At 52.3% G+C, this 51,030-nt stretch carries 47 protein-coding genes (1 of these 47 only partly in view); 29 read left to right on the plus strand and 18 right to left on the minus strand.

Translation table 11 applies throughout. From position 1 onward, the window contains the following. Positions 1 to 397, minus strand: the beginning of a protein-coding gene (locus CUN67_RS23110) for an IclR family transcriptional regulator (protein WP_208717794.1). Its footprint begins 404 nt before the window's first position; the window shows 397 of its 801 coding nt (coding positions 1-397); its start codon is at positions 395 to 397; its stop codon lies off the left edge, out of view. Positions 398 to 469: 72 nt separating this feature from the next. On the opposite strand from CUN67_RS23110, the gene CUN67_RS23115 reads away from it, so the two are divergent. From CUN67_RS23115 to CUN67_RS23140, 6 genes are all read left to right on the plus strand, one after another. Then, positions 470 to 1,924, plus strand: coding sequence for an NAD-dependent succinate-semialdehyde dehydrogenase (locus CUN67_RS23115; protein ID WP_208717795.1), 1,455 nt, complete (start codon positions 470 to 472; stop codon positions 1,922 to 1,924). Between the two features lie 28 nt (positions 1,925 to 1,952). Beyond that, a complete protein-coding gene (locus CUN67_RS23120; protein ID WP_208717796.1) occupies positions 1,953 to 3,113 on the plus strand; it encodes an iron-containing alcohol dehydrogenase in 1,161 nt (386 codons plus the stop codon). 55 nt (positions 3,114 to 3,168) lie between these two features. Then, positions 3,169 to 3,960 carry an AttM family quorum-quenching N-acyl homoserine lactonase gene (attM, locus tag CUN67_RS23125; protein ID WP_208717797.1) on the plus strand — a complete coding sequence of 264 codons (792 nt, stop codon included), beginning with the start codon at positions 3,169 to 3,171 and terminating at the stop codon, positions 3,958 to 3,960. 292 nt (positions 3,961 to 4,252) lie between these two features. After that, the gene (locus tag CUN67_RS23130; RefSeq protein WP_208717798.1) at positions 4,253 to 5,632 is read left to right on the plus strand and encodes an MFS transporter; all 1,380 of its coding nucleotides are present in this window, start codon (positions 4,253 to 4,255) and stop codon (positions 5,630 to 5,632) included. Positions 5,633 to 5,645: 13 nt separating this feature from the next. After that, positions 5,646 to 6,902: a gallate dioxygenase gene (locus CUN67_RS23135; RefSeq protein WP_208717799.1), complete on the plus strand. Its 1,257-nt coding sequence runs from the start codon at positions 5,646 to 5,648 to the stop codon at positions 6,900 to 6,902. A gap of 93 nt (positions 6,903 to 6,995) precedes the next feature. Next, positions 6,996 to 8,276, plus strand: a complete 1,281-nt coding sequence (locus CUN67_RS23140) for an MFS transporter (RefSeq protein WP_208717800.1) — start codon at positions 6,996 to 6,998, stop codon at positions 8,274 to 8,276. Between the two features lie 243 nt (positions 8,277 to 8,519). Here the strand turns inward: CUN67_RS23140 and CUN67_RS23145 are convergent, their stop codons facing one another. Continuing rightward, positions 8,520 to 10,646, minus strand: coding sequence for a hypothetical protein (locus CUN67_RS23145; RefSeq protein ID WP_208717801.1), 2,127 nt, complete (start codon positions 10,644 to 10,646; stop codon positions 8,520 to 8,522). Between the two features lie 665 nt (positions 10,647 to 11,311). Here CUN67_RS23145 and CUN67_RS23150 point away from each other — a divergent pair. Next, positions 11,312 to 12,343 carry an AI-2E family transporter gene (locus CUN67_RS23150; RefSeq protein ID WP_208717802.1) on the plus strand — a complete coding sequence of 344 codons (1,032 nt, stop codon included), beginning with the start codon at positions 11,312 to 11,314 and terminating at the stop codon, positions 12,341 to 12,343. On the opposite strand, the gene CUN67_RS23155 is transcribed toward CUN67_RS23150, so the two are convergent. After that, positions 12,332 to 15,061 (minus strand): cation-transporting P-type ATPase, encoded by a 2,730-nt coding sequence (locus tag CUN67_RS23155; protein ID WP_208717803.1) that lies wholly within the window; start codon positions 15,059 to 15,061, stop codon positions 12,332 to 12,334. The two genes, CUN67_RS23150 and CUN67_RS23155, sit on opposite strands and share 12 nt — an antisense overlap. A gap of 462 nt (positions 15,062 to 15,523) precedes the next feature. Between CUN67_RS23155 and CUN67_RS23160 the strand changes: the two genes are divergently transcribed. The 3 genes from CUN67_RS23160 to CUN67_RS23170 are packed head-to-tail and all read left to right on the plus strand — an operon-like array spanning position 15,524 to position 20,632. Next, a complete protein-coding gene (locus tag CUN67_RS23160) occupies positions 15,524 to 16,612 on the plus strand; it encodes an efflux RND transporter periplasmic adaptor subunit (RefSeq protein WP_208717804.1) in 1,089 nt (362 codons plus the stop codon). Further along, positions 16,612 to 19,674 carry an efflux RND transporter permease subunit gene (locus CUN67_RS23165; RefSeq protein WP_208717805.1) on the plus strand — a complete coding sequence of 1,021 codons (3,063 nt, stop codon included), beginning with the start codon at positions 16,612 to 16,614 and terminating at the stop codon, positions 19,672 to 19,674. The genes CUN67_RS23160 and CUN67_RS23165 overlap by 1 nt, the downstream gene beginning before the upstream one ends. Continuing rightward, a complete protein-coding gene (locus CUN67_RS23170; RefSeq protein ID WP_208717806.1) occupies positions 19,667 to 20,632 on the plus strand; it encodes an acyltransferase family protein in 966 nt (321 codons plus the stop codon). Before CUN67_RS23165 ends, CUN67_RS23170 begins: the two co-directional genes overlap by 8 nt. Positions 20,633 to 20,674: 42 nt before the next feature. On the opposite strand, the gene CUN67_RS23175 is transcribed toward CUN67_RS23170, so the two are convergent. Then, positions 20,675 to 21,028, minus strand: a complete 354-nt coding sequence (locus CUN67_RS23175; protein ID WP_208717807.1) for a DUF1428 domain-containing protein — start codon at positions 21,026 to 21,028, stop codon at positions 20,675 to 20,677. A gap of 161 nt (positions 21,029 to 21,189) precedes the next feature. Here CUN67_RS23175 and CUN67_RS23180 point away from each other — a divergent pair, with 161 nt between their 5' ends. Next, positions 21,190 to 21,495: a HigA family addiction module antitoxin gene (locus CUN67_RS23180; protein ID WP_208717808.1), complete on the plus strand. Its 306-nt coding sequence runs from the start codon at positions 21,190 to 21,192 to the stop codon at positions 21,493 to 21,495. 118 nt (positions 21,496 to 21,613) lie between these two features. Continuing rightward, on the plus strand, positions 21,614 to 22,300 hold the full coding sequence (locus tag CUN67_RS23185) for a RipA family octameric membrane protein (RefSeq protein WP_208717809.1): 687 nt from the start codon (positions 21,614 to 21,616) through the stop codon (positions 22,298 to 22,300). Between the two features lie 38 nt (positions 22,301 to 22,338). Here CUN67_RS23185 and CUN67_RS30440 read toward each other — a convergent pair whose 3' ends face one another. Next, on the minus strand, positions 22,339 to 22,593 hold the full coding sequence (locus tag CUN67_RS30440) for a hypothetical protein (RefSeq protein ID WP_084881100.1): 255 nt from the start codon (positions 22,591 to 22,593) through the stop codon (positions 22,339 to 22,341). On the opposite strand from CUN67_RS30440, the gene CUN67_RS23190 reads away from it, so the two are divergent. Both CUN67_RS23190 and CUN67_RS23195 read left to right on the plus strand, forming a co-directional pair. After that, positions 22,561 to 22,710 carry a hypothetical protein gene (locus CUN67_RS23190; RefSeq protein ID WP_208717810.1) on the plus strand — a complete coding sequence of 50 codons (150 nt, stop codon included), beginning with the start codon at positions 22,561 to 22,563 and terminating at the stop codon, positions 22,708 to 22,710. The genes CUN67_RS30440 and CUN67_RS23190 overlap by 33 nt on opposite strands. Positions 22,711 to 22,741: 31 nt before the next feature. Beyond that, positions 22,742 to 23,074, plus strand: a complete 333-nt coding sequence (locus tag CUN67_RS23195; RefSeq protein ID WP_208717811.1) for a gamma-glutamylcyclotransferase family protein — start codon at positions 22,742 to 22,744, stop codon at positions 23,072 to 23,074. A 30-nt stretch (positions 23,075 to 23,104) separates the two neighbouring features. Here the strand turns inward: CUN67_RS23195 and CUN67_RS23200 are convergent, their stop codons facing one another. Then, positions 23,105 to 24,397, minus strand: coding sequence for a hypothetical protein (locus CUN67_RS23200; RefSeq protein ID WP_208717812.1), 1,293 nt, complete (start codon positions 24,395 to 24,397; stop codon positions 23,105 to 23,107). Positions 24,398 to 24,677: 280 nt separating this feature from the next. Between CUN67_RS23200 and CUN67_RS23205 the strand changes: the two genes are divergently transcribed. Together CUN67_RS23205 and CUN67_RS23210 are read left to right on the plus strand one after the other, a co-directional pair. Continuing rightward, on the plus strand, positions 24,678 to 25,871 hold the full coding sequence (locus tag CUN67_RS23205) for a low temperature requirement protein A (protein ID WP_208717813.1): 1,194 nt from the start codon (positions 24,678 to 24,680) through the stop codon (positions 25,869 to 25,871). A gap of 29 nt (positions 25,872 to 25,900) precedes the next feature. After that, positions 25,901 to 26,848, plus strand: coding sequence for a LysR family transcriptional regulator (locus CUN67_RS23210; protein ID WP_208717814.1), 948 nt, complete (start codon positions 25,901 to 25,903; stop codon positions 26,846 to 26,848). On the opposite strand, the gene mdcH is transcribed toward CUN67_RS23210, so the two are convergent. The 8 genes from mdcH to mdcA form a co-directional block, all read right to left on the minus strand. Continuing rightward, complete coding sequence (gene mdcH / locus CUN67_RS23215; RefSeq protein WP_208717815.1) at positions 26,830 to 27,741, minus strand: malonate decarboxylase subunit epsilon; 912 nt, start codon at positions 27,739 to 27,741, stop codon at positions 26,830 to 26,832. The two genes, CUN67_RS23210 and mdcH, sit on opposite strands and share 19 nt — an antisense overlap. Then, positions 27,738 to 28,343: a malonate decarboxylase holo-ACP synthase gene (locus tag CUN67_RS23220; protein WP_208717816.1), complete on the minus strand. Its 606-nt coding sequence runs from the start codon at positions 28,341 to 28,343 to the stop codon at positions 27,738 to 27,740. The genes mdcH and CUN67_RS23220 overlap by 4 nt, the downstream gene beginning before the upstream one ends. A gap of 2 nt (positions 28,344 to 28,345) precedes the next feature. After that, positions 28,346 to 29,305 (minus strand): AEC family transporter, encoded by a 960-nt coding sequence (locus CUN67_RS23225; RefSeq protein ID WP_208717817.1) that lies wholly within the window; start codon positions 29,303 to 29,305, stop codon positions 28,346 to 28,348. Positions 29,306 to 29,436: 131 nt separating this feature from the next. After that, positions 29,437 to 30,225, minus strand: coding sequence for a biotin-independent malonate decarboxylase subunit gamma (mdcE, locus tag CUN67_RS23230; RefSeq protein ID WP_208717818.1), 789 nt, complete (start codon positions 30,223 to 30,225; stop codon positions 29,437 to 29,439). Continuing rightward, entirely contained in the window at positions 30,222 to 31,058 is an 837-nt protein-coding gene (locus CUN67_RS23235; RefSeq protein WP_208717819.1) for a biotin-independent malonate decarboxylase subunit beta, read from the minus strand. Before CUN67_RS23235 ends, mdcE begins: the two co-directional genes overlap by 4 nt. Beyond that, on the minus strand, positions 31,051 to 31,350 hold the full coding sequence (mdcC, locus tag CUN67_RS23240) for a malonate decarboxylase acyl carrier protein (RefSeq protein WP_208717820.1): 300 nt from the start codon (positions 31,348 to 31,350) through the stop codon (positions 31,051 to 31,053). Before mdcC ends, CUN67_RS23235 begins: the two co-directional genes overlap by 8 nt. A gap of 9 nt (positions 31,351 to 31,359) precedes the next feature. Continuing rightward, complete coding sequence (locus CUN67_RS23245) at positions 31,360 to 32,226, minus strand: triphosphoribosyl-dephospho-CoA synthase (RefSeq protein ID WP_208717821.1); 867 nt, start codon at positions 32,224 to 32,226, stop codon at positions 31,360 to 31,362. Continuing rightward, positions 32,226 to 33,881 carry a malonate decarboxylase subunit alpha gene (gene mdcA / locus CUN67_RS23250; protein ID WP_208717822.1) on the minus strand — a complete coding sequence of 552 codons (1,656 nt, stop codon included), beginning with the start codon at positions 33,879 to 33,881 and terminating at the stop codon, positions 32,226 to 32,228. The genes CUN67_RS23245 and mdcA overlap by 1 nt, the downstream gene beginning before the upstream one ends. 455 nt (positions 33,882 to 34,336) lie before the next feature. On the opposite strand from mdcA, the gene CUN67_RS23255 reads away from it, so the two are divergent. After that, positions 34,337 to 34,930 carry a MerR family transcriptional regulator gene (locus CUN67_RS23255; RefSeq protein WP_208717823.1) on the plus strand — a complete coding sequence of 198 codons (594 nt, stop codon included), beginning with the start codon at positions 34,337 to 34,339 and terminating at the stop codon, positions 34,928 to 34,930. 50 nt (positions 34,931 to 34,980) lie between these two features. On the opposite strand, the gene CUN67_RS23260 is transcribed toward CUN67_RS23255, so the two are convergent. Together CUN67_RS23260 and CUN67_RS23265 are read right to left on the minus strand one after the other, a co-directional pair. Continuing rightward, positions 34,981 to 35,457 carry a nucleoside deaminase gene (locus tag CUN67_RS23260; RefSeq protein WP_208717824.1) on the minus strand — a complete coding sequence of 159 codons (477 nt, stop codon included), beginning with the start codon at positions 35,455 to 35,457 and terminating at the stop codon, positions 34,981 to 34,983. Beyond that, a complete protein-coding gene (locus CUN67_RS23265) occupies positions 35,447 to 36,772 on the minus strand; it encodes a nucleobase:cation symporter-2 family protein (protein WP_208717825.1) in 1,326 nt (441 codons plus the stop codon). The genes CUN67_RS23260 and CUN67_RS23265 overlap by 11 nt, the downstream gene beginning before the upstream one ends. Before the next feature lie 136 nt (positions 36,773 to 36,908). Here CUN67_RS23265 and CUN67_RS23270 point away from each other — a divergent pair, with 136 nt between their 5' ends. The 8 genes from CUN67_RS23270 to CUN67_RS23305 all read left to right on the plus strand — a co-directional run bounded on the left by CUN67_RS23270 (position 36,909) and on the right by CUN67_RS23305 (position 45,649). Next, the gene (locus tag CUN67_RS23270; protein WP_254711420.1) at positions 36,909 to 37,799 is read left to right on the plus strand and encodes a LysR family transcriptional regulator; all 891 of its coding nucleotides are present in this window, start codon (positions 36,909 to 36,911) and stop codon (positions 37,797 to 37,799) included. A gap of 584 nt (positions 37,800 to 38,383) precedes the next feature. After that, the gene (locus CUN67_RS30445; RefSeq protein ID WP_254711421.1) at positions 38,384 to 38,998 is read left to right on the plus strand and encodes a LuxR family transcriptional regulator; all 615 of its coding nucleotides are present in this window, start codon (positions 38,384 to 38,386) and stop codon (positions 38,996 to 38,998) included. Positions 38,999 to 39,019: 21 nt separating this feature from the next. Beyond that, positions 39,020 to 39,565: a fimbrial protein gene (locus tag CUN67_RS23280; protein ID WP_208717827.1), complete on the plus strand. Its 546-nt coding sequence runs from the start codon at positions 39,020 to 39,022 to the stop codon at positions 39,563 to 39,565. A gap of 58 nt (positions 39,566 to 39,623) precedes the next feature. Next, on the plus strand, positions 39,624 to 40,388 hold the full coding sequence (locus tag CUN67_RS23285; protein ID WP_208717828.1) for a fimbria/pilus periplasmic chaperone: 765 nt from the start codon (positions 39,624 to 39,626) through the stop codon (positions 40,386 to 40,388). Further along, positions 40,360 to 42,927: a fimbrial outer membrane usher protein gene (locus tag CUN67_RS23290; RefSeq protein WP_439332287.1), complete on the plus strand. Its 2,568-nt coding sequence runs from the start codon at positions 40,360 to 40,362 to the stop codon at positions 42,925 to 42,927. The genes CUN67_RS23285 and CUN67_RS23290 overlap by 29 nt, the downstream gene beginning before the upstream one ends. Next, positions 42,881 to 44,260 (plus strand): fimbrial usher protein StbD, encoded by a 1,380-nt coding sequence (gene stbD, locus CUN67_RS23295; RefSeq protein WP_208717829.1) that lies wholly within the window; start codon positions 42,881 to 42,883, stop codon positions 44,258 to 44,260. The genes CUN67_RS23290 and stbD overlap by 47 nt, the downstream gene beginning before the upstream one ends. Before the next feature lie 16 nt (positions 44,261 to 44,276). After that, positions 44,277 to 44,951 carry a fimbrial assembly chaperone gene (locus tag CUN67_RS23300; protein WP_254711422.1) on the plus strand — a complete coding sequence of 225 codons (675 nt, stop codon included), beginning with the start codon at positions 44,277 to 44,279 and terminating at the stop codon, positions 44,949 to 44,951. Between the two features lie 530 nt (positions 44,952 to 45,481). Further along, complete coding sequence (locus tag CUN67_RS23305; protein WP_208717831.1) at positions 45,482 to 45,649, plus strand: general stress protein; 168 nt, start codon at positions 45,482 to 45,484, stop codon at positions 45,647 to 45,649. A 652-nt stretch (positions 45,650 to 46,301) separates the two neighbouring features. Here CUN67_RS23305 and CUN67_RS23310 read toward each other — a convergent pair. Beyond that, a complete protein-coding gene (locus tag CUN67_RS23310) occupies positions 46,302 to 47,096 on the minus strand; it encodes a carboxymuconolactone decarboxylase family protein (protein ID WP_208717832.1) in 795 nt (264 codons plus the stop codon). 86 nt (positions 47,097 to 47,182) lie between these two features. Here CUN67_RS23310 and CUN67_RS23315 point away from each other — a divergent pair, with 86 nt between their 5' ends. Further along, complete coding sequence (locus CUN67_RS23315; protein ID WP_208717833.1) at positions 47,183 to 48,076, plus strand: LysR family transcriptional regulator; 894 nt, start codon at positions 47,183 to 47,185, stop codon at positions 48,074 to 48,076. 44 nt (positions 48,077 to 48,120) lie between these two features. Here CUN67_RS23315 and bdcA read toward each other — a convergent pair whose 3' ends face one another. Continuing rightward, positions 48,121 to 48,834 (minus strand): SDR family oxidoreductase, encoded by a 714-nt coding sequence (bdcA, locus tag CUN67_RS23320; protein WP_208717834.1) that lies wholly within the window; start codon positions 48,832 to 48,834, stop codon positions 48,121 to 48,123. A 212-nt stretch (positions 48,835 to 49,046) separates the two neighbouring features. Here bdcA and CUN67_RS23325 point away from each other — a divergent pair, with 212 nt between their 5' ends. The 3 genes from CUN67_RS23325 (at position 49,047) to msrA (ending at position 50,693) form a co-directional block, all read left to right on the plus strand. Then, a complete protein-coding gene (locus CUN67_RS23325) occupies positions 49,047 to 49,289 on the plus strand; it encodes a ParD-like family protein (protein WP_208717835.1) in 243 nt (80 codons plus the stop codon). Then, positions 49,289 to 50,074 carry a type I methionyl aminopeptidase gene (map, locus tag CUN67_RS23330; protein ID WP_208717836.1) on the plus strand — a complete coding sequence of 262 codons (786 nt, stop codon included), beginning with the start codon at positions 49,289 to 49,291 and terminating at the stop codon, positions 50,072 to 50,074. Before CUN67_RS23325 ends, map begins: the two co-directional genes overlap by 1 nt. Before the next feature lie 76 nt (positions 50,075 to 50,150). Then, a complete protein-coding gene (msrA, locus tag CUN67_RS23335) occupies positions 50,151 to 50,693 on the plus strand; it encodes a peptide-methionine (S)-S-oxide reductase MsrA (protein ID WP_208717837.1) in 543 nt (180 codons plus the stop codon). The last annotated feature ends 337 nt before the right edge of the window (positions 50,694 to 51,030 follow it).

Below are 51,030 nucleotides of genomic sequence, written 5' to 3' on the forward strand. Positions count from 1 at the left end.
CTGAATTTCGGCAGCTGATATAGACCACTTCATCACGGTCAAGCACAGTCAGCGTGATGGTATAGCCTTCCAGTGCCGAGTCGCTGGCAAAATATTCACGAAACAGCGCGACGATATCCATCTGTGACAGGAAACCGTCTGCCCAGCGCATCAGGTGCGGCCCGAGACGAAATGTCCCGTCTGCGGTTCTGACCAGCAACCCCAGCTCCGTCAGGACATTCAACTGCCCATGTGCGGTGCTTTTCGGCAATGCCAGATGACGCGTGATCTCTGCGGCAGTCAGCCCATCACCCGACGCCGCCACTAAATCCATTATCGTCACGGCACGACGCAGGGCGGGAACAGTGTCGATATTTTTGCGCGTTTGATCGCTTTTTGTTACGGAATCCCCTGACATACTGCCCCCTCACACTTAGTTCACTATAGTGATATGAGTTCAATATATTGAACTTATCTTATGGGGGAGTCCATGATCCAACTCAAAAATCCATCTCTGCTGCGTGACCGTTGTCTGTTAAATGGTGAATGGGTTAGCGCGGGCGACGGCGCGACCATTGACGTCAATAACCCGGCCAACGGCCAAATTATCGCCACCGTTCCCGCGCTGGCAGCTGCGGATGCCAGCAACGCCATTGTCGCGGCTCAGGCAGCCTTTCCCAGCTGGAGCAAGCTGGCCGCCAAAGATCGCACCGCGCTGCTGCGCCGCTGGTTTGATCTGATTGTCGAAAATGCCGATGACCTCGCCGCGTTGATGACCGCCGAACAAGGCAAACCGCTGGCGGAAGCCAAAGGTGAAGCCTTATATGCCGCCTCGTTTGTCGAATGGTTCGCCGAGGAAGCCAAACGCGTGTATGGCGAAACCATTCCGGCACCCGCTACCAATAAACGTATTGTGGTGATCAAGCAGCCGATTGGCGTCTGTGCGGCGATAACCCCGTGGAACTTCCCGGCGGCAATGATCACCCGTAAAGCCGCGCCTGCCCTGGCGGCCGGATGCACGATGATCGTTAAGCCTGCCGTGCAGACCCCTCTGACCGCGCTGGCGCTGGGAGTACTGGCGCAACAGGCGGGCATTCCGGACGGGGTTTTCCAGGTCATTACCGGCGACGCGCGTAAGCTGGGTGCTGTACTCACGGAAAGTGATACGGTGCGCAAACTCTCCTTCACCGGCTCCACCGAAGTTGGCCGCATTCTGATGGCGCAATGCGCGCCCACCATCAAAAAACTCTCGCTGGAACTCGGCGGCAATGCCCCCTTTATCGTGTTTGACGATGCCGATCTGGATGCGGCGGTAGAAGGCGCACTGGCCTCTAAATATCGCAATGCCGGACAAACCTGCGTCTGCTCTAACCGTATTTATGTACAGGCCGGGGTGTACGACGCCTTTGCTGAGAAGTTAGCCGCGCGGGTCGCCGCCCTTAAAGTTGGCGAAGGTCATCAGGCGAATGTGATGATCGGGCCGCTGATTGATGAAGCTGCCATCACTAAAGTCACTGACCATATTGCGGATGCGCTGGCGAAAGGTGCCACGGTTATCACAGGCGGCAAACCTCATGCCCTTGGCGGCACCTTTTTCGAACCCACGGTGCTGACCGGTGCCACGCAACAAATGAAGATTGCCCGCGAAGAAACCTTCGGGCCGGTTGCCCCACTGTTCCGCTTCGAAACCGAGGAAGAAGTGATTGCCATGGCTAACGACACCGAGTTTGGCCTTGCCGCGTACTTCTACACCGAAAATGTTCGCCGTACCTGGCGTGTCGCGGAAGCCCTGGAATACGGCATGGTCGGCCATAACAGCGGACTGATTTCTAACGAAGTGGCCCCATTTGGCGGCGTCAAGCAATCCGGCCTGGGCCGTGAAGGTTCCCACCACGGCATCGATGAATACCTGGAAATCAAATACCTGTGTTCAGAGATCGCCTGAATATAGCCACCTGGAGAGAGGAGATGAAATGACTATCAATCCATTCGAGTTTCGTACCGTACCTTCGATTGAAATGAAGTGGGGAGGTGCCCAGCAACTGGGCGCCAGCATAGCGGCACGATTTACCCAGCGAAACGTCGGGCTGATTACGGATGCCGGGCTGATGAAAGCCGGACTGATCGCGCCCATCGTCGAAAATCTGACAACGGCGGGTTTTAACGTCACGGTGTTTGATGACGTGGTGGCGGACCCACCGGAAGCCATCGTGCATGCCTGTGTTGACGTGATCAAACAAGCCGGGGCCGATATCATTATTGGCCTTGGCGGTGGATCCTCGCTGGATATCGCCAAAATTGCCGCCGTCATGGCCACCGGGGAACAACCGCTGGCGGAGGTGTACGGCATTGGCAAAGTGACCGGGTCGCGCCTGCCGCTGGTCCTGATCCCCACCACCGCCGGAACCGGTTCAGAAGTCACCAATATCGCCATTATTACCACCGGTGAAACCACAAAAATGGGGGTGGTGGCACCACAACTGTACGCTGACTTCGTGCTGCTGGATGCTGAGCTGACGGTGGGTCTGCCAAAGATTCACACCGCCGCCACCGGCATCGATGCCATGGTGCACGCCATCGAAGCCTATACCAGCAAGCATAAGAAAAACCCGCTGTCGGATGCGCTGGCGCGTGAAGCTCTGAGACTATTGGGGGCCAATCTAATCAACGCCTGTCACGACGGCAACAATCGCGCCGCGCGTGAAGGAATGTTGCTGGGTGCCACGCTGGCAGGCCAGGCGTTTGCCAATTCGCCGGTGGCCGCCGTGCATGCCCTCGCTTACCCGCTGGGTGGTCACTACCATGTCGCGCACGGCCTTTCCAACGCGCTGATGCTGGGACCGGTACTGCGTTACAACGCCAGTGCTGCGGCTCAACTGTATGCCGAACTGGCGGATGTGCTTGGCGTCGCAGGAAGCGGCGATGCGGATACGCGTTCCAACGCTTTCGTTGAACATATGCTGCAACTGATGGAACAAAGCGGCGCGCCGCGCCGACTGCGCGATGTTGGCGTCACCGAGGAGAGCCTGCCCCGACTGGCCGCCGATGCCATGTTACAAACGCGCTTGCTCACCAATAACCCGGTAGAGGTTCTGGAGCAGGACGCCCTGAATTTGTATCGCGAAGCATTCTAAAAGCCTTACCCAAAAAACAATAAAGTACCCACGACGAACCAGAGGAATGCCCAGTATGAAAGATATACGACTCTACATGCTCCAGTCCGGCACCCTGAAATGTAAGGTGCACAACATTAAGATGAACCAGGGAGCCGGGGCAGATTATGAAATCCCCGTGCCCTTCTTTCTCATCACCCACCCTGACGGCCATACCATCATCGACGGTGGCAATGCCATCGAAGTGGCAACCGACCCCAAAGGTTACTGGGGCGGAATTTGTGATGTTTACTGGCCGGTGTTGGGCGAAGATCAGGGATGTGTCGATCAGGTGAAAGCGCTGGGCATTGATCCGGCCGATGTAAAATATGTGGTGCAGTCGCACCTGCACCTTGACCATACCGGTGCCATTGGTCGCTTCCCGAACGCCCGGCATATCGTGCAACGCGCGGAGTATGAATATGCCTTTACGCCGGACTGGTTTGCGGCGGGGGGTTATATCCGTAATGACTTTGACCGTCCGGGGCTGGACTGGCAATTCCTTAACGGCACCGACGATGATTTTTATGACGTTTACGGTGACGGCACCCTGACCACCATCTTCTCGCCCGGCCATGCCCCTGGTCATCAATCGTTTCTGGTGCGTCTGCCCAACAGCAAACCCCTGCTGTTGACCATCGATGCGGCTTATACCGTGGATCACTGGGAGCAAAAAGCGCTGCCTGGCTTCCTCGCTTCAGCGGTCGATTCAGTACGTTCCGTGCAGAAGCTCAGAGCGGTGGCTGAGCGTGCAGATGCCATTGTGGTGACAGGGCATGATCCCGATGCCTGGGCCAATTTTAAAAAGGCCCCGGAATACTATTCCTGAGTAAGCTGATGAAACCCAGAGGGGTGCCGCGCCCCTCTGCCTTGCCTATCGCAGCATCCCGCTAAACGAAATTCATACTCAACCTTTACTTTCCCTGCAGGCAAAGCCATCTGCGGGCCGCTTCTGCACGCAATGAGTTTGTCAGCCAGCTCACAATATAAACCTAACTCATACCCTTAAAAGCCTTTTTTGACAGACACTGCCGGTCGCCATGCTTAAGGTGTGATCGGATTGTTAAATTTCTCTCACCATGACAATAGCCGCCTGACGCGGCATAACAGAGAGCGTACCCATGAACACAAACAACCTGGTCGATATCAAAGCATGGATCGACGCCCGGCCCATTTCGCCTTTCCAGTGGCGCGTATTATTCCTCTGTCTGGTCATCATTATGTTTGACGGCTACGATGCCGCCGCAATGGGTTTTATCGCGCCTGCGCTGATTGAACACTGGGGCATCTCGCGCGCGGCGATGGGACCGATCCTTGGCGCAGCGATGTTTGGTGTCGCCATTGGTGCATTAATCGCTGGCCCGCTCTCTGACCGTTTCGGTCGCAAACGCATTATTTTATTGTCGTTTCTGATGTTCTCCGCCTTTAGCCTGGTGTGCGCGTTTGCCACCACACCGCTGCAAATGGCGTTGCTGCGCTTTATCACCGGACTGGGGCTGGGTGCCGTCATGCCCAACTGCGTCACGTTGTTGTCGGAATATATGCCGGAACGCCGCAAAGGGGTAATGATCACCCTGATGTTCAGCGGCTTTAATATCGGATCGGGTCTGGGGGGATTTATTGCTGCGGGCCTGTTGAGCCTGTACCACTGGCAGGCGGTGCTGATTTTTGGCGGTGCCGTTCCCTTGCTGATGCTGCCCTTTTTCGCCTGGCTGCTGCCGGAGTCAGCGCTTAACCTGCTGGTACGCAAAGCGCCTCGTCAGCAGATTGCTGCATTGCTCAACCGCATGGGTGGCCAGTTTAACCACGAAAACAGTTTTGTGCTGCACTCGCCACGCGTCAATGGTCATAGCCCGATCTCACAGTTGTTCCGCCACGGTTTTGCCCGCGGCACCATCATCCTGTGGCTGACTTACTTTATGGGGCTGTTCGTGATTTACCTGCTGAACGGCTGGCTGCCGACCATTATGCGTTCCGGTGGTATTTCCCTGGAGCAGGCCGCGATCCTCGCCGGGTTGTTCCAGCTCGGTGGCCCGTTAGGCGGCATTATTGTTGGCGCGCTGATGGACAAACTGAACGCCAAATATGTCATTGGCGTGGTGTATCTGCTGGGCTGTCTCTGCCTGGCGGCGCAGGGCGTGTTTGGACTCAGCGGCGTGGCGCTCGGAGCCTTCATTTTTATCATCGGTATGTGCATCAACGGTGCGCAGAACGGCCTGCAGGTCTACTCTCCGGCTTACTATCCCACAGAAATCCGCGCCACCGGGGTGAGCTGGATGCACGGCATTGGCCGCACTGGCGCGATCCTCAGCTCCTCGGTGGGCGGGCTGCTGATGGGGGCCTTTCCTGGCCAGTCATCGATTTTCTTTATCCTCGCCCTGCCGGCCTTGCTGGCAGCGCTGAGCATCGTTTTACATCGTACCGTTCCTCTGACCATGAAAATAAAAGGCGCCGGACTTGCCGACATCCCTGCGCTGTCACAAACCTTAAATAACCGATAAGTGGAGACATCCCATGGCGAACATCATTGGCGGCCTGGCCGTTTCTCATACCCCGACCATAGGTTTTGCTGTTGACCATGATAAACAGCATGAAGGTGCCTGGGAGCCGATTTTTGCCAGCTTCGCGCCGATGCAGCAGTGGCTGGAAGAGAAGAAACCCGATGCGCTGGTTTATATCTTTAACGACCACGTCACCTCGTTTTTCTTTGATCATTACTCCGCCTTTTCGCTGGGTATCGATAACGAGTACCGGGTGGCTGACGAAGGTGGCGGCCCACGCGATTTGCCGCCGGTCAAAGGGGATGCTGCGCTATCGCGTCATATTGGCACCAGCCTGATGAGCGACGAATTTGATATGTCGTTTTTTATGGATAAACCGCTGGATCATGGCCTGTTCTCCCCGCTCTCCGCGCTGCTGCCGTTTAAAGACGGCTGGCCGACCAAAGTGATCCCCTTACAGGTGGGCGTATTGCAGTTCCCGATCCCTTCAGCGCGCCGCTGCTACAAACTCGGCCAGGCATTGCGGCGTGCGATTGAAAGCTATCCCGAAGACATCAACGTGGCGATTGTCGCCACCGGCGGGCTTTCCCATCAGGTACACGGGGAGCGCTGTGGGTTTAATAACGTGGAATGGGATCAACAGTTTATGGATTTGCTGGTTAACGACCCTGAGCGTCTGACCGAGCTGACCATTGCGCAATACGCCGAACTGAGCGGCGTGGAGGGGACGGAAGAAATTATGTGGCTGGTGATGCGCGGTGCGCTGTCTGCCAATGTGGTGAAAAAACATCAGGGTTACTACCTGCCCTCCATGACCGGTATCGCCACCCTGGTGCTGGAAAACCAGGCCGGAGCGGTTCCACTGGATAATATGCAACAACACCGCGAAAAGATGGCGCGCGAGCTGGCGGGCATTGAAAAGCTGCCGGGCAGCTATCCCTTCACCCAGCAGCGCAGTCTGGATAGCCTGCGGCTGAACCGTTTTCTGCATCAGTTAATTCAGCCGGGTCCACGCGAACGTTTTCGTCACGATGCGGAAGCCATGTTCAATGCGGCGCAATTAAGCGCGCGCGAATGTGAAATGATTCGCCAGCGCGACTGGCGCAGCCTGATTCAATACGGTGCCAGCTTTTTCCTGCTGGAAAAAATGGGCGCGGTAATCGGGGCTTCCAATCTGGATATTTACGCCGCAATGCGGGGTATCTCGCTGGAAGAATTTATGAAAACCCGTAACCAACAGGTGACCTATTCGGTGGCGGGAAAAGAATAACGTTTAACGCTGCGCGCAGAATTCACTTCGCTGCGCGCTTCTTATTTTTTGCCAGCATTCGGGGAATGCTATTCAATCATTCACAGGTGAAGCATGAAATTCGCGTGGTATTCCGACCTGACCAATAAAGAAAAAAGAACCTACTGGGCTTGTCTCGGGGGATATACGCTGGACTCTCTCGATTCCACTATTTATTCCCTGGTGTTACCGGTTCTGCTGGGTATCCATTTTCTGACTCGTGCCGATGCAGGCTGGCTGGGTTCAGTATCGTTGATCGGCAGCGCACTGGGTGGCTGGGGCGCGGGGATTCTGGCTGACCGGATTGGCCGGGTGAAGGTCATGCAGCTTACGGTGCTATGGGTAGCGCTTTTTACTGCGGCAACCGCATTTTGCCATACCTTCTGGCAATTTTTCCTGCTGCGTTTTTGTCAGGGGCTGGGTTATGGCGGTGAGGTCATCGTTGGCGCGGTGTTAATTACTGAAGTCATCCGGTCAGATTATCGTGGCCGCGTGGCCTCCTCAATTCAAAGTGGTTATGCGATAGGTTATGCCATCTCGCTGGGTCTATTTCCGCTGGTGATGAATGCCTTCCCACCAGAACAAGCATGGCGCGTTTTCTTTTTGATCGGATTAATTCCGGCGGTGTTGATTTGGTTTATTCGTCGTCTGGTGCCAGAATCCGCCACCTTTTCCCACGCGCGGCAACCGCGTGAAAGAAAAAATATCGGAATTATATTCTCACCCCCTTATCTTCGCACCACCATCACATCAACGATGCTGGCCAGTGGCATTTTTGGTGGCGCTTATATTGTGATCACCTGGTTACCCGCTTATTTGAAACTGAGTCTGGGATTACCGGTGACGCAGATGTCGGGTTACCTGTTTATTAATATTCTTGGTTCATTGATTGGCCCGTTTATTTATGGCCGATTGAGTGACCGTATTGGTCGCTGGCGCGCGGTGATTCTGTTCCTGCTGCTGCAATCGGTCGTGATCAGCCTTTATATGTTTGCCCATCTCGATCTGGATATCACGCTGGTGCTGGGGCTGTTTTTAGGGGCTTTTCAGGGCGGTCTGGCCTCTGGTCTGACGCCAGCCTTCTCGGAACTCTACCCCACCGCCATCCGCGCCAGCGGTGCCGGTTTTTGCGCCAGCTTTGGACGCGGTTTTGGCTCGATGATGCCTGCGGCAGTCGGCCTGTTTTCGATGCATTATCCTCTGGGTTTAACCATGGGAGTGCTGGCGATCGTGTCTTATTGTATTGCGCTGCTGGCGGCCTTTATGTTGCCGGATGCCACCGGGGTTGACCTCGAAAGTATTTCTCCCACTGAGGTGATGCCGCAGCAAACCGTACCGGGCCGTGATATTCGTTAAACGTTATCGCTGCGCTTTGTCCACATTCCGGGTGCATATCCGTGGCAAAACCCTGTGGATAACCTTCGGCAGGCCATGCCCGGCGCAGCCGGATAAGTGCACGGTCAATAATTGACCGTGCACTGCCGATTTTTTCCTTAGCGCAGAAAGGCTTCGGTTAAGCGCGCCCAATACGCGTGAAATGGTGGTATAAAGCGACAAACTGGCAGGATATTTTCTCTGCCAGTTTGCGAACTTCTTTCCTCAACACCAGGGAAGGCAAATTCTTCTGCCGCCAACGCTTCCCACCTGGACATTAACTTGTGATGGGTTATTGAAAATCGAGTTATTCCCTCCCCACATTTGCCCTGGGTTACGTACGAATGATCCACTCCCACCCCATATCTGCCCGGGGTTGCGCAGAAATGAGTTACTTCCGCCCCAGACATTGTCGAGATTTTTCGCGATTAACCCGCCAAAGGAGCTGAGGGTGCGAGCCGTCCATCCATTCTTGCCCACAATATCGTTGCTATCACCAAAACAACCATCACCACCCACGCCCTGCGAAGCACATTTCACTAATTCTCGCGCCGTCAGTCGTGTTGCCATACAACCCGCTGCGGCTTGTGGAGCACCGCCAGAAGAAGCAAGGCATTGCACAGCAATCTGTTGCTCGGGATTGAGGTTCATCCCCATATTTATCAGGTTAGCTCCGGCGCAGGCTGCCATACTGGTTGGATCGCCCTGACTTTCCGCCGCGCATTGCAGGGCTATCGTTTGTTCTTTACTGGCATTATTACCCAATAAAGCTGCACCCGCGCATCCGGCAAAGCTGAGGCTATCAGAGGTGCCAGAAGCACATTTGACAAGGGAAACCTGCTGTGGCGTAAGCTGTGAAAGTAATAATTTTCCGCTGGCACACTGCATAAAACTCTCCGTATCTCCCTTCGAGTTTACAGCGCAGTTAAGTGCGGTACGCTGTTCCGCAGAGAGTGAGGCAGTTAATTTATCTGCACCACATACGGCTGCGTTATTCATGGATGACGATTTGCTGAGACATTCGATGGCATCACGCTGATCCTGGCTTAATTTATCGCCAAACAGCGTATTTCCAGCACAATTTATAAAGTCACCCGCAGCATCGTTTTTAGCACAATTCATCATCGCTAATTGCTGTGGACTCAGCTGAAGCTTAAGCAAATCATTTCCGGCACAGGCGATAAAATTATCCTGATTCCCCTGTGATGAAATGGCGCAATTGACGACCTGCCGTTGTTGGGGAGTGAACGTCACCTGGTCGGCAATACAATGGCTGGTCTCGGGTGCAGAGATGCATTTTAACGCCGCCATCTTTTCCGGGCTGGCATTATCACCCAGAATCATACGTCCGGCACAACCTGCAAAAAATGAGGCATCCCCACGTGCATCCTTAGTACAAGCAATAATTGCATCTTTATTTTTAAATTCGATATTATTGACTGAAACTCCCATGCACTTGCCAAATGACTCGGGATTACCCCCAGAATTAATCGCACATTTTACTTCTGCATCCTGACCATCGGGTATTTTAATGCCCATAACCGGCGCCGCACAATTAGCGAAGTCGGGAGCGGAATTTTTATTGGCCGCACACTCGATCACTTTCTGCATATCCTGATTTAATACCACCTTTAAACCGGTACAGGCAGCAAAAACCGCGACATTAAGATTTGATTGTCTGGCGCAGTTAATGGCAAGCTGCCGGTCATTTAACCCTGAGGGAACAGGTACCGGGGACGGCAATACACCAGGAGAATCAATCATTGCCTGCTGCACAAAGTTACAAGGGATCGGGCCATTTGGTGTGCTGCAAATAGGATTTTTAGGATCACCACTATTAATTACCTGAATTTGCTGTGTATTAGGTAAAGCAGTAATTGTGGGTTGATAACCAATCTGTTGTAAAGTGAGATACTGAGCAATCGCTGAACAGGGGCCGGGGCCAAGTGGTCCATTGCACACCCGTCCTACACCAGGCTGGAAGCCAATAACCTGAAGACCAAATGCAGGCACCTTGCTATCAAAATAGAGAAACATCTGCACCGCACTACAAGACCCGGGTCCCAGAGGACCATTACAAATAGGACCCGCCGTAGGATCCGTATATAAAAATTGTACGGGAATCTGTGCAGCCTGCTGCTGGATCAGCAGAAATTGTTGGATAGCCGGACAACTACCGGGCCCCAATGGTCCATTACATATTGGTGATTGATTATTGCCAATGGTAACTGGAGCCGGAATAACATTTAATACACCACCGGGTGATCCTGAAAATGGCTGCAATACATTATCTGCAAAGCACTGCATGGTTAGTAACAGTAACCCAGTGACCATCACCAATATATTTTTCATAACCCTCTCCGATCTGGCAGATTATAAAATTGATATTTCGCTATTAGATAAGAGACGTCAATTTAAACATTGGCTAGCAAAAAAGAGGACTTAGAGATCATCATCACAATCGTTCATACAGGATTCCATACACTGTTTTTTGGCAATCGCGCATGCCGAGTCAGTATTTCCATTCCTGACACAGACATCTTCATTATCTTCGCAGTTTTTGAGACAAACACTTTGTTTGCAGGATGCCACGCGTAAATATTTTAAGTCCCCCATGATCATCTTCCCTGTTTTAGGGGTAAATACAGGGGATGATGGTTGAGAGTCAGTTACAGCGGAATGCACAAAGGGTGATAACGAACAGTAAAAAATCAGAAGCAGGAATTTCATTTTGTTGTTCATAATATAAAACCCCAGCAAGATGATTTAAATAGAGTAGTTTAGTTATGAAACTATTTTGGGGTTTTATTCAAATAACACGTTTAACCTAACATTCATTAATGTTTTGAAATATTTTGCTATATTTATCTTTATTGGCAGTTGTAAACCTTGCAAAGGTTAATCACTTGTTTCCGGGAGCCACTCCTCTCCATGGCAGCTCCCCACAACCTTTCGCAATTTAGGATATAGTTACAAACGAAACGTTATAGATCATTAACTTCAGAGAAAAGACGAACATGAGCTGGTTTACGCCGTGGCCGCAGTTAACGCGTGTAGTGATTTTACTTGCCTGTCTGACATTGATTCTGTTCGGGTTACACCTGTCTGCACACCTTATTAATCAGGTGCTGTTGGCGATGCTGCTGTCAATTATGCTGGACCCGCTGGTGAGCTGGTTCGAGCATAAACGCGTCCCACGCATTCTCTCTTCCCTGATGATCATCACGGTATTGCTGGTGATCATCGTGGTGACCATTATCAAACTTACCGTGCTGACGCCAGATTTGATTCTGCTGAGCCGCCAGGCACCGTTGCTGTTGACGGCAAGATTGCAGGAAGTGACTCAGGCCCTCGATCATATCGGCATTGCGCTGGCACCCGATGAAATGCTGGCGTTTGTCGATGCCGGATCCATCGTTCGCTGGGTTACCGCCTTTCTTACGCAAATCCCCGGCGTGCTGTCATGGTGGGTGATGGTTTTCCTGATGCTACTGTTTATGCTGTACGAGTTGCCGCTGCTGAAAAATGCGTTGCACAAACGCGCGCACGGCGATTCCCCGGCATTGTATCGGGCGCTCCAGGAAGGAATCCAAAGCGTCATTGTCTATGCCAGGGTCAAGACATTGACGGGGATTTTTGGTGGCCTGATTGTCTGGGGCGGCGCGCAGTTGCTGGGATTAAAGTTTGCCTTTTTCTGGGGCGTATTGATGTTTGTCTTCAATTACGTACCGGTGCTGGGTTCCTTTATGGCAGCGATTCCGCCGGTGGTACAAAGCTATATCGCATTCGATCTGGAAATTGCCTTCGTCATCGCGGGATTTTTTGTGCTCTTAAACCTGACGCTGAGTTCCGTGCTGGAACCGCTGATGGTGGGAAAACGGCTGGATATGTCATTAACCAGCCAGCTGCTGGCCTTTTTGTTCTGGCAGGCGGTGCTGGGCATTACCGGTGCTATCCTGGCCATACCCCTCACCTACCTGATTAAAAAAGTCCTGCTGGCCAGTTTCCGGCAACAGCAGGACTCCGTATCAGCTGTCTCAGGTCAGTGACTGGGTTTTCACCCTACGCCATGATCGCGTCAGACGTTTTTCGATCTCCACCACGATAAAGATGGCGATACTGACAATCAGCGAGATAAACCAGTAATTAATCGGTAACGGACGGGTGCCGAACAACGTATTCATCAGCGGGATATAAATGATGATCGCCTGAAGCACGATCAGCACGACTGTCACCAGCCAGATGCCTTTGTTCTTCATCAGACCGCTGTCGAGGGAGAAGCCTTCCGAATTACGGCAGTTGATCATGTAAGCCCACTGCGCCGTCACCAGCATTTGCAGCAGCACCGTGCGGATAAATTCCGGACTATAGCCGCGCGGCTGTAGCCAGGCTTCGAGTACAAAGGCGCTGATGGAAATTAACAAGCCGACGAAAACCACGCGCCAGATGGCATAGCCATCCATCACATGCGCCTTCACATTACGCGGCGGGCGGCGCATCGCGTTGGCTTCTGCCGGTTCGAATGCCAGCCCAAATGACAGCGTGGCGGAAGTGGCCATGTTCATCCACAGAATCTGTACCGGCGTAAGCGGCAACAGATTCCCCATCAGGATGGCGATAATGATCAGCAAACCCTGCGCCAGGTTGGTCGGCATGATAAACAGGATAGTTTTCTTCAGGTTGTCATAAACCCGCCGCCCTTCTTTCACCGCTGCGGCAATGGTGGCGAAGTTGTCATCGGCCAGGATCATATCCGCCGACTCTTTCGTCACCTCGGTGCCCTTGATCCCCATGGCGATACCGACGTTGGCTTGCTTCAGCGCCGGAGCATCGTTCACACCGTCACCGGTCATACCGACAATTTCGCCGCTGGATTCCAGCGCTTTGACCAGCCGTAATTTATGTTCCGGGCTGGTACGGGCAAAGATGTCATAGGTTTTCGCCGCCTGCGCCAGTTCAGCGTCGTTCATATGCTCCAGTTCATAGCCAGTGACGGCTGATTTGCTGTTGCCAATGCCGAGCATCTGGCCGATAGCCATCGCGGTTTCCTGATGGTCGCCGGTGATCATTTTGACGCGAATGCCTGCCTGCTGGCAGTCGTGAATAGCCGAGATGGCCTCTGGCCGTGGTGGGTCCATCATGCAACCCAGCCCCAGCAGTACCATGCCGTTGCTCAGTTCATCATGATCAAGCGAGGTGACTGGCTCTAACATCGGTTTCCACGCGGCGGCGACAGTACGTAACCCCTCACTGGCGTAAGTAGTGATCGCCGCTTCCCAGTAGGCGAGGTCCAGCGGCTCCACCCCATTGGGTGTCTGTTGCTGGTGACACAGCTTCAGGAGTACGTCCGGTGCGCCGGTCAACACAATGTAGGCTTGCCCGTCTGCGACACAACTTACCGACATATATTTATACAGTGAATCAAACGGCAGCTTGCTAATGACCTCAACCGATTTTTTCTCGGCAATGCCTTTTGCCGCCAGCACTTTCATCGCACCTTCGGTGGGGCCACCGACGATCACCCAGTGCCCACTGGCATCCTGTCGCAGCTGGCTTTCGTTACAGATATCAACCGCATGCAGAAATTGCTGGAACAACGGATCAGTTGCGGCATTCAGCCCACTGGCCCCTTCCTCTGCGACAATTTCGCCTTTCGGTTCATAGCTGTTGCCGTTGACGCGCCATTTGCTTTTTGCCAGCACCACCGCTTTGACCGTCATTTCATTCATGGTCAGGGTGCCGGTTTTGTCGGAGCAAATCACCGACATCGCCCCCAGCGTCTCAACGGTAGGTAATTTTCGGATAATCGCCTGGACCCGCGCCATCGACTGCACGCCAAGTGACAGGATGATCGAGATAATGGCCGGTAAACCTTCCGGCACCGCCGCCACCGCCAGGCTGATGACCGACAGCGCCAGCTCCGGGAACGGAATGTCACGCAGGATGTAGCCGAAAATAAACAGCGCGACCATCATCAGCAGAATGATGAAAAATATCGCTTTGCCGAGTTTATCAATCTGGACCAGCAGCGGGGTTTTCACCTCTTTCACTGAACTGATCATCTCGTTGATATGCCCCAGCTCGGTGTCGCCTCCGCTGGCAACCACCACGCCCGCAGCGGTGCCGGAACTCACCGTTGTGCCTGAAAACGCGAGGTTAAGGCGATCGCCCAATGATTTTTCACCGGACAACACATCAACATTTTTAGACACAACGGTAGATTCGCCGGTAAGAATCGCCTCCTCCACCCGCAGGTTATGCACGTCAAACAAACGCAAATCTGCCGGGATTTTATCGCCAGGGCGCAGCATCACCACATCACCCGGCACAATATCCTGAGTAGGTACCGTGATTTGTTTGCCGTCGCGCACCAGGATGGCTTCGCTGGCTAACATATTCTGGATACTTTTCAGCGATTTTTCGGCATTACTTTCCTGAATAAAGCCAATTAACGCATTGATCACTGCCACGCCGATAATGACAAAGGTATCCACCCAATGCCCCATCACCGCCGTGATAAGCGCGGCGGCAAACAGGATGTAAATCAATACATCTTTGAAATGTGCAATAAATTTCAGCAGCGCTGACTTCTCTGGTTTTTGTGGTAGCGCATTGGGGCCATATTTCCCCAGGCGCTCAGTGGCGGCGCTGGAAGATAAACCAGACGGCGAACTTGCTAAGTTTTGGAAAGTTTCCTCTGTAGTACACTGATACCAGGGCTGCTTGGATAAAACAGCACCCTTATCCTGACCTTGAACATTTTCCATATGGACCCCTAGCTATTAAGCTATTGTTAAAATGAGTTTTTCAACAAAACACACACAAACTGAGGTAATTAGATTTTTAAGACACTGAACGACATCTTCGCCTGAAAAAAAATAATCCGGCTAATGATTTGAATGAGATAAATTAAATCTAATCTATATTATGAGAATGGCAATGTTAGCTTGCCTGTGCGTCCGGACTCTGGCTGTACGCGTCTCTTGTCAGCCTCCACGGCAGAGAGGAAAGGAAAATAATAATGGAAATACAGATGGTTAAGTTAGTTTTTGGCTTCGTTATCATGGCTGTTGTCGCCACTACGCTGGTGGGGCTGCTAACCTGGTTCGTGGTATCGCATATCTCCTGATAGCATTTCTGAACTGCAACACAATTGTCGTAATGCTTAAAATTGTTCCTTGTTAACTGATTAATCCATGGCGCGGTATTTTCGGGATGAGGGAAAAATAATGATAAAATACAAGCCAATGCTTTTTCTGCTTTGCTGTATTTTGATAACCGGTTGTGATGAAAAAAAAGAATCCCCGCCACCACAGCCTCGTGTGATTAAGGCGTTTACCATTGCCGCCGGCAATGCTTCCAATATTCGCATATTTCCAGCACGTATTCAGGCAGGTGATAACACCGACCTCGCTTTTAAACGCGCCGGGCAAATTACCCAACTGGATTTACGTGATGGGATGGCGGTAAAAGCCAATCAAACCCTCGCGACGCTTAATGATACTGACGCGCGTCTGCGTGTGAAGGATCGGCAAAATACCTTACAACTGGCAGAACGCCAGTATCAGCGCTTCCGTGCGCTTTCAAACCGCAGCGCTGTGTCGCAGGCCGATATGGATGTGCAGAAATCCAATCGTGATGCTGCCGCCACTGCGCTAAGAATCGCCCAGGAAGAGCTGCAATTTCTCACCCTGCGCGCGCCCTTTGATGGGGTGATCGCCAGAGTGCAGGTACGTAACCATCAGGTGGTGGCTGCGGGGCAACCCATTGCCTTGCTGACCCGCGCCGATGTGCTGGATGTGATATTCACTGTGCCGGAAAGTTTGTTTACCAGCCTCGATATCCAGAACGTCAGTTACCAGCCGGAGGTGCAATTTAATGCCTTGCCCGGCAGAACCTTCTCCGCCAGCTACAAAGAACACACCACGCAAACCGATGCCGCGACTATGACCTGGCAAGTGGTGTTAACCATGCCACGTCCTGCTGATTTACCTAATGTGGCGGGGCTAAGTGGGTCGGTGCGGGTCCAGTTACATAACCTGCCGAATGCGCCAGCGCAGTCACGCGTCGTGGTGCCCGGTGCTGCGGTGTTCAACCCGGATCGCAGCCCCACCAATCAGCCCCATGTATGGCTGATTGTCGGCGAGGGCAATGATTTACACGTTAAAGATCAGCAAGTAGAAGTTGGCGATGTCAGTGCCGCAGGCGTCGAGATTATTTCCGGACTCAAACCTGGCGATCGTATCGTGTCAGCAGGCACCGGCGAGCTACGCGACGGCGAAGCCATCCGCATCTGGACCCGTGAGCGGGGGTTATAATGCGGATTTTAGACAACTTTATTAATAAACCCGTCCGCATCTGGATGGTCATTTTGCTGCTTGGCGTGGGCGGTATTTATGCGTTGCTCAACATCGGCCGACTCGAAGATCCCCTGTTCACCATTAAAGCTGCGGTGATTGTGACGCAGTATCCTGGCGCGTCGGCGCAGCAGGTGGAAGAGGAAGTGACGTTGCCGCTGGAGAACGCGCTACAGCGGCTGCCCTCACTCGACAACGTCACATCCATCTCCAGCAACGGCCTGTCGCAGATCACCGTTTCCATTCATACCAGCTACCTGGCCAATCAGCTGCCACAGATCTGGGATGAACTCCGGCGGCGCGTGGGCGATGCCGCACTTCAGTTTCCACCGGGGGCACATACCCCGTTTGTGAATGACGATTTTGGCGACGTTTATGGCTATTTCTTTGTGATTTATGGCAAAGACTTCAGCAACGACGAGCTGCGCAATTACGCCGATCAACTGCGACGCGATCTGGTGCTGGTGCCAGGTGTGGCAAAAGTGGCAGTGGCCGGTGTGCAGCAGGAGCAAATCCGCATCGCCCTCTCCAGCGCGAAGATGAGCAGCTACGGCATTACCCCGGCGCGGGTGGCTGATTTGCTCAGCCGCAGCAACGTTGTCTCTAACGCCGGGAGTATCCGCCTTGACGGCGAATCCATCCGTTTCAACCCCACGGGCGAATTTCAATCGCTGGAAGATTTAGCCAACCTGCCGATTTCGCGCCCCGGCACCACGCAAACCCTGCACCTGCACGACATCGCCACCTTGTCACATGGCGTCACCGACACCCCGGATAATCTCTACCATGCCGATGGGCATGAGGCGCTGGCGATTGGCGTCTCCTTTGCCCCTGGCGTCAACGTGATTAACGTCGGTGATGCGTTGACGCAAAAGCTCGACGCTTATCAGCAGGACAAACCGGCAGGCATTTCGCTGAAGGTGTTTTATAACCAGGCGCAGGAAGTGAAGCAGTCGGTAGATGGATTTATCCTTAACTTCCTGATGGCGCTGGCAATTGTCGTCGGTACGCTATTGATCTTTATGGGCGTGCGCAGCGGCATCGTCATCGCCGCCTCGCTGGCGTTTAACGTACTGGGTACGTTGCTGGTGATGTATTTGTTCGGGCTGGAACTGCAACGCATCTCACTGGGTGCGTTAATCATCTCGCTCAGCATGCTGGTGGACAACGCCATTGTGGTGGTGGAAGGCATTAAGATCGATCAACAGCGCGGGAGACCGTTGCAGCAGGCCACCACGCAAATGATTCAACGCACGGCGCTGCCGTTACTGGGCGCGACGGTGATTGCCATCATCGCGTTCGCCCCGATTGGCCTGTCCCAGGATTCAACCGGTGAATATTGTAAATCCCTGTTCCAGGTGCTGCTGATCTCCCTGCTGCTCAGCTGGATCACCGCGCTGACGCTCACGCCGGTGTTTATCAAATGGAGCGAAGCGCGGCGTAAAGAATTGCAGCTGCCACCGCAGGACGATCAATCCCCTTACCAGGGCATCGTGTTCCAGGTGTACCGCCGCACGCTGGCCGCATTGATCCGCGTGCGCTGGCTGACGATTACGGTGATGGTGGCCTGTCTGGCCGCGTCCCTGTATGGCTTTACCTTTGTTAAACAGAACTTTTTCCCCTCCTCCAATACGCCGATTTTTTTCACCGACCTTTGGCTACCCTACGGCACCGATATTAACCATACCGCCGCTACCGCAGCGCAAATTGAGCGTTTTATTAATCAGGAAGAGGGCGTCGCGGCAACCGTCACCACCATTGGGCAGGGCGCGATGCGCTTTACCCTGACGTATGATTCCACACGTCAGTACACCAACTATGCGCAAATCATGGTGCGGGTGAAGGATGGCCGCCAGCTGGAACGTATTGCCTTAGCCACGGAACATTATATTCAGCAGCAATATCCGCAGGTGAACGAGCGCATCAAACGTATTCAGTTCGGCAGTGCCAGCGACAGCGCTATCGCCCTGCGCGTCATCGGTCCTGACCCCGATACGCTGCGCCAGATTGGCAGCCAGATTGATGGCATTTTCCAGGCCGATGGCACCACGTTCCCGGTGCGTAATGACTGGCAGGAACGTAGCAAAGTTATCCGGCCACAATATTCGGCATTACGCGGGCAGGAGCTGGGTATCGATAAACGCGATATTGACCAGGCGTTACGCATGAATTTCAGCGGTGACGCGGTCGGTATCTTCCGCGATGGCTCGCGCCTGATCCCGGTCATGCTATTTCCGGAAGATGATGAACGTCAGAATATTGACCATATTGCCAATATCCAGCTGTGGAGCAATTCACTACAGCATTTTGTACCGCTCAGCAACGTGGTGTCTGATTTCCGTCTGGAGTGGGAAGACCCGTTGATTATGCGCCGTGACCGGATGCGCGTGTTAACGGTGCAGACTGATCCGGATCCGGCCCTCGGATTCACTGCGGCGCAGGTGGTGGCGCGGGTACAACCACAAATCGAACAGCTGAAGTTGCCTGCCGGTTATCGCCTGGAATGGGGAGGCGAGCTGGAAAGCTCACGCGAAGCGCAGAGTGGCTTGCTAAGTTCGCTGCCGATTGGCTTCCTGGTGATGTTTGTCATCACCATCCTGATGTTCAATTCGCTGCGCGATGCGGTGGCAATCTGGATCACCGTCCCGCTGGCCTTAATCGGCGTCACCTGCGGCTTCCTGCTGACCGGTATTCCGTTTGGTTTTATGGCGCTGATTGGGTTGTTGAGTCTCTCGGGGATGCTGATCCGCAATGGCATTGTCTTGCTTGAGGAAACCCGCCAGTTCCGGCAACAGAAATCGCTCCAGGACGCGATTCTGGATGCGGCGACCTCACGTTTGCGACCGATCCTGCTGACGGCATTTACCACCGTACTGGGTCTGTTGCCGTTGTTGCGCGATGTCTTTTTCCAGAGCATGGCGGTGGTGATCATTTTCGGCCTGGGCTTCGCCACGGTGCTGACGTTGCTGGTGCTGCCGGTGCTGTATCGCTGTTTCCATGCAAAGGAAGCGGTTGATGAATAATACCGGGCTTAATCTGTTGAAAACGCTGGCCTGCATGACGGCGGTGTCTTTTTTCACCCTGTATCAGAGCTATGATCGCTACAACTACAATTACAGCCTGGCCCTCAACATTCTGAGTTTTATTTCCACTATCGCCACGCCGCTCTACTTTTTACTGAGCGGCTATATCGATACCGGGCAGAAACATACCCCAAGCTGGCAGCTGGATAAGATTCGCCGCATTTTGTTGATTTTTCTCTTCTGGTTTACCTTTTTCTGGTTTGCCGGGGTGCAGAACAAAGGCTATCTGATTCAGCCGTGGTTTATGATTTCGCTGATTTTAATTTACGTGTCACACCCTTTGATTGACCGATTAATGCTGTTTCCTGGCAGAACGGCAGCGATCATTTTTATCCTGTTACTGGCGGCATTTTTGTATGACATTCTGGCGGTGTTGTGGCCGGACAACCGGGCGTTTTCCCTGCCGCCGCAATACCGTATCTGGACCTGGGTGCTGTATTACCTCTCCGGCCGTCTGATGGCGCTACCGATCGTGAATCAGACGCTGCAATCGCTGCGGGTGGTGCGGCTCAGTCTGCTGTTGCTGCCTGTGGTTTATCTTTTTACCTGGCTGTATGAACGTTACTACTTCATCGCCCGTTTTATTTCTACCGGCAATGATTTCGTCCTGACAGGCTCGCAGGTCTATTTTCTGGTGATCCTGATAGCGATCAGCGTTAACGCCATCACGCTACCTGCGCACTGGCAAAAGCTACCGACGCTGTTCGCCACTCTGGGTAAAACCATGACCGGTGTTTATATCCTGCATTATCTGGTGTTCAATATTCTGGCGTGGGCCATTAGCATCCGATCGGTGGTGGATAAGCTACTGGTGATTGCGCTGACGGTGGCGCTGGCGATGCTGATTTCGCTGGCAATGCTGCAAATTCCAGGCGTCAAAAAACTGATTAGTTTGTAGCAGAGATGGCTGGCGGCACGCCGCACAGCCAGAAGGGCCGCCTCATTCATCAAGCAACGGTGCGAAACCACCATAAATCATGCGCTTGCCATCAAAAGGCATATTTTCACCCATCTCTTTCATCCGTGGATCGGCCATCAGTTTTTTATTAGCCTCATCACGCACTTCTTTCGAAGGGTATTCAATCCAGCTAAATACCACCGTTTCGTCCTCTTCCGCTTTAACTGCCATGCGGAAATCGGTGGTTTTTCCGTCCGGGACATCATCTGCCCAGCATTCTACGATGCGCGTCGCGCCAAATTCTTTGAATAAAGGCGCAGCTTTGGCCGCCATCGCCAGATAGGCCTCCTTGTTGTCTACCGGCACCGCCACAACAAATCCGTCAACATAGGACATACACAAATCCTCCGTCGTAACTGCGCGATCGGTGATGACCGCGAGGATCAGTTTACGTGAGCCAGGTAAACCGGATTTGCGTGATGGGCCGCAAAACGACCAGGGAATATACCGATGATTAAGGGTAAAATCACAGCAGAATTTTATGAGGATTATCACTAATGAGTATGCATAACCCCCCACATGCTGGTGAGATTATCTCGGGCATTATGGAAGATCTTGATATTGGAGTCAGGGAGCTGGCACGAGCATTGGCTATCGCACCATCAACCGCTTCGCGTATGATTTCTGGTACTACGGCCATCACGCCTGAAATGGCAATCAAACTAGCAGCGGTGCTGGGTAGTACCCCCGAGATGTGGTTGAAAATTCAGGCTGTTTATGACCTGGAACGGGCGAAAAAGACTGTCGATTTGTCTGTACTTAACACCAGCTATAAACCAAGTCCATTACACAAAGTCGGCTAATGAACTCAATCCTGCCCGTTCACGCGGGCATTCGCATTTCACTTTCTACTCTCCAGTCCCTTTAACCTGCTCAATGCGTTAAACTTTCAGCCACCTTCGTTAAGACACACGGAATTTTATGCGTATTACCATCGAACAGGCCGATCAGCCCTTTATTCATAGCTTCTTTGGCGAGAAAATTGACAGCATTGAAGCGGAATCTGCCCAGGCAAACCAGCTGCGTCAGGCGCTGCAGGTGGCGCGTCAGCAGGTCAACCAGGAAGCAGAGCTGAACGGGAAACGCGGTGCAATATTTCTGGTGCTGTTTGTGTTTCTCTACTCGGCGTTGGGTGCATCACTCACGCTGGATCTCAGCACCAAAGACACCAGCCATAAAAGTATTACCTACGCGCTGGAAGCGGTGCCGGTGTTAATCGCCTTCTCTGGCTTTTTCCTCTCGCTGCTGTTTTTATTTTTTACCCGCAGCAGCGCTCGTCGCGCGCGGAATTGGGAACGCAGCATTTTGTTGCTGGAAAAATATACCGGCAACAATCTGAGCCAGCAGATTAGTGCGATGGGCGCGCGCACCACGCATTATTCGTTTTCAGCAATCATGACTTCCCTTGCGCTGTTTATCAGCCTGACCTGGGTGGTGATGTATAACTTCTTCACCTTTACCACCAGTGGCGTGATCGGTAGCGTTATTTCGCTATTTATTACCACCATGACCTATGTGATCCTGGATATTCAGCTGCTGAAGTCCGGTAAACAGAGCGAGATTGACGAACCGCTGGTTCCCGCTGAGGACGATAAAGAGCAGAAGTAAGCCTGCCTGGTCGCGGTGCTGAATCGCATGATTACGATTCAGCACGCTTCCGCGATCACCTCGACCAGGATCAAGGGACAGCGCTTCACCCGGCATGCCTGGGAATAGGCCAGTGAACAGACCGAACACAGGTCCCGCACCTCAGACTGGTATTCATATTCAGTAAAATAACGGAAGCGGCCACTATCAGGCTCAGTACGCCAGAAACGTTGTGGTTCGAGAATTTCGTCAAGCTGCCTGAACGTCAGGGCTGAGGGGTTATGAAACCCCACTCTTACGCGATATATAGTCATAACCCGATTATTCGCACCCTGCCCGCCACCAGCCAGACGTTATTGGTTTTCAATGCGATAGACTTTGCTTATCAGCTTGTCTGTGGCACAGGTGACATCCCGCACCACGGGCGTTAAAGTGGTTCTTTTGTTTAATTTTCGAGGGAAAATGAAACCTTTATTTGTCTACGGCACGCTATGCCCGGGCCGTACCAATGCACATATTCTGGAAAACATCGGCGGCGATTGGCTGGCAGGCCACGTAACCGGCACCTTCTACGAACGCGGCTGGGGCGCAGCGGCAGATTTCCCTGGTATCGTGCTGGATAAAAACGGCCCGCGGGTCGAAGGCTATCTTTTTTTGTCCGATGCGTTGCCATCCCACTGGCCGATGTTGGATGAGTTTGAAGAAGGCTATGATCGGGTGGAGGTGAATGTCACCACGGTCGAGGGGCAACAGGTGAGAGCGTGGATCTATCAGTTGCAGCCTCGAGCTGAGTGATAAGCCGCACGCCCTGGTCCGTAAGGATAATTAACGGTCCTCCATGCCACACATCCCCACCATGCGTTCACCAATATAGCTACAGGTTTCATGTAACCGACCGGTGACGCAGGTATAATTCGTTTCGCCATCCGATCCGGGGGAGGTGCTGACTTTGCCGCCACCGGATTTGCAGCAGCTTTTAAACTTAGACGCGGTGGCAAAGGTACACTGTCGCCCCGAGCTTTGATTGCCGGACGCGGTGGCGAGCATGGTCTGCATCGATTGCATCGACTCAGGATCATCAGAGGTGGCGATCGCCACGTTAGTTAACTGGGTGCCGGTCGCCTGCATCATATCCTGACCGGTGGAGGCCGCCACCGCGATACCCGATGCCGCGCCAACTAATGAAGAAACCAATTGCTGATTTTTCGCCTGGTTTTCTGCCTCAATCCGCTGGTTATCAATGGCCGCCTGGGCATTACTTTTGTCCAGCGCATCCATATATTGTGCCTGCGCCACATAGCGACTGGCGATATCCGCCGACGTCCCCCCCACGCCAGTAAAACCTTTCTCATTCATCACGCTGGCAATCAATTTATAACGATTCGCCTGTGCGACGTTGTAATCATTATCACCGCCCAGCGGGTAAGTTGTTTCCGCTTTAGCCTGAGAGGCTTTCAGTAACAGATATTGTTGTTGCAATTGGTCATGCATTTTTTGGTTGTCTTTATTATTTGCCAGATAATCAAGCAATGATTGATAATCGCTCTCTTTCGCATCCGGCATAGTATTTAATGACACCGCATAGTCATGAAGGATTTTATCACTGGCATCGCCATTTTTTAACATTGCCTGATAAGCGGGAATGTCCAGGGTCGCCATATCATTCACAAAAAGATAGTTACCGGCGGAATCAATAACATTGACATATTCTTTGTAGACATCGACCGGACGCTGACTTTTTTTCGCTTTACCCTCGTACAACTTAAACAGATTACCGTAGGTTGATAACGCTAACATACTGCCGTTAACTGATTTGTTGAACGGCGGGATAGCCGTCAGGTAGGCATTGTACTGGCTGATGCCTTTATCATAATCACCGCTTCTGGCCGCATTCTCGATAAGGATAGTCTCCAGCCCTGACGTGACAACGCCCTGCACACCGTTGAATTGTTGAGTATTGCAGCTTGCTAAAAAGTTATTAAATTCGGCATCAAATTCCGGGGCATTCGCCCTTAACGTCGGTGAGTGGAGGGCTTTTTCCTTATCGCTGCATTGAGTATATTGTCCGGCTGAACAACCAGCCAGCATAAATGCGGTAAGTATAATTAATTTTTTCATTTTGACACCTGATTCATTTTTATGGGCGTCCCGTATTCAGCGTCATCAAACCAGGTTATCTTATAAAGATAATCCGAACGCTATTTTCCTCAGAGGATGTTTCGTCCAGAAACGATTTTTTAATTTACTGTAAGCCATGAAAAGTGGGAAGTCATATTTTATTACCATGATGTTAGCGAACTAATGATTCGTTGATTATCATTATATTGATCACAGTTCCATTTAAAACATGAGTCAAAAAAATAATCGCGCCGGTTATTAACTTATTGAGGTAGGGATAATGGTCGATCAAAACAACCACTTGCACACCCTGCTGCGTCAGCGGGATGGACATCATGCCCGCGTCACCTGGGAAGAACTGTTTTTTGACCTGGTATATGTTTTTGCCGTGACCCAGCTCAGCCATACCCTGTTGCACGACCTCAGCGCCAGCGGCATGCTGCATACGCTAATCCTGTGGTTTGCCGTCTGGCTCGGCTGGCAATACACCTGCTGGGTGACAAACTGGTTTAGCCCTGAGACTCCGCCCATCCGCGCGCTGTTATTTATGGTGATGGCTGCGGCGCTGATCATGGCCGCCGCCCTGCCGGAAGCATTCGGTGATAAGGCGGGATATTTCGTGGTGGCTTATGTGATTATTCAGGTGGGACGTACCGCCTGGATTGTCTTTCTGCTTGGTCAGCAGCATGCGCTCACCGCCAACTATCGACGGATGTTAGTCTGGTTGCTTATTTCGGCGGCGTTGTGGTGTGCCGGGGCGCGCAGTAGCGACGGTCTTCGCACGGCACTATGGGCGCTCGCCGTGTTGTGTGAGTATCTCTCCCCCATGAGCGGATTTGCCTTTCCCGGTATGGGACGATCCTCCACGCAGGACTGGACCATTGAGGGGGGACATCTCACCGAACGTTGTCAGCTGTTTGTCATCGTGGCGCTGGGAGAAACGCTGCTGGCAACGGGCGGTAGCCTTGCCTCAAGCCATGAGTGGACGTTCCCGGTCCTGTCGGCGATGACGGCGACCTTTCTGTCGGCAATGGCGGTGTGGTGGCTCTACTTTGGCACCTCCGGTGAACAGGCGACCCAGGCCATCACCCATTCCGCCGATCCCGGCAGGATGGGAGCCATGTTTCATTACGTCCATGTGATCCTGGTGGGCGGCATTATCGTCATGGCGGTCGGCAACGATCTGACCCAGGAAGACCCGGAACATAGCGTGACTCTCCTGCACGGCGCGGTGATTTGCGCCGGCTCAATCATTTTCCTGATTGGCAGCGCCATCTACAAACGGGTGGTCTACGGCACCTTGCCGCTCACACATATCCTCGGGGCGCTGGTGCTGTGCCTGTCGGTGGGTATTATCGGACAACTCACGCTGGAACAGGCGGGCTGGCTGACCACCATCATTATGCTGATCACCGCCTTCGCTGAATCCCGGGTGCATCGCCACCGCATGATGAAGATGAAAGGTGTATCATAAGCAGCGCATTCATTTTTAAGCCTTAATCCATGAAACTCAATTTCGATAACGACCTGACGGTGCGTAAGCTTTTTATCTTCTGCACCTATATGGAAAGCGAGAATCTGGCCCGCACGGCAGAAACCCTCGGTATCAGCACGGTCAGCGTGCACCGCGCGTTACATACGCTGGAGGAGAGCCTGCGCTGTCCGTTGTTTGCCCACAAGGGGCGCAATCTGGTGGCACTGCCCGCCGCCTGGACATTGCTGGAGTACAGCAATGAAGCGCTGCAAACCCTGAGTCAGGGGCTGGAAGAAACGCGACGCACGGCAGGCATCGGGCTGGGTCATCTGCGCATCGGCACGCTTTATTCATTGTCGCTGGATACCGTGCCGCGCCTGATTATGAATATGAAGCTGCGCCGCCCCGAGCTGGAGCTGAACCTGACCATGGGTTCGAATCAGGTGCTGACCGGTATGCTGCAAAACAATCAGCTGGACGCGATGATCATTTCGGTGACGGAAACCGAAATCGACCAGAAGGTATTTGAGCAGGTAGGTTTGTTTCAGGATGATATCTATCTGGCGGTACCCACTGCCGAGCAGCGTGATTCAGCAGAGGATATTGATCTGAGCGACTACAGTGATAAACCTTTTGTCTCGCTGGATGAAGGATTCGCCACCTTTACCGGCTTCCAGGAAGCCTGCCATGTCGCGGGCTTCGAACCCAATATTGTCACGCGGGTTAATGACATTTTTTCCATGCTGAGTCTGGTACAGGCAGGGATGGGTTATTCGCTGGTGCCAGGCCGGATGCGCAAACAATACGAACACGATTTACAGTTTCTCAAACTGGCCGAGCCGTATCAGATGCGCCAGCAAATCGCCATCGTCTTTGCCCGCAACCGCGAGCACGATCCCAACCTGCTGGCGCTGGTGGCAGAAGGCCGTATGTATGCCTTAAGCCTGCAAAACAAGGCTCAGCGCACGTCGTCCTGATGCAGACGGCTGTAGAGATGGCGCACCAGTTCAATACTGCTGCGCTCCAGCGCCAGGCACTCACCCTGCGGCTGCGTACTGCGGGTAAGCCCGGTCAGGATACCGCCGGGCGGCATTTCAATCACCAGCCGCACTTCACGTTCCTCAGCCGCGACCATCGCCTCATGCCAGCGTACCTGGCGTGCCATATTCATCGCCAGATCGTCAGCAATGCGTTCCGGCTGCCACAGCACCCGCGCGCTGTTACCACTCAGGTAAGCACAACGCGGACGTTGCAGGCTCACCTGTTGCATCGATTCCACCAGTTTGCTCGCCGGTTGATCGAGCAATGCGCAATGGGAAGGCACGCTGATCGCCAGCCGACGGACACAACGCGCGCCGCGCGCCCGTGCCTGATCTCCGGCAACTTGCATCGCCTGCTCACTACCGGCGATAACAATTTGTGATTCCGAGTTAATGTTGGCGATAAAGCTGTGCTGGTTATCCACCAGCGGCTCAACCTGCTCCAGCGGCAAACCGTTGATTGCCGTCAGCCCATAACCCTGCGGATACGCGCTTTCCATTAAGTCACCACGCAGGGCAACCAGCCGCAGCGCATCGGCAAACTCCAGCGCTCCCGCAATCACTGCCGCCGGATAAGCACCAATCGACAGACCACAAACCATATCTGGTTCAACACCCTGGGCTATCAACTGTCGTGCGGCAGACACCCCGGCAATCAACAACGCCAGCTGGACTGCGCGGGTATGCTGCAATGCTGCTGCGCTATCCAGCAGCATCAGTTCATCCCCCAGCACCTCCTGCGCCAGTTGCCAGGTTTCATCGTGCGGCAACCCCGCTAACATGCCCGGTCTTTGCGCCCCCTGGCCGGGAAAAGTAAATAAGGTTTTCATGGCGTCTCCTCCGCCCAGGGATTATTCGTCAGACGCGGTCCGCGCGCAGTTTTCAGTAATACCCGTCCGCTCCGCAGCCACTCATTCAGGGCAAAACCACCCAGCGGCGTTTCAATCTGGGTATCGGCGCGACAAGGCAACGCTGCCAGCGCCTGTTGCCAGCGCGTAAAGTCAGTGGGCTGCCGGGGTTGTGGCGTGCGAATCAACAAATCCAAATCGCTGTCCCGATGTAACACCGGCAACGCGGTTGCCAGCGCGAAACCGGTGCTGCCGGTGACGCCCCATTCCCACGGCCAGGGCTGCTGGCGCAACATCACCAGCGCCTGCACCGTTGGATGGTCATTCAACTTCGCCGGGACCACCAGCATTTCGGGTGAGATAATCTGCATCACATCATGCGGTGCGACCCAGGCCGCAGCCCGCTGATGGCGTGCCTGACCGCGCACCCCAACCGGAATCAGCCCCTCCTTCCTCACATCACGCCGCACCACCACCGGTTGCTGGTGGTTCCACAGTTCCGCTACCCAGGGTTCTGTTACCCCAAGTAACGCTGCATCATGGCGCAGCCAAAGGAGATCGTGTGGACGTTCGGCGAAGTTCATTTTCAGATTCCTGCAGTTAAGGAGATAAACAGCGGCAGCGACAGAATCGACAGCAGCGAGCTAAGCAACAGCACCGCTTCCGCATCCGGTGACTGCACGCCAAAGCGGTTGCCGAACACCACACCAAAGAAACCCGCGGAAAGCGCAATCATCAGAATGGCGGTGACAGCGACAGTGCCGTGTAAACCGAATACCAGCACAATACCCCAGGCTATCGCCGGCTGAATCAGCAACTTAGTGATGGTGGAGCTAATCACCATGGTGTTGATTTTCAGTTTGCGCGCCGAGAGGATCACACCGGTCAGGAACAAAGCAGCGGCAGTGGCTGACAGGCCCAGCGGCTTAATCGACGCCAGCAGCAGATCCGGCATTTTCACACCAAACGCCGACAGCACCACCCCCAGCAACGGTCCCCAGACAATCGGTTTTTTCACTGAACGCCACATCAGTACCGGCAACATTGCCAGCGTTGAACGTTGGTTTTCACCGGCAGCACGCGCTTTTTCACGTTCGAGGATCAGCAGACAGAACGGTGTCATCAGCACTGAACCACAGGCGATGGAAACCGCCACCGACAGCGATGTGGCAGAACCTTCGCCCACTACGCTGCCGAGAATCGGCAATCCAAGCGCAGCATAGTTCGGCAACGCGACGGTCAACGTCAGCACGGCCGCATCCTGCGGTGACTTTTTAAACACGCCGACAGCAATGAAATACAGTGCCGCATAGGCAATCCACATTGCCAGGGTTAGCACCACAATCAGTGGCATCTGTGCAACGATACCACTCCAGGGAGTTTGCACCGTGGCACTGAACAACGCCGCCGGTAAGGCAAAGTCCATAACAAAAATATTGAGTAGCGAGACGTTCTTGTTATCGACCATCCCAGCCTTGCCAGCCCAGAAACCCAACAGCATGATGACAAAAATGGGTGCAAGGGCATGAAGAATCACGTAAGTCATAAATCACCTGTTATTAGAAGAGTGAATACTGACGCGATGGTGTTCATTTAACAGATGCTTCAGGTCACCGGGCGTGGGTGACACGCCCGGTCCTGTCGCTATCCGGCAGGTAAGTCTTTTTTTATTTTTTATTACCAGGCGGCACGCATACGTTCGCGTACCTGCGCTGAAGCCTGACGATTGGCGGCTATCTCACCGGAACCACGGCGTGGATCACGGCGCGCATCCTCAATCGCGGCGGCCAGGGTGTCGCGCACCCGCTGGAGGTCACTCGCGCCCGGTGCATCAGGGTCGGCAATGTTCAGCAGCGAGGAGAGCAGACCGAGCGTGGCGTAATTGCTGATGTCGTAGGCCATCGGTGGCACCGTCGCCGCCAGTTTTTCCAGCGCTTCAACGGTACGCAGCGTGATACGTGCGGCAGATTCTTTGCCCATCGCATGCACCAGTACGCCCGCATCATTGAAGGCAATCAGACGATTGGCCTGATAACCGTGCGCCAGAAACGCCCCGGACATGGCCTTACCGACGATCAACCCAATAACCGGGTGTCCGGCCAGCCGGGCCTGCGCATAGGCACCCGCCGCACCGGCCAACGCCTGGTGGATACCAAAGGCTTCTTCACGACGCCCATACGCCTGGCTGGGCACATCAATCACCGCGACAATCGGGCGTTTGGTTGGTTGGTCGGCATCGGCGGCGATGGTCTGATGCACCACTTTCGCCAGCGTCCAGCCTTCCAGTAGCCCTACCTCACCTTTGGCGGCACGCGGGTAACGATTGTGCGCATCCGGGATCACGGCAATGTAGCGGATACCGTCAGCATCCGCTGCCAGCACCGATGGGCACAGGCCCGCAAGTCTCTCTGCTCCGGCGGTCAGCTGGTTAAACCACAGTTCACCACGGCTGTTGATTGCGCTCATTTGTTCACCTCCGGTGCAAAAACCTGTTGAATCACGGCCGTACTGGCCTGCTGCTGAGTATCAAAGCGGGATAAACGATCCAGATAGAAGGCATAGTTGTCGCTGCGATGCTGCGCCGGTACGCCCTGCGCAATCGCCGTATCCACAGCTGCCTGAACTGCATTGACGCCATCTCCCACCAGCGCCTCCACCAATCCGCTTTGATAGCGGATTTCACCGCCGGTCATGCTCCAGATAAACGGACGATCACGCGAGTCGTACTCTTCAATCCCCGCTTCCTGTTCAATAACCTGCGGGCCGTTCAGACCCAGACGCGCTTCGCGGGTGACGATCAGATAGCTGCACAACGCTGCGGCAATCGACATCCCGCCAAAACAACCCACCGTACCGGCAACGATGCCGATCACCGGGGTATAACGACGCAGATCCACGACGGCGGCATGGATATCAGCAATCGCGGCCAGGCCAAGGTTGGCCTCCTGCAAGCGCACGCCACCGGTTTCCAGACACAGGATCGCCTGAGTCGGAATACCTTTACGGTTGTCTTCGGCAGCCAGTTCCAGTGCGGCGGCCATTTTGGCCCCGGACACTTCGCCCATACTGCCGCCCTGGAAAGTCCCCTCGATAGCCACCACCACGGTGGGTTTACCGTTGCGGCTGCCTTTCATCACCACCATGCCGTCATCGGCCTGCGGGACGATGCCCTGTTTTTCCAGCCACGGCGACATCACACCTTCGAACGGATCGAGCAACTCGCGTGCGCTGCCGGCGTCGAGTAACGCCAGCGCCCGTTGCCGCGCCCGTAACTCAATAAAACTGCTGTCGTTACGCATGAGCGACCTCCTCAAACACCTGTTCAATGCGGATTCGTGCAACACCCGGTGTAGCGCCAAAGTCATGAATCACCAACTGGCCCGCAGGCAAATCAGTGAGCTGCGCCAGGCGATTAAACAGCGCTTCCCAGCGCGTCTGACTGTTGTTGACCGACGTGGTGATCGCGATGTTCAGGACGTTTTTATCGTCAGCCGTAAACAGCACTTCCATATCCCCCGATCCCACAACCCCCGCCAGCGCCTTACCGCTGAGCGTGCGGCTGGATGGGTATGACAACGTTATGTGTTCCATAGCTACCTCTTATTCATTGAGTGGCAATGCGTGAGCGCCAGTGATCCGGTCAAGAAACAGCGTGGCAGCCAGTAAATCGGCGGCACCGCCCGGCGAGGCGTTGAACCCCAGCATCGCGTTATCCAGTTTTTCCAGCGCTTTGCGCCCTGCCGGTTGTGCATAACCCCCGGCGGCCAGTACCTGATGTGCGCCGTCCTGCATGGCGCGCAGTGCCGGTAATCCCGCCCGATGCAATACGCAGGTATCGGTCAGCGAGGTCAGAATGGCCATCAGCGCATCAATGCGCGCCGCCGTTTCATCGGCCCCATTACGTCGGCTGGTTAGCAACTGCGGCAGCGCCAGTCTGGTGATATGGGGAAAGCCCTGCTGCGCCTCTTCGCGAGCACCCGGCACACGGAAACGGTGCACCACCCGTGCCCCTTTGCTGAAGGTTTTCGGGGCGGCGTGATCCGGCAAGGCGGCCAGCTGAGCAGCCAGCTGGCACACGCGCTGCGGGCTGCCTGCTCCCGCCTGCATCGCGCTGGCACTGACCAGCAATCCCAGCGCCCAGATGGCCCCCCGGTGGGTATTGACCCCGGCGGTCGCCATCATCATGTTTCTCTCACCTTCACGCCCCAGTTGCCCGATGGTTTCCCTGAGTGCGATATCCGCCGGACGCCGCCAGCTTTGCTGCGCCAGCGCGTAGAAAGTGGGTGTCAGGCTGCGGGCGGATTGCTCCATCAATGCCAGCGTGAGATCGTGATGTGCACCGCTACCGCGACGATCAACCAGCCCAGGCTTGGGCGTGAGGTTCACTTCTTCAATCAGGCAATCGGTCGCCATCTGCGCCAGCCATTGCAGCCGATGTTCAACCGGTGTGGGTGAGAGTCGTTTCATTACCAGCTCCGGAATTTAGCGGGCGGGTTGTACAGGCCGTCTGACCATTCAACCAGGTCAGCCACACTACCCGCCGCCAACAGGGAACGGGTGGCATCCGAACGGCGAATACCGATGTCTTCCGGGAACACCACTTTGCCGCTGCGACGCAGTTCGGTAACGCGTTTCGCGTCCACGCCCAGACCGATATCGGTGATACCCGCTACGGCCGCCACCATCGCCCGACGTTCTTCAAGGCTGGTGGCGCGATACAGGTAAGCGATACCCTCTTCCGTCAGCACATGGGTGACGTCATCGCCATAAATCATCACCGGAGCCAGTGGCATACCGGCACTCTTCGCTACGTCAACGGCATCCAGTTTTTCTACGAAGGTTGGTTTCACCCCGGCCTGGAAGGTTTCAACCATCTGCACCACCAGCTTACGACCACGCTGGAGCGGATTAGGCTCGTTGATCATCGCCAGCCATGCCGGTGTGGCGTGACGTCGACCGTGCGGGTCGTGGCCCATGTTCGGTGCGCCACCAAAGCCCGCGAGACGACCACGAGTGACGGTGGAGGAGTTACCTGAGCCATCAACCTGCAAGGTAGAACCGATAAACATATCGACTGCGTACTGCCCGGCAAGCTGGCACATGGCGCGGTTGGATCGCATGGAACCGTCAGCACCGGTGAAGAAAATATCGGGACGCGCACGGATGTACTCTTCCATCCCCAGTTCACCGCCGAAGCAGTGCACACTCTCCACCCAGCCGCTTTCGATGGCAGGTATCAGCGTGGGATGCGGGTTGAGGGTCCAGTGTTTGCAGATTTTTCCTTTCAGGCCGAGTTGCTCGCCATAAGTGGGCAGCAGCAGCTCGATGGCGGCGGTGTTGAAACCGATACCGTGGTTCAGTGACTGCACCTGATGCTCGGCGTAGATGCCTTTGATGGCCATCATCGCCATCAGGATATGTTCCTGTTTGATCAGGCGTGGATCGCGGGTAAATAAGGGTTCAATAAAGAAAGGCTTATCTGCCACCACCACGTAGTCGATCCACGAGCCGGGTATATCAACGCGTGGCAGATCGCATTCGTCATCCACCAGTTCATTCACCTGAGCTATGACGATGCCATCGTGGAATGCGGCGGCCTCCACCAGCGCCGGGGTATCTTCGGTGCTGGGGCCGGTGTACAGGTTGCCTTTGCGGTCAGCTTTGTAACCGGCGATCAGCGCGACGTTGGGCGCTAAATCGACATACAGACGCGAGTACAACTCTATATAAGTATGGATGGCACCGATTTCGAGGATGTTATCTTCCAGCAGTTGGGAGATACGTAAACTTTGCGTACCGGCAAAGGAGAAATCGAGCTTACGGGCGATACCTTTTTCGAAGATATCAAGGTGTTCACTGCGTCCAACACTCGGCATGATCATATGCAGATTGTTGACCTTCGCGGGATTGACCTGTGCCAGCATGCGGGAAAGAAAATCGGCCTGTTTCTGGTTATTCCCCTCCAGCACCACCCGGTCGCCTGGTGCGATAAGCCTTTCAAGCATTTCTACCAGTTGATCGCCCGGTAGCACTTTACCCGCTACCTTCACCGCTGCCAGTCTCCGCTGTTTTTCGATGCGCCGTGTATTCCAGACACGCGGCGTACTCTGTCCTGATGACATGACTAACCTCCTGAATTAGCGAATCTCAATGATTGCTGCAACTGGATTGAGTCTGGTCTTCAGGGGCAATTTCATCAATCAAGCCCGGAAGCAAATCGTTAGCCTGAGAGTAATGATTGAATGTGAAGAAGTTTGATAGGGATCAAAGACGCGGGCATTTTTTCTCACTCCGTAGCGGCGCAATTTATTGCGCGTCTTTTTACAATGCCGAAAATAAAACAGTGCGGTAAATCGCGCCGCGACGAATTTGAGCCCGTTATTAAGCGAAGCGCTATATTTACCTTTTTACAATCATTCACAGATCCAATTATTGATTGTGTCTAAAGATGTTCAACAGGAAAATATTATACCTCTTAATAGGTAAGATGATCGCGATCAATTCACCGATAAATCAGCAAAGCATTATAGGAGGCATGTTGAAGTTCTGTTTATAGTTCCCACGGAGAGTGCGCAATATGCGATATACAACAGATGAAGTGTACCAATTAACCCACCTTAGCCCTGAGGTTTTACGCAACTGGCATAGAAATCGCCTGATAAAAATAGATTTAACACAACAGATTAGCGATGCCTGCCTTAATGATATTCGTGTAATTAAAGCACTGACATCCTCTGGTGATACGCTGGAGGAAATCAAACAACTTCTCGATGATTCATGGAATTACCGACCCAGCGGCTGGCCTGTGCGATGGGGGGAACTGCGGGCAGTAATAGACAATCTTAGCCGCTTCGCTATTTATGCTCACCTGAGAAAACTGGCCAGAACTTATTGCTTTTATGACTTAACTAAATATTTATTTATCCCGTTGATTCATCAGACCGATGCAGAAATAAATCATCAGGATAACCACCATTTTGCCATCGCAACAATCAGAGAGCTGGCCTGTATTACCGCATACCCCGGTACAGTACAGAAAAGATTGAAATCATTACAGCAACCGGTATTTTCATTTCACGGTAGCCTGGGAATAAAAACAAATGAGTTTAATTCTCGCCGGGTTAAAAATCCTGGCACAGTTAATCGTGTGACGACTGTGTTACCGGGCTAAGGGTATGATATTTAGCCTAAGAAGGAGGTTCCACCGAACCTCCTTGTCATTTATCTTTTCTGCCAGAATGATTGTTGCAGGCCAAAAATTTCAGGCTCCAGCGCCGGAATCGGCCCAATCAGGCTCACGTCTTTTTGCCCGCGGGCAAAAACCTCGATCGCTGCCAGGCTCATGGTCGGGTTCTCCTCATGGCTGCCGGTGCACTCCAGTAAGCGCGCTTCACTCATGCCATACACCACTCGCCCGATATTGGCCCAATAGATGGTCCCGGCGCACATACAACAGGGTTCAACCGCAGTATACAGCGTGCATTGCCACAAATACTCCGGCGGAAAATTCGTCGCGGCATTGCGTGCCAGCGTCGATTCCGCATGATTAACGCTATCGATGTTGCATTGCGTCAGTAGCACGGTTTTATTGTCCGGTGCCACCAGCACCGCCCCAAACGGATGTTTACCCAGCGCAATCGCACGTCTACCCACCTCATTGGATAAGCGGATAAATTCAATATCATAGTCATTCAGCATGGGTGCGCTCCGTTTGCGAGGAATGGCGATTCAGCACGGCATTCAATAGCACGGCAGTGAAGCCGCCAAGGAAAATACCGCTGTCAAAGATCAGTTTTAAGGAAGGCGGCAGCGCATGGAAAATCGCCGGGAATGCCATCGGAACGATCCCCACCGCAATCGGGACCGCAATGATTAATATGTTCTTTTCACTATTAAAATCGGTGTTCTTCAACTCCTGAATTCCGGCACTGATGGTCATACCAAACATCAGGATCCCTACCCCACCCAGCACCGGACTGGGGATGGCAGCAACGATTGCCCCCAGCTTAGGGAACACGCCAAGGCCCACCAAAATGGCGCCCGCAGCAATCAGCACCAGACGACTGGTCACTTTTGTCAGCATGATCAGCCCGGCATTTTGCGAAAACGCATTGTAGGGAAAGCTGTTCAGGCAGCCACCGAGCATCGTGGACAACCCATCAGCGCGAATCGCATCCGCCAGACGGCGTGAAGTCGTCGGCTGGCCAATCAATTTGTCGATTAACAGCACATTGCCCGTGGTTTCCGTCATCACAATCAGCATTGAGAGGCACATCACCAGTATCGGCGCAAAATGGAACTCGGGCAGGCCAAAGGCGAATGGCATACTCAAGCCCACCCATCCCGCGCTGGTTACCGCAGAAAAGTGGGCCATGCCGGCCAGATAAGCCAGGGCTGAACCGCAAAACAAGCCAAAAAGAATACTGAAATTACGTATCACTCCACGCGTCATGCAGTAGAAAATCAGGGTGATAATCAGGGTTCCGGCACCGAGCAGCAGCTTATCGATGCTGGCAAAATCAGGCGCATCGGGATTACCGCCCCCCAGCCAAATCGCGGCGGCGGGCATCAGCGAAATGCCAATCAGGGTAATCACGCAACCAATCACCACCGGCGGGAAAAACCTCACCAGCTGGCTGAAAATCGGTGCCATCAGCAAGGTAAAGAAGCCACAGGCAATCGCGGCACCAAATACCGAGGTGATGCCATATTGCTGTCCGACCATCAGCATCGGCCCCAGTACCACAAAAGAGCACCCCTGAATCAAAGGCAGGCGCGCACCGAAACGCCCTATGCCCATCGACTGCAAAATAGTGGCTAACCCCGATGTCAGCAAACAGGCGTTAATCAACACGATGGTTTCGCTGCCCGACAGTTTCAACACCGATGCCAGGATCAGTGGAACCGTCACGGTGCCTGCATACATGACCAATACATGCTGGAATCCCAGCGTCAAAATACGTTTTAAGGTCAACGGGTTATCCGCCCGCCCGGTATTTAACACGCTTTCCATACTGCCCCCTGAAAAATGAAAACGTTGACTGAACGACCGATCGACTATATGTAATTAAAAATGGCAACCGATAATCAGCTGTTTTCAATAAAACTGAAAGATGAGGGATTACGTGAAGTATTCATTGGATCAACTTATGACCTTCGAGCAAGTCGCCAGGTCAGGTTCATTTTCAGCGGCAGCCCGCGTGATGAAGCGTTCACAGTCTTCGGTCAATATGGCGATGAGCAATCTTGAGGACGAGTTCAACCTCAGCCTGTTTGTTCGCACGCCGCGCCAGATAAGCCTGACCCCGGAAGGCAACACCTTGCGTGAATATGTCAAAACCGTGCTGGAGCAATGCAATGCTCTGGAGCAGCGTGTCAGTGCCTTCAACATTGAAACCGAAGCGCATGTCAGCCTGGCGATCGAAGTTCCTTATAAGACGGTCGCCGCCGTTCTATACGAATTTGCTATGCAATTCCCGCAAGTAGATATCCATGTCCGCGAACCCTTTCAGGGTGATGTGGAAGCGATGGTGCGGAAAAATGAAGTGGATGTCGGTATCTCCATGTCGCGTCCGGTGGACAGCGATGCCATCGAATTCGTCCAGTTAGGCAAGCTGATCATGGTGCATGTGGTCAGTTCAGAACATCCGTTAGCGAAATGTCTACCGGTGTCATTTGCCGATTTGCACCGCTGGCGACATATCACCTTTGGCGCACAACAGAAAACCATCCCCAGCACCGAATATCTCGGCAGCCCGCTGATCTGGCGTGTAGAGAGTTACAACGCGATGATCGATGCGACCCTTGCCGGGCTCGGCTGGGCCTCAGTTCCCCGGATATTTGTTCAGCGTGAACTGGAGGAAGGCATACTGACCGAGCTACGGCAAAAAGAGTATCCCCATACTGACTGGATTGTCGGAGTAGATCTGTTGTGGTCGCGAAAAAAACGCGCCGGACGGGCCATGAATTGGTTAATTGATCGTTTACTTAAAAATAAAATTTTTGAAAGGGATCATGCCGGAAATAGTACTACGCTTTGAGGGGAACCCACGCTATTTACCCTCCACCGCCACCTTCATTACACTTTTAGATAAAAAGGCTAAGGCAAATTCACACAATCACTCAACATTAACGGGCTGACATGGCTATTTTTTTGTTTTTAATCAACGATTTCAAAAAAATAATTACGATAGACTTCATAAAACAAAAGCCCTATTTCCTTCAAAAACCTCTGAATAAGTCATATGGGAGAGGTTAATTATTTTATTTATCATTGAGATACGCCTCCCCACAATTAAGTAACTCGCCAAAATGTTTCATCAGGTAGAACGAAACCTCGGAAAAAACTTTAGCAAATAATGCGATTTTTTTATTGACCAAAACTTCAATTTCCCCGGAAATATCCTATACAACTCAGAATTATCCTACCCAATTAGAGTTATGTACTCTTTTAGATAAAGCTTAAATTACGAAAACTCAATAACATCTCGCATTAAATGCTGACGGCGATTTTTAAGAATTTTCCCAGGCCACAAAAAACACAACTTATTTTAACTCATTGAATAAGAAGGATTAAAACCTTAGGATTGTCTCAACTCTCTTACGAAGCGGTCGAGATCAGCTTATGAAGAACATAACCAGAGAGGACATTTGCTGCGTCAGTTGTAAGTTTGGTTGTCAGCTTACAGGCGAAGCAACAGACCTGCTTAACCGGTGTCCCCTGCAAAAGATAGCCGTATGGCCGGGTAGAAATTACTTCATGACCAAAGGGGTGCTTTCAATTGTTAGTGGCCGATACGAAAGCGTATTTTGCAGAGGGTGTGTATTTGTTGATTTTTCAGCAAGGAACCTGCGTTATTTCACCAATAGAAATTGGATAGATTATCTCAGGTTGACAAAGCTGAATATTATTCTGATCTCCGACTCCCCTATGGAGGCACTTGCCCTTTATTGGAAAAGAGAAGATCAGGCAATCAGCACCGTAATCACTGGTCAGGAAAGTCTTGAAGAAATCAAGAAGTCAATCAATTACTCCTATTACGGTATCAAGGGAGGGGGAAAGTATAAAGGAAATCCGTTAAGCAAAGATGAGGTCAGATTTCTCGATCTGGTCGTTAATGATCGATCACTCATTTCGATTTCCAGAGAATTGATGGTCGAGGTCAAGAAAATTTATAACATGAAAGACTCTATCCGGAGAAAGACCGGACTCAGTCTTAACAAGCTTCTTTCAAGATAATAGAGATAAAGGAACTATTCGATGACTAACAAAGTAACGAAAACATGTTTGTCACTGATCATTAGCGCAAGCCTGGTTTCGGGTTTTGCGTACTCAGCCTCTGACAACACCATCAGTTTCCAGGGCGAAGTCACCGCTGAGACATGCTCCGTCACAGTCAATGGCAACACAACATCACCGGTTGTATTGATGCCGACGGTAAGTACCACGGATTTATCGGCCAGCGGTGATACTGCTGGTGCAACCACTTTCACCATGGGCCTGACGGGTTGTACCGGGGACTCAACAGCCTCAACCACCGTATCAACCGTCTTTGTTGGCAATAACGTCAGTTCAACAGGCAACCTGACCAACACCGGAACCGCGGGAAATGTTGAGGTTCAGCTTCTGGACCCGCAAGACGCGGTGATTGACCTGACTGATGGATACACCGCCAGCGGCGACCTCACCCTGGCGTCGGGCGAAACCGAATCCAGCGCCAACTATAACGTCCAATATTACGCTACAGGCGTGCCAACAGCAGGTACGGTTGTCGCTTCACTCCAGTATGCAGTGAGCTATCAGTAATATTTTCTGGTGCGTATCGGTTACAGGATACGCACTTTTTCTATTTGAGAATCCAGGTATGTTTGTAAGTCGTCATCTCTCGCTATTAAAAACAGTTCTGACCATTTTATTGTTGTCATACTTTATTTCAGCAACGGCTGAAGCCAGCGTCACCATTCAGGGAAGTCGTATTATTTATCCGGCTAATGCTAAGTCAGTTGATGTTCAGTTAAAAAATAACGACAACCTGCCTTATGTCATGCAGACATGGTTTGATGACGGTGATATCGACTCCCGACCGGAACAGACAGCTAAGACGCCGTTTATTGTCACGCCACCGGTATTTCGTATTCAACCTAAATCAGGTCAAATCGTTCGGGTGATATTCAGTGGCAATCAATCTCTGCCTCAGGATAGAGAATCCGTTTTCTGGTTTAACGTCTTGCAAATCCCACCGACAAATCTGGCAGGTGCGACACAACAAAATGCGATGATGGTGATGTTACGCAATCGTATCAAGATCTTCTACCGCCCTGCTGCTATCGGTAAGCCGGGCAATATTTTAGACGGACTTAAAATTCGCCATATCAGGGACAGCAAAAAAGGCCATGGTCTTGAGATTGATAATCCACAACCGTGGCATGCCTCGCTTGTTACTGTATCGCTGAAAATTTCAGGTCAGACATTTCAAGCCCGACCGGACATGGTCGCACCATTTTCTAAACAAACATTTTGGTTTCCGGCTTCAGGAAAGCACTTGCAGGGCGCAGGTGTGGCATCACTAGCCGCTATTAATGATCAGGGAGCAAGGATAAGTGAAAATTATACGGTTGAAGTGCAGTAACGTTAAATTCACTTTTTTCGCTTTGACTATTTCCACGTATTTGCCAGCCAAAGGTTTTTGTGATGAATATTATTTTGATTCATCACTCTTCAAAGGCTCGGCTTTTGGCCAGAATCTCGAAAAATTTAATGAGAGCAGCACGCCTGCGGGAAACTATTTGGTCGATATTTATCTGAACAATCAATTGATCAAATCCGGCGTTAAGATTAATTTCCCGGTAGTGAATAGCGGAGAAAAATCTGAGCCTTGCATTCCTGATTCCATCGCTAAGTTAATGCAAATCAAATCAATGCCTGATGACAAAAACGGCGAACAGTGCCATCCCCTTGCGTGGTGGGTGAAGACCGGAAAGTGGGAATTTGACCAGTCCTCCCTGCGCCTGCAGTTTATGATTCCAATGGCCGATCTCCAGCGGACACCCAGAGGATATATTCCCGCTGCTGAGTGGGATGATGGGATGACGGCATTATTTATTCGCCATAACACCAACTATACCTGGACGGAAAATCCGGGTACCGGTTACAGCTATCAATATCTCTGGAGCGGCATTACCGCGGGCACCAATATTGCCAACTGGCAATTTCGTCACCAGGGAAACTTACGCTATCTCCAGACCAGCAGCAGCGGCAGTAGCTATCGCTACAATGCGGTGAAAACCTGGGTCCAGCATCCACTGGAAAGTATCAATAGCCTGATGTCAATTGGCGACAACTACACCGAAAGTTCACTTTTCGGCAGCCTGTCCTTTAATGGTATCAAACTGGCGACTGATGAACGCATGTGGCCTCAGGGTCGACGAGGCTATGCACCTGAAGTGCGGGGGGTCGCGTCATCAAATGCCCGTGTGGTGGTTAAACAGTTAAACAAAGTGATCTATGAGACCACAGTTCCGCCCGGTCCCTTTGTCATCAACGATCTGTATAACACCCGCAGCCAGGGCGATCTTGAAGTTGAAGTGATTGAAGCTAACGGTAAAACCTCGACTTTTACCGTGCCCTACTCCTCCGTTCCGGATTCAGTTCGTCCCGGAAACTGGCGTTACTCCCTCGCTCTGGGTCGGGTAAGACAATATTACTCGGTGCAGAATGAGTTCTTTGAAGGGATTCTGCAGAAAGGTATCAGCAACCGACTGACCGCAACCGCGGGTTCACGGCTGGCCAAAGACTACCAGGCATGGTTGTTGGGTGGCGTGCTGGCAACCGAAGCGGGTGCGCTGGGTATTAACACCACTTTCTCCGATGCTAAAGCCGAGCAAAATAAAAATGTCACCGGCTGGCGTGCCGAAGTCAGCTACAGCAAAACATTCCAGACCGGGACCAACCTGGTGCTGGCCGCTTACCGTTACTCCACCAGTGGCTTCAGGGACCTCGAAGATGTGTTGGGCGTCAGACGCCAGAACCAATCAGGCGTCAGCTACTATTCAGATACCTTGCACCAGCGAAATCGCCTGTCGGCCACCCTCAGCCAGTCTTTTGATGATCTCGGGATGATTAGCCTGAGCGCCAGTACAGCAGATTACTATAATAATCAGTCACGTATTACGCAGTTGCAGATGGGATACAGCAATACCTGGAAAAAAATTAGCTATAGCGTCAATGTCGCACGGCAACGCACATCCTATAACTACGATCGCTACAATGTTAGCGTCAATGATTCCGATGATGACTCCAGCAAACAGAAATATACGGAAAATACCGTCTCTCTGAATATCTCTATTCCACTTAACTGGGGTAACAACCTGTCGTCAGTGGCGTACAACTATAACCAATCGAAGGAAACTCGCTCCTCAACCGTTTCATTAAGCGGTTCTGCCGGACAAAACCGCGACTTGAGCTATTCAGTCTATGCAGGTACCGATCAGGATCGGTCAGACGGCAACAGCAGTTCCACCACCTTTGGTGGCAGTATTCAGCAGAATACGCGCGTGGGTAACTTCCGTGCCAATTATGGTCAGGGAAGTAACTATAGGCAGGCAGGCCTGGGGGCATCAGGAACCATCCTGATTCATAGCGGTGGGGTCACCCTCGGTCCTTACACCAGCGATACCTTTGCCTTAATCCATGCTGATGGTGCTCAGGGTGCAGCAGTGCACAATGGTCAGGGCGCGGTAGTCGATAGCTTTGGCTACGCCATTCTGCCCTCGCTGACACCTTATCGTGCCAATACGGTCAGTCTCGATACGCTGAATATGAGTTCCGATGCCGAACTGAGTGGCGGTAGCCAACGTGTTGTGCCCTATGCCGGAGCAGTGGCGAAAATTAACTTCGCCACCATCAAAGGTAAAGCCGTGTTAATTAATCTGACTATGCGTAATGGTGAAGTTCCGCCGATGGGCGCTGAAGTTCGTGATGCTGATAATACCTTAATTGGTGTTGTTGGTCAGGGCGGACAGTTATATGCCCGCGTGCCCCATGATTCCGGCACATTAAAAGTGAACTGGGACAGCTCAGCCAATAGCATCTGTTACGTCAATTATCAGATTACAGGACGTGATGACGAAGGAATTATTCACCTCAATAGCTCATGCAGCAAGGAATAACCCTGTGCGTTTAAAAATTTATTTCCCCATATTATTTATTTTGTACTTTATTAGCTTCTCCATACAGGCGAGTTGCACCAAAATCACCAGTTCATCTTCCTTATCTTCTGCCGCAATTGCGGCAGGCTATACGGCTACTTCGTGGACGGGTGCCTGTGATACCTGCAACGGCAACATGGGGTTGCCCGCAGTAGTCAGTATCAACAGCGGCAGCTCATTCCAGGCTTCGGGGACATTACTGGCGAGTGCTGTAGGTAACTTCCTGACGGCTGCCAGTAATACCGCGTACACAGCCAATCAGATTTTATATCGCTGTGATGTGGCAGACGCCGATAGTTTGTATGAAATGTATGCGACAAATGGCGATGATGCCTACACCGGAAAATATACCACGTCTGAAGTCGATGGTGCTTATTACGACCAGGCCAAAAATGTTGCTGTGCGCATGACTAACCTCAGCACCGGTGAATATTACAGCCGTTACTGGAAACAAAGGCAATTAACGTCCGATGATTGGTACTCCGATGGGACTTATATATACATACCCGCCAGCGCCTTCAGTAATGTGCTGTATGAAATGTTTAAGATTGACTCTACGACGTATTATGCTAACTCCGATAACTATTGGCTTGATTCCAGGAGCCAGCCGAGGGGATATATTGCGTTTAAAGGCCCGGGACTGGATACCAATAGCCTGACGGTAGGAATGGATAGCGCCAGCTATTATTATGGCTGGTATGGCAACTGGCCAGGCACCTGGAGCACCTACAGTGACGTGACTTATGTGCGTGGCGCGTTGTGCGAGGTCAAAGATTATCCTTCCGTGGTCCTTTTGCCTACGGTCAGTATCAGTACACTTTCGGCCGGTGGCAGCAGCCAGGCCCCCTTCTCCGTCAGTATTGAGTGTGAATCAGGCGCGATTTCAAGCACCAGTACATCCTCCTCAAGTTCTGCAAATGTCGCGATGGGTTTTTTAGTTAACCAATCAAACGCTGTCACCCAGGCAACGAATCTGGGCCTGGTCACGTCTGGCGGCGGGCTAACCTGGTTGCTTGATACCAATTATGGCAGCAGCGGCGTGGCATCTGGCGTAGGAATCAAAATTTATAACAGTAGCGGCACCGCAATAAACCTGCTGCCTGACCTCGCCAGCACCGGAACAGGAAATACCCGTGGCTGGTATGCCTATAAAGATCTCACTACGTTGGTTTCATCAGACTCCACCAGCATCTATAGCGGGGATTTCACCGCTTCTCTTGAAGCCATCGATGGGCAAACTATTACAGCAGGAACAGTCAATGCGCAATTGCAAGTTGTCATCAGCTTTCAGTAAGACAATGTTTTTAATAATGACGATGGCTAGTTTCAATGCCTCTGCGGTGGTCAATGTCGACAAAACGAGGGTTATTTTTAACGCTACGGCGAATATGCAGTCGATTAATTTAGTTAACAGCAGTGAAAGCCCAACCATTGTTCAGGTATGGACCGATGATGGCGACATCAATGCCTCGCCAGATCAAAGCAGAACACCGGTGATAGCCTTACCGCCTGTTATGAAGATGTTTCCTGGTGAACTCCGTTCATTGCGTCTGATGTTAACATCAAGGGGGTCTATTCCTGCTGACAGAGAAAGCCTCTATTGGCTGAATATTTATCAGATACCCTCGTTAAAAAACGATATGAGTAAAGTTGAGAAGAAGGTGGTGTTGCCCTTACGGATTCGGCTTAAGGTGTTTGTACGACCTGCGGGGCTTAATGCACCGCAGATTGCCGACCCGGCAAAAATCCAGTTTATGGCAAAAGACAGGCAGTTGATTGTAAAGAACCCGACTCCCTGGTACATGAGTATTAATGTCACCATTGGTCGTCACGATAATTTGAAAAATCTCCTTATTGAGCCCCAATCCCAGTTAGTCGTACCACTCAGCGAGGCGCTCCAAACGGGTGAGAAAGTTAAATATGACGTGATTGATGATAATGGTAACCCGGTAAATTACTCCGCAAACATTTTGCCTTTGGTGTAACTGCCAGCAGGGCTGTGCTGTGGCTGGCGCAGCTCTGTTTCACCAGGAGCCGGGGTCCAGACCAGGTGCCTTTTGTGATTGTTCTTTACCCGCGGGAGTTGTCAATGTGGCAGATTATTTAACATGGTTTCCTCCTTTATTTCAGGCGCAGCGACAACTCTAGTACACTCTGCTGAAAGTGCCAATTGAGTAACATCGACCTGCTTCCGATATATTCCCCTTCTTGTTAAGACAATTCTCAGAAATAATCCTCGCACACTCAGTGATGGAAAATGGAACCCACCTGTGTTTATGTAATTAATTAACTGCTAATGCCATGGGTTATTCACTAAAGGAAAATAATTTACAAACCAAATAATCCTTTACGACACATAACATTAAGCAACTCCGCTCAGTAAAACCTGCGAAAAAAATCATTTCATTTTACCCATCACTTGCATCAACGCAATATTGCATTACGATTAATCACGTAACACCCACGTGACGTGATTTTACCGTCATGTTATTTTTACTCATGAAAAGGAAATATTATGACTGAGCATAGAGGCGGTTCTGGAAATTTCTCTGACGATAAACAAAAATCATCTGAAAGTGGCAAAAAAGGCGGTCAGCATAGCGGCGGTAATTTTAAAAACGATCGTGATAAATCCTCAGACGCAGGTAAAAAAGGTGGTCAGCATAACCAGCGTGGCACCTGATTTTTGCCAGGCTGTCCAGGAATGACAGTTGCAGGGGCAAGGAAGCCCTGATGCGTAATGACCATAAAGCGTTAACATTAACTCCACTAGCGATGACTTTAATTTCAAATCAATCGACACAGCTGTGCCACACTATATAAAGAAAATAAATAGACGATTTGAATCAGTTTGTTAGGTCGCTCACCCCCCTCTCCATAAATTACACTTATCGTAACGAATAAATTTCAACGATTGGAATAATCCCCTGAAGTAATAATATGCCCTCAGGAACTCTGCTGGTTCCGTATTAAAGGTGCAGATTATACCACCCGGCTATGCGCCGGGTTTTTTATTAGTCGCACCCCCTCTTCTCTTAGTCAGCTGTTAAATTTTCTCACAGCGATCCTCTGTGCACAGATAACGTCTTCATAAAATGATGTTTTCCGTCGTCATGTAAGAATTATCTGATTAAAAAATTAATCATAACGGTCGATTTTCTTCGCTTAACATTATCTTTACATCTGATTACTCGTTGCTATTATAGCGACGCAAAGCAGACACACAGCAACGTGCTGCGAACGAGAGTTTTCCTGGTAGTAAATCTGCTGCATTTTAACCCGCTATTTGCGGGTTTTTTCTTTTTCACGATGTGAATGCCAGCCCGGAAGAGCGATTAATCGTTGTGTGTTGCATCGTTCAGACGACTAAAAATGTCCTTCGCCGCAAAGATGCCATTAAGGGCTGCCGGGAACCCCGCATAAACGGCCATCTGTTGTATGACTTCAGTAATCTCAACGGGCGTAGCACCCACATTAAGAGCAGCGCTGATATGCACTTTTAATTGCGGCTGAGCCGTGCCCAGCGCAGTCAGCATGGCAACAATGGCCAGCTCTTTCGTGCGATGATTGATCACCGTCCGGGACAAGATATCCCCGTATGAAAACTCAATCACAAACCGGGCCAGGTCCGGCGCTATCCCCATCAGACTTTGCGTAACATTTTTACCCGCTCCGGCACTGATGGCTTCCAGTGCCGCCATTCCCGTTGCGTAGCGGTTGTCAGAGGGAGCTTGCATGACTGGCTGAAAAGAGCAGCCACGATCGGCTAAAACGTCTTTAGCCACCAGTATGGCGTTCCCGGCGGCAGGAAAACCTGCAAAGACCGCACAGAGCATGATCACTTCAATGACAGCCTCAGGCTCACAGCCGACGTTCAGCGCTCCCGCAATATGATATCTGAGCTGTGGCTGCGCATTCCCCATTGCCGCCAGAGCCGCGACGGTACTCAACTGGCGGGTCTGCAAGTCAAGCTCGCTGCGTGACATGATTTCGCCATAGCAAAATTCAACGGTGAAACGGGCCAGATCCGGTGCGACATCTTTTAACTGATTCAGTGGGCCATCGTAGTCGGCTCCGCCTACCTGCTTTAACGTTGCCAGACCTGAATCATAACGAGTTGATGTTGACATAGTTCTCTCCTGAGATGATTGAGTGGACGAACTCTACAACCCGCGAAAGGATGTGGCGAATACCCTTTCTGTGATACCTTTTCGGTATGAATACTTCTATCGATCTTCGCCAGTTCCGCTACTTCCTTGCCGTCAGTGAGGAGCGTAACTTCGGGCGTGCTGCCCGGCGTCTGCATATTTCTCAGCCACCGCTCAGCAGACAAATCCGGCAATTAGAAGAACAGCTGGGTGTTGAATTATTTATCCGTACCGGGAGTGGCGTCACCCTGACCGCGGCAGGAGAAAAATTTCTTCCGGAAGTGAAACGCACGCTGGCACAGGCAGAAAAAGCGATTGCGGCGGCCCGATCGGCACAAGACGCGACTCAGGGAAAAATCGTTATTGGCTACACCACTGTTTTTGACAGAAGCGTATTTCCCGATGTTTTTTCCCGTTTTCAGCAGCGCTTTCCTCACTGGCAGCTGATCACCAAAAGCAATCACTCAATCAACCTGGTACGGGATATCCGCAACGGCATCATGGATGCGGCGTTTATTGGTTTGCATACTGAGATTGCGGGTCTGGCTGCAGAAGTCGTCCACCGGGAGTCAATGGTTGTAGCCCTGCCAGCCGGGCATTCCCTCGCGCGTAAACGCAAAGTTAGCTTCAGCGATCTCAGCCACGAGTCAATGTTTTGGTTTGAGCGACCGCTGAATCCCGGCTTTTACGATTATTGCCAGTCGTTCTTCGATAAAATCGCTTTCCGGCCAACGATGCTGCCAGAGCCGCCGGATCATCACATTCTGCTTGGATTGATTGCCGAGGGGAAAGGGTTCGCGCTGATTGCCTCCTCACTGAAGAATATTAAACGACAGGGGGTGGTGTTTCGCGAACTGAAACCGACACCCAGCACGCTGTCAATCGGTGTCAGCGTGGCGTTTCTCAAATCCAATACCTCGCCCGCCTTACAGGCATTGCTTGAGATGCTCAGAAGCGAGTGATAACGCCCGCCAGCGCGGGCGAATGTTCCCGCATCAGGGATAAATCAGGCACCAAATGCGCCGTCGATGGTATGCATTGCCCCGGTGACAAAGCCCGCTTCCGGGCCAGCCAGCCATGCGACCATCCCTGCAACTTCTTCAGGCCGCCCGTGGCGCTTAATCGCCATAAATCCGTGCATCAGATCTTTCAATGGTCCCTCCGCCGGGTTTGCATCCGTATCAACGGGGCCAGGCTGCACCACATTTATCGTAATACCCCGCGGGCCGAAATCACGCGCCAGTCCTCGTGCCATCCCCTGCAGGGCGGACTTGCTCAGGGCGTACGACGCCATTCCGGGAACAGGCATGCGATCGCCATTCACCGAACCCATGATGATGATGCGTCCACCCTCTGGCATCTGACGTGCCGCTTCGACAGAGGCAAAATAAGGTGCATTGATATTGATACGAAACAGCCTTTCAACCTCGTCAGGATCCTGTTCTAACGCATCGCCGAAGGCGATGATGCCAGCATTAACCACCAGCACATCCAGCGGGCCACTGTCACGCACACGGGCAATCACGGCGTCGCGGTCGGCACTGTCAGTCTGGAAAGCCACGCTGCCCGTCGTTTCAGCAAGCTGTCTGGCCGCGTCTGGCGATCCGGCATAGGTGAAGCTGACGTTCGCGCCATCGGCACAAAAGCGCCGTACAATTGCCGCACCAATTCCCCGGCTGCCACCGAGCACCAGGACAGACTTACCTTTGAAATAAGACATGGGCACTCCTTAGTGATTTCAGGTAGCCACTATTGGCTACGATGCAGACAGTTTAGCTGACGTTCCTTGTAACAACGCGGCACGTTGTCCGACGAAAGCGAAATGTTGTGTTCTCCGCTTAACCTACGAACCAGCCAAAACTTTACCTTCCAAAATTAAGGCACCCGGCGTAACCTATATATAAACCATATACGTTTCATATAGGCCATGTGATGGGTATCGTAAAAATCTCCGATCTGATGCACGAGAATCTGCGCGTAGCGAGTACGGCGTTAAGCCGCTCGATCAACGCCCAGGCGGAGCATTGGATGAAAATCGGCATGCTGGCTGAACTCTATCCGCAGCTCAGTCATCAGGAACTGACCCGCCTGCTGATGCGGGTGGAAATCGACGGCGGCTCCGATCTGGCTAAGCTACTTAACACCTCTTTATTGACCCCGCAGGGAACCGCGTAATGAGCAACATCAAACTGCATTCACCACAGGAAATTGAACTGGCACGTGCCGCCGGTCATGACGCCGCCAAAGTGCTGGCAATGATCACCCCGTATGTAAAACCGGGCGTGACCACCGACGAACTGGATCGCATCTGCCACGATTTTATCGTTAACGAGTTAAAAGTGATTCCGGCCAACATCGGCTATCACGGGTATACCCGCACCACCTGTACTTCCGTCAATCATGTGGTGTGCCACGGCATTCCCGGCGAGAAGAAGTTGAAAGACGGCGATATCGTGAATATCGACGTGGCTATCATCAAAGATGGCTGGTATGGCGACACCAGCCGTATGTATTTCGTTGGTACGCCGTCAGTGCGCGCCAAACGTTTGGTAGAGATTACCTACGAATCGATGGTGGCGGGCATACGCGTAGTGAAACCGGGCGCTACGCTGGGTGATATTGGCGCGGCGATCCAGCAGATTGCGGAAAAAGCCGGGTTCTCCGTAGTACGTGAATATTGCGGTCATGGTGTCGGCGAAATTTATCATGGCGAACCGCAGGTGCTGCATTACGGCACCCCGGGCACCGGTCTGGCGCTGGAAGCAGGCATGATTTTCACCATCGAACCGATGATCAACGCCGGTAAAGCGGGCACCAGCGTGCTTTCCGATGGCTGGACCGTGGTGACAAAAGATCGCTCGCTGTCAGCGCAGTGGGAGCACACCGTGGCGGTGACGGAAACCGGGTTTGACCTGCTGACGCCATGGCCGGACGGTACCGGTGAATATCAGGCCATCTGACCTGGCTGACGATGGCGCTTTCTCTGCCAGTGATGTAGGGTAGCGCCATCATTTATTTCAGAGTCAGGATGTTAGCGTGAAAAGTGAAAGCGCGATTTTTGCCGGTGGCTGCTTCTGGTGCACCGAGGCGATTTTTCAGTCCATCGATGGTGTCATCTCAGTTGAAAGCGGTTATATCGGCGGCCATGTGGCCTCTCCGACCTATGACCAGGTGTATAGCGACACCACCGGCCATGCTGAAGCAGTCAGAATCGTGTTTGACGCCGATATCGTCAGCTACGATGACCTGCTGGATATCCATTTCGCGACTCATGATCCGAGCCAGCCGAATATCAAAGATGGCGTTGAGCGTTCTCGCTATCGCTCAGCGCTGTTCCCAACCTCAGAAGCACAGCGTACTGCTGCTGAACAGGGTATCGCGCGCACTGAGGCAGAAATCGGTAAGCCTCTGGTGACCACGCTTGAACCGCTGAGCGAATGGTATCCAGCCGAAGATTACCATCAGAACTTCTGGGAAAAAGAGGGCCAGGAAAATGCCTTCTGCATGATGAATATCCCCGCCAAACTGCAAAAACTGCGTAATAAATTCCCGAAGCAGGCAAAAGAAAACCCGATCTGACTTATCGCACGGAGTTTACCGGCTCCGTGCTCAACATTGCGCGATAAATCGCGCCGCTTGTATGTTTGGAGGGTCAGATTATGATTTCTCTGAAATCTGAACTGATAACCGGGAAGCCGCGCGCCGCTGGAAGCAGCTATCACAGTGACTTCGTCTGTAGAGTGGCTCCCGCCTCCTTGTCCAGGCCGAAGAGTACCAGGAAGCTTTCTCTCGCGAGACTGACTTCGCATCACAAGGCAGGCTGAACAATCTCTGATGACGAGGTCGGGAACCGGTTAACACTATACGCCATTTTGTTTTCCGGAGGCCATATGACCTGTTTTGTGGGAATTGATAT

Source organism: Pantoea cypripedii (genome assembly GCF_011395035.1).
Taxonomy (GTDB): Bacteria; Pseudomonadota; Gammaproteobacteria; order Enterobacterales; family Enterobacteriaceae; genus Pantoea; species Pantoea cypripedii_A.

What these genes read in the sequence shown, in the direction of transcription:
- CUN67_RS23260 (WP_208717824.1), bottom strand. Translation starts at nt 35,457, where the DNA reads ATGCTGAATGACTATGATATTGAATTTATCCGCTTATCCAATGAGGTG.
- CUN67_RS23325 (WP_208717835.1), top strand. Translation starts at nt 49,047, where the DNA reads ATGGGTATCGTAAAAATCTCCGATCTGATGCACGAGAATCTGCGCGTA.
- mdcH (WP_208717815.1), bottom strand. Translation starts at nt 27,741, where the DNA reads ATGAAAACCTTATTTACTTTTCCCGGCCAGGGGGCGCAAAGACCGGGC.
- CUN67_RS23185 (WP_208717809.1), top strand. Translation starts at nt 21,614, where the DNA reads ATGCGTATTACCATCGAACAGGCCGATCAGCCCTTTATTCATAGCTTC.
- attM (WP_208717797.1), top strand. Translation starts at nt 3,169, where the DNA reads ATGAAAGATATACGACTCTACATGCTCCAGTCCGGCACCCTGAAATGT.
- mdcA (WP_208717822.1), bottom strand. Translation starts at nt 33,881, where the DNA reads ATGTCATCAGGACAGAGTACGCCGCGTGTCTGGAATACACGGCGCATC.
- CUN67_RS23175 (WP_208717807.1), bottom strand. Translation starts at nt 21,028, where the DNA reads ATGTCCTATGTTGACGGATTTGTTGTGGCGGTGCCGGTAGACAACAAG.
- CUN67_RS30440 (WP_084881100.1), bottom strand. Translation starts at nt 22,593, where the DNA reads ATGACTATATATCGCGTAAGAGTGGGGTTTCATAACCCCTCAGCCCTG.
- CUN67_RS23170 (WP_208717806.1), top strand. Translation starts at nt 19,667, where the DNA reads ATGAATAATACCGGGCTTAATCTGTTGAAAACGCTGGCCTGCATGACG.
- CUN67_RS23245 (WP_208717821.1), bottom strand. Translation starts at nt 32,226, where the DNA reads ATGAAACGACTCTCACCCACACCGGTTGAACATCGGCTGCAATGGCTG.
- CUN67_RS23300 (WP_254711422.1), top strand. Translation starts at nt 44,277, where the DNA reads ATGACGATGGCTAGTTTCAATGCCTCTGCGGTGGTCAATGTCGACAAA.
- CUN67_RS23180 (WP_208717808.1), top strand. Translation starts at nt 21,190, where the DNA reads ATGAGTATGCATAACCCCCCACATGCTGGTGAGATTATCTCGGGCATT.
- CUN67_RS23270 (WP_254711420.1), top strand. Translation starts at nt 36,909, where the DNA reads ATGACCTTCGAGCAAGTCGCCAGGTCAGGTTCATTTTCAGCGGCAGCC.
- mdcE (WP_208717818.1), bottom strand. Translation starts at nt 30,225, where the DNA reads ATGAGCGCAATCAACAGCCGTGGTGAACTGTGGTTTAACCAGCTGACC.
- CUN67_RS23115 (WP_208717795.1), top strand. Translation starts at nt 470, where the DNA reads ATGATCCAACTCAAAAATCCATCTCTGCTGCGTGACCGTTGTCTGTTA.
- CUN67_RS23145 (WP_208717801.1), bottom strand. Translation starts at nt 10,646, where the DNA reads ATGAAAAATATATTGGTGATGGTCACTGGGTTACTGTTACTAACCATG.
- CUN67_RS23200 (WP_208717812.1), bottom strand. Translation starts at nt 24,397, where the DNA reads ATGAAAAAATTAATTATACTTACCGCATTTATGCTGGCTGGTTGTTCA.
- CUN67_RS23160 (WP_208717804.1), top strand. Translation starts at nt 15,524, where the DNA reads ATGATAAAATACAAGCCAATGCTTTTTCTGCTTTGCTGTATTTTGATA.
- CUN67_RS23205 (WP_208717813.1), top strand. Translation starts at nt 24,678, where the DNA reads ATGGTCGATCAAAACAACCACTTGCACACCCTGCTGCGTCAGCGGGAT.
- CUN67_RS23220 (WP_208717816.1), bottom strand. Translation starts at nt 28,343, where the DNA reads ATGAACTTCGCCGAACGTCCACACGATCTCCTTTGGCTGCGCCATGAT.
- CUN67_RS23210 (WP_208717814.1), top strand. Translation starts at nt 25,901, where the DNA reads ATGAAACTCAATTTCGATAACGACCTGACGGTGCGTAAGCTTTTTATC.
- CUN67_RS23310 (WP_208717832.1), bottom strand. Translation starts at nt 47,096, where the DNA reads ATGTCAACATCAACTCGTTATGATTCAGGTCTGGCAACGTTAAAGCAG.
- CUN67_RS23135 (WP_208717799.1), top strand. Translation starts at nt 5,646, where the DNA reads ATGGCGAACATCATTGGCGGCCTGGCCGTTTCTCATACCCCGACCATA.
- map (WP_208717836.1), top strand. Translation starts at nt 49,289, where the DNA reads ATGAGCAACATCAAACTGCATTCACCACAGGAAATTGAACTGGCACGT.
- CUN67_RS23120 (WP_208717796.1), top strand. Translation starts at nt 1,953, where the DNA reads ATGACTATCAATCCATTCGAGTTTCGTACCGTACCTTCGATTGAAATG.
- CUN67_RS23255 (WP_208717823.1), top strand. Translation starts at nt 34,337, where the DNA reads ATGCGATATACAACAGATGAAGTGTACCAATTAACCCACCTTAGCCCT.
- bdcA (WP_208717834.1), bottom strand. Translation starts at nt 48,834, where the DNA reads ATGTCTTATTTCAAAGGTAAGTCTGTCCTGGTGCTCGGTGGCAGCCGG.
- CUN67_RS23235 (WP_208717819.1), bottom strand. Translation starts at nt 31,058, where the DNA reads ATGCGTAACGACAGCAGTTTTATTGAGTTACGGGCGCGGCAACGGGCG.
- CUN67_RS23225 (WP_208717817.1), bottom strand. Translation starts at nt 29,305, where the DNA reads ATGACTTACGTGATTCTTCATGCCCTTGCACCCATTTTTGTCATCATG.
- CUN67_RS23285 (WP_208717828.1), top strand. Translation starts at nt 39,624, where the DNA reads ATGTTTGTAAGTCGTCATCTCTCGCTATTAAAAACAGTTCTGACCATT.
- CUN67_RS23140 (WP_208717800.1), top strand. Translation starts at nt 6,996, where the DNA reads ATGAAATTCGCGTGGTATTCCGACCTGACCAATAAAGAAAAAAGAACC.
- stbD (WP_208717829.1), top strand. Translation starts at nt 42,881, where the DNA reads ATGACGAAGGAATTATTCACCTCAATAGCTCATGCAGCAAGGAATAAC.
- CUN67_RS23155 (WP_208717803.1), bottom strand. Translation starts at nt 15,061, where the DNA reads ATGGAAAATGTTCAAGGTCAGGATAAGGGTGCTGTTTTATCCAAGCAG.
- CUN67_RS23190 (WP_208717810.1), top strand. Translation starts at nt 22,561, where the DNA reads ATGAAACCCCACTCTTACGCGATATATAGTCATAACCCGATTATTCGC.
- mdcC (WP_208717820.1), bottom strand. Translation starts at nt 31,350, where the DNA reads ATGGAACACATAACGTTGTCATACCCATCCAGCCGCACGCTCAGCGGT.
- CUN67_RS23305 (WP_208717831.1), top strand. Translation starts at nt 45,482, where the DNA reads ATGACTGAGCATAGAGGCGGTTCTGGAAATTTCTCTGACGATAAACAA.
- CUN67_RS23315 (WP_208717833.1), top strand. Translation starts at nt 47,183, where the DNA reads ATGAATACTTCTATCGATCTTCGCCAGTTCCGCTACTTCCTTGCCGTC.
- CUN67_RS23150 (WP_208717802.1), top strand. Translation starts at nt 11,312, where the DNA reads ATGAGCTGGTTTACGCCGTGGCCGCAGTTAACGCGTGTAGTGATTTTA.
- CUN67_RS23280 (WP_208717827.1), top strand. Translation starts at nt 39,020, where the DNA reads ATGACTAACAAAGTAACGAAAACATGTTTGTCACTGATCATTAGCGCA.
- CUN67_RS23130 (WP_208717798.1), top strand. Translation starts at nt 4,253, where the DNA reads ATGAACACAAACAACCTGGTCGATATCAAAGCATGGATCGACGCCCGG.
- CUN67_RS23165 (WP_208717805.1), top strand. Translation starts at nt 16,612, where the DNA reads ATGCGGATTTTAGACAACTTTATTAATAAACCCGTCCGCATCTGGATG.
- CUN67_RS23265 (WP_208717825.1), bottom strand. Translation starts at nt 36,772, where the DNA reads ATGGAAAGCGTGTTAAATACCGGGCGGGCGGATAACCCGTTGACCTTA.
- CUN67_RS23195 (WP_208717811.1), top strand. Translation starts at nt 22,742, where the DNA reads ATGAAACCTTTATTTGTCTACGGCACGCTATGCCCGGGCCGTACCAAT.
- CUN67_RS30445 (WP_254711421.1), top strand. Translation starts at nt 38,384, where the DNA reads ATGAAGAACATAACCAGAGAGGACATTTGCTGCGTCAGTTGTAAGTTT.